Annotated in this window: 54 protein-coding genes and 1 tRNA gene (1 of these 55 running past the window's edge); 24 read left to right on the top strand and 31 right to left on the bottom strand. The window is 45.3% G+C overall.

The genetic code is table 11. The features are described 5' to 3' along the window. Both DVG78_RS11825 and DVG78_RS11820 read right to left on the bottom strand, forming a co-directional pair. A protein-coding gene (locus tag DVG78_RS11825) for a GH3 auxin-responsive promoter family protein (RefSeq protein WP_199563238.1) crosses the window boundary here: on the bottom strand, window positions 1–637 show its start. 893 nt of this gene lie to the left of the window's left edge; 637 of the gene's 1,530 nt are visible here — the first part of the coding sequence; the start codon lies at window positions 635–637; its stop codon lies off the left edge, out of view. 89 nt (window positions 638–726) lie between these two features. Beyond that, complete coding sequence (locus DVG78_RS11820) at window positions 727–1,572, bottom strand: glycerophosphodiester phosphodiesterase family protein (protein WP_114461417.1); 846 nt, start codon at window positions 1,570–1,572, stop codon at window positions 727–729. Window positions 1,573–1,985: 413 nt separating this feature from the next. On the opposite strand from DVG78_RS11820, the gene DVG78_RS11815 reads away from it, so the two are divergent. Next, window positions 1,986–3,140 carry a 2-isopropylmalate synthase gene (locus DVG78_RS11815; protein WP_114461286.1) on the top strand — a complete coding sequence of 385 codons (1,155 nt, stop codon included), beginning with the start codon at window positions 1,986–1,988 and terminating at the stop codon, window positions 3,138–3,140. A gap of 115 nt (window positions 3,141–3,255) precedes the next feature. On the opposite strand, the gene DVG78_RS11810 is transcribed toward DVG78_RS11815, so the two are convergent. The 7 genes from DVG78_RS11810 to DVG78_RS11780 all read right to left on the bottom strand — a co-directional run bounded on the left by DVG78_RS11810 (window position 3,256) and on the right by DVG78_RS11780 (window position 9,108). After that, window positions 3,256–4,899 (bottom strand): GMC family oxidoreductase, encoded by a 1,644-nt coding sequence (locus DVG78_RS11810; RefSeq protein WP_114461285.1) that lies wholly within the window; start codon window positions 4,897–4,899, stop codon window positions 3,256–3,258. A 129-nt stretch (window positions 4,900–5,028) separates the two neighbouring features. Further along, on the bottom strand, window positions 5,029–5,700 hold the full coding sequence (locus DVG78_RS11805; RefSeq protein WP_114461284.1) for a hypothetical protein: 672 nt from the start codon (window positions 5,698–5,700) through the stop codon (window positions 5,029–5,031). A 28-nt stretch (window positions 5,701–5,728) separates the two neighbouring features. After that, window positions 5,729–6,385, bottom strand: coding sequence for a hypothetical protein (locus DVG78_RS11800; protein ID WP_114461283.1), 657 nt, complete (start codon window positions 6,383–6,385; stop codon window positions 5,729–5,731). 17 nt (window positions 6,386–6,402) lie between these two features. Next, window positions 6,403–6,765, bottom strand: coding sequence for a GntR family transcriptional regulator (locus DVG78_RS11795; RefSeq protein ID WP_114461282.1), 363 nt, complete (start codon window positions 6,763–6,765; stop codon window positions 6,403–6,405). 5 nt (window positions 6,766–6,770) lie between these two features. Further along, window positions 6,771–7,580, bottom strand: coding sequence for a hypothetical protein (locus tag DVG78_RS11790; RefSeq protein ID WP_114461281.1), 810 nt, complete (start codon window positions 7,578–7,580; stop codon window positions 6,771–6,773). 5 nt (window positions 7,581–7,585) lie between these two features. Next, complete coding sequence (locus tag DVG78_RS11785; protein WP_147277060.1) at window positions 7,586–8,323, bottom strand: hypothetical protein; 738 nt, start codon at window positions 8,321–8,323, stop codon at window positions 7,586–7,588. Window positions 8,324–8,406: 83 nt separating this feature from the next. After that, complete coding sequence (locus DVG78_RS11780) at window positions 8,407–9,108, bottom strand: ABC transporter ATP-binding protein (RefSeq protein ID WP_114461279.1); 702 nt, start codon at window positions 9,106–9,108, stop codon at window positions 8,407–8,409. Window positions 9,109–9,423: 315 nt separating this feature from the next. Here DVG78_RS11780 and DVG78_RS11770 point away from each other — a divergent pair, with 315 nt between their 5' ends. Next, window positions 9,424–10,239 carry a 3'-5' exonuclease gene (locus DVG78_RS11770; protein WP_114461278.1) on the top strand — a complete coding sequence of 272 codons (816 nt, stop codon included), beginning with the start codon at window positions 9,424–9,426 and terminating at the stop codon, window positions 10,237–10,239. Window positions 10,240–10,350: 111 nt separating this feature from the next. Here the strand turns inward: DVG78_RS11770 and DVG78_RS11765 are convergent, their stop codons facing one another. Then, window positions 10,351–11,613: an asparagine synthetase B gene (locus DVG78_RS11765; protein ID WP_114461277.1), complete on the bottom strand. Its 1,263-nt coding sequence runs from the start codon at window positions 11,611–11,613 to the stop codon at window positions 10,351–10,353. Between the two features lie 160 nt (window positions 11,614–11,773). Here DVG78_RS11765 and DVG78_RS11760 point away from each other — a divergent pair, with 160 nt between their 5' ends. The 4 genes from DVG78_RS11760 (at window position 11,774) to DVG78_RS11745 (ending at window position 14,662) form a co-directional block, all read left to right on the top strand. After that, window positions 11,774–13,018 (top strand): ABC transporter permease, encoded by a 1,245-nt coding sequence (locus DVG78_RS11760; protein ID WP_114461276.1) that lies wholly within the window; start codon window positions 11,774–11,776, stop codon window positions 13,016–13,018. A gap of 84 nt (window positions 13,019–13,102) precedes the next feature. After that, a tRNA-Leu gene (locus DVG78_RS11755) sits at window positions 13,103–13,186 on the top strand. A 149-nt stretch (window positions 13,187–13,335) separates the two neighbouring features. Beyond that, window positions 13,336–13,698, top strand: coding sequence for an ISAon1 family transposase N-terminal region protein (locus DVG78_RS11750; protein ID WP_114461275.1), 363 nt, complete (start codon window positions 13,336–13,338; stop codon window positions 13,696–13,698). Beyond that, window positions 13,679–14,662 (top strand): ISAon1 family transposase, encoded by a 984-nt coding sequence (locus tag DVG78_RS11745; RefSeq protein ID WP_114461274.1) that lies wholly within the window; start codon window positions 13,679–13,681, stop codon window positions 14,660–14,662. The genes DVG78_RS11750 and DVG78_RS11745 overlap by 20 nt, the downstream gene beginning before the upstream one ends. 493 nt (window positions 14,663–15,155) lie before the next feature. Here DVG78_RS11745 and DVG78_RS11740 read toward each other — a convergent pair whose 3' ends face one another. The 16 genes from DVG78_RS11740 to DVG78_RS11665 all read right to left on the bottom strand — a co-directional run bounded on the left by DVG78_RS11740 (window position 15,156) and on the right by DVG78_RS11665 (window position 33,798). Then, window positions 15,156–16,316 (bottom strand): Gfo/Idh/MocA family protein, encoded by a 1,161-nt coding sequence (locus DVG78_RS11740; protein ID WP_114461273.1) that lies wholly within the window; start codon window positions 16,314–16,316, stop codon window positions 15,156–15,158. A 94-nt stretch (window positions 16,317–16,410) separates the two neighbouring features. Beyond that, complete coding sequence (locus DVG78_RS11735; RefSeq protein WP_114461272.1) at window positions 16,411–17,445, bottom strand: sugar phosphate isomerase/epimerase family protein; 1,035 nt, start codon at window positions 17,443–17,445, stop codon at window positions 16,411–16,413. A gap of 101 nt (window positions 17,446–17,546) precedes the next feature. After that, complete coding sequence (locus DVG78_RS11730) at window positions 17,547–18,761, bottom strand: cupin domain-containing protein (protein ID WP_114461271.1); 1,215 nt, start codon at window positions 18,759–18,761, stop codon at window positions 17,547–17,549. 73 nt (window positions 18,762–18,834) lie between these two features. Then, a complete protein-coding gene (locus tag DVG78_RS11725; protein ID WP_114461270.1) occupies window positions 18,835–19,875 on the bottom strand; it encodes an aldose 1-epimerase family protein in 1,041 nt (346 codons plus the stop codon). Window positions 19,876–19,979: 104 nt separating this feature from the next. Beyond that, window positions 19,980–20,789, bottom strand: a complete 810-nt coding sequence (locus DVG78_RS11720) for an alpha/beta fold hydrolase (protein ID WP_114461269.1) — start codon at window positions 20,787–20,789, stop codon at window positions 19,980–19,982. Window positions 20,790–20,799: 10 nt separating this feature from the next. Next, a complete protein-coding gene (locus tag DVG78_RS11715; protein WP_114461268.1) occupies window positions 20,800–21,627 on the bottom strand; it encodes a sugar phosphate isomerase/epimerase family protein in 828 nt (275 codons plus the stop codon). Between the two features lie 38 nt (window positions 21,628–21,665). Beyond that, window positions 21,666–22,730 carry a ThuA domain-containing protein gene (locus tag DVG78_RS11710; protein ID WP_114461267.1) on the bottom strand — a complete coding sequence of 355 codons (1,065 nt, stop codon included), beginning with the start codon at window positions 22,728–22,730 and terminating at the stop codon, window positions 21,666–21,668. Between the two features lie 36 nt (window positions 22,731–22,766). Continuing rightward, window positions 22,767–23,618, bottom strand: a complete 852-nt coding sequence (locus DVG78_RS11705) for a sugar phosphate isomerase/epimerase family protein (protein WP_114461266.1) — start codon at window positions 23,616–23,618, stop codon at window positions 22,767–22,769. A gap of 6 nt (window positions 23,619–23,624) precedes the next feature. Next, window positions 23,625–24,419, bottom strand: a complete 795-nt coding sequence (locus DVG78_RS11700) for a 3-keto-disaccharide hydrolase (RefSeq protein ID WP_114461265.1) — start codon at window positions 24,417–24,419, stop codon at window positions 23,625–23,627. Between the two features lie 258 nt (window positions 24,420–24,677). Then, complete coding sequence (locus DVG78_RS11695) at window positions 24,678–26,213, bottom strand: response regulator (protein ID WP_114461264.1); 1,536 nt, start codon at window positions 26,211–26,213, stop codon at window positions 24,678–24,680. Then, window positions 26,210–27,349, bottom strand: a complete 1,140-nt coding sequence (locus DVG78_RS11690) for an FIST signal transduction protein (RefSeq protein WP_114461263.1) — start codon at window positions 27,347–27,349, stop codon at window positions 26,210–26,212. The genes DVG78_RS11695 and DVG78_RS11690 overlap by 4 nt, the downstream gene beginning before the upstream one ends. A 279-nt stretch (window positions 27,350–27,628) precedes the next feature. Beyond that, window positions 27,629–28,420, bottom strand: coding sequence for a PhzF family protein (locus DVG78_RS11685; RefSeq protein WP_114461416.1), 792 nt, complete (start codon window positions 28,418–28,420; stop codon window positions 27,629–27,631). A 140-nt stretch (window positions 28,421–28,560) separates the two neighbouring features. Continuing rightward, on the bottom strand, window positions 28,561–29,085 hold the full coding sequence (locus DVG78_RS11680; RefSeq protein WP_114461262.1) for a thioredoxin family protein: 525 nt from the start codon (window positions 29,083–29,085) through the stop codon (window positions 28,561–28,563). A gap of 117 nt (window positions 29,086–29,202) precedes the next feature. After that, complete coding sequence (locus DVG78_RS11675; protein WP_114461261.1) at window positions 29,203–30,669, bottom strand: gluconokinase; 1,467 nt, start codon at window positions 30,667–30,669, stop codon at window positions 29,203–29,205. Window positions 30,670–30,699: 30 nt separating this feature from the next. Beyond that, window positions 30,700–31,161 (bottom strand): Lrp/AsnC family transcriptional regulator, encoded by a 462-nt coding sequence (locus DVG78_RS11670; RefSeq protein ID WP_114069031.1) that lies wholly within the window; start codon window positions 31,159–31,161, stop codon window positions 30,700–30,702. A 63-nt stretch (window positions 31,162–31,224) separates the two neighbouring features. Further along, window positions 31,225–33,798, bottom strand: coding sequence for a zinc-dependent metalloprotease (locus tag DVG78_RS11665; protein ID WP_114461415.1), 2,574 nt, complete (start codon window positions 33,796–33,798; stop codon window positions 31,225–31,227). A 225-nt stretch (window positions 33,799–34,023) separates the two neighbouring features. On the opposite strand from DVG78_RS11665, the gene rocD reads away from it, so the two are divergent. Beyond that, window positions 34,024–35,259, top strand: a complete 1,236-nt coding sequence (gene rocD, locus DVG78_RS11660; RefSeq protein ID WP_114461260.1) for an ornithine--oxo-acid transaminase — start codon at window positions 34,024–34,026, stop codon at window positions 35,257–35,259. A gap of 61 nt (window positions 35,260–35,320) precedes the next feature. On the opposite strand, the gene DVG78_RS11655 is transcribed toward rocD, so the two are convergent. Then, window positions 35,321–36,760: a DASH family cryptochrome gene (locus DVG78_RS11655; protein WP_114461259.1), complete on the bottom strand. Its 1,440-nt coding sequence runs from the start codon at window positions 36,758–36,760 to the stop codon at window positions 35,321–35,323. A 182-nt stretch (window positions 36,761–36,942) separates the two neighbouring features. Here DVG78_RS11655 and DVG78_RS11650 point away from each other — a divergent pair, with 182 nt between their 5' ends. The 5 genes from DVG78_RS11650 to DVG78_RS11630 all read left to right on the top strand — a co-directional run bounded on the left by DVG78_RS11650 (window position 36,943) and on the right by DVG78_RS11630 (window position 40,823). Continuing rightward, window positions 36,943–37,218 carry a hypothetical protein gene (locus DVG78_RS11650; RefSeq protein ID WP_114461258.1) on the top strand — a complete coding sequence of 92 codons (276 nt, stop codon included), beginning with the start codon at window positions 36,943–36,945 and terminating at the stop codon, window positions 37,216–37,218. A 159-nt stretch (window positions 37,219–37,377) separates the two neighbouring features. Further along, entirely contained in the window at window positions 37,378–37,767 is a 390-nt protein-coding gene (gene gloA2 / locus DVG78_RS11645) for an SMU1112c/YaeR family gloxylase I-like metalloprotein (protein ID WP_114461257.1), read from the top strand. Between the two features lie 34 nt (window positions 37,768–37,801). Beyond that, complete coding sequence (yihA, locus tag DVG78_RS11640) at window positions 37,802–38,401, top strand: ribosome biogenesis GTP-binding protein YihA/YsxC (protein ID WP_114461256.1); 600 nt, start codon at window positions 37,802–37,804, stop codon at window positions 38,399–38,401. After that, window positions 38,398–39,327 carry a 1-phosphofructokinase family hexose kinase gene (locus DVG78_RS11635; RefSeq protein ID WP_114461414.1) on the top strand — a complete coding sequence of 310 codons (930 nt, stop codon included), beginning with the start codon at window positions 38,398–38,400 and terminating at the stop codon, window positions 39,325–39,327. The genes yihA and DVG78_RS11635 overlap by 4 nt, the downstream gene beginning before the upstream one ends. A 56-nt stretch (window positions 39,328–39,383) precedes the next feature. Next, the gene (locus DVG78_RS11630; RefSeq protein WP_229598204.1) at window positions 39,384–40,823 is read left to right on the top strand and encodes a 4Fe-4S binding protein; all 1,440 of its coding nucleotides are present in this window, start codon (window positions 39,384–39,386) and stop codon (window positions 40,821–40,823) included. Between the two features lies 1 nt (window position 40,824). Here DVG78_RS11630 and DVG78_RS11625 read toward each other — a convergent pair whose 3' ends face one another. Both DVG78_RS11625 and DVG78_RS11620 read right to left on the bottom strand, forming a co-directional pair. Then, complete coding sequence (locus tag DVG78_RS11625) at window positions 40,825–41,400, bottom strand: hypothetical protein (protein ID WP_114461255.1); 576 nt, start codon at window positions 41,398–41,400, stop codon at window positions 40,825–40,827. Between the two features lie 94 nt (window positions 41,401–41,494). Further along, entirely contained in the window at window positions 41,495–42,037 is a 543-nt protein-coding gene (locus tag DVG78_RS11620) for an RNA methyltransferase (RefSeq protein ID WP_114461254.1), read from the bottom strand. Window positions 42,038–42,152: 115 nt separating this feature from the next. Here DVG78_RS11620 and DVG78_RS11615 point away from each other — a divergent pair, with 115 nt between their 5' ends. From DVG78_RS11615 to DVG78_RS30330, 8 genes are all read left to right on the top strand, one after another. Then, window positions 42,153–43,391: a M16 family metallopeptidase gene (locus DVG78_RS11615; RefSeq protein ID WP_114461253.1), complete on the top strand. Its 1,239-nt coding sequence runs from the start codon at window positions 42,153–42,155 to the stop codon at window positions 43,389–43,391. A 133-nt stretch (window positions 43,392–43,524) separates the two neighbouring features. Continuing rightward, window positions 43,525–44,166, top strand: coding sequence for an O-methyltransferase (locus DVG78_RS11610; protein WP_114461252.1), 642 nt, complete (start codon window positions 43,525–43,527; stop codon window positions 44,164–44,166). Between the two features lie 20 nt (window positions 44,167–44,186). Continuing rightward, a complete protein-coding gene (locus DVG78_RS11605) occupies window positions 44,187–46,385 on the top strand; it encodes a LysM peptidoglycan-binding domain-containing protein (protein WP_114461251.1) in 2,199 nt (732 codons plus the stop codon). Next, window positions 46,382–46,945: a DUF3109 family protein gene (locus DVG78_RS11600; protein ID WP_114461250.1), complete on the top strand. Its 564-nt coding sequence runs from the start codon at window positions 46,382–46,384 to the stop codon at window positions 46,943–46,945. Before DVG78_RS11605 ends, DVG78_RS11600 begins: the two co-directional genes overlap by 4 nt. A gap of 32 nt (window positions 46,946–46,977) precedes the next feature. Then, complete coding sequence (locus tag DVG78_RS11595; protein ID WP_114461249.1) at window positions 46,978–47,307, top strand: MGMT family protein; 330 nt, start codon at window positions 46,978–46,980, stop codon at window positions 47,305–47,307. 111 nt (window positions 47,308–47,418) lie between these two features. After that, window positions 47,419–49,428: an OmpA family protein gene (locus DVG78_RS11590; protein WP_114461248.1), complete on the top strand. Its 2,010-nt coding sequence runs from the start codon at window positions 47,419–47,421 to the stop codon at window positions 49,426–49,428. Window positions 49,429–49,595: 167 nt separating this feature from the next. Beyond that, on the top strand, window positions 49,596–50,405 hold the full coding sequence (locus tag DVG78_RS11585; RefSeq protein ID WP_114461247.1) for a hypothetical protein: 810 nt from the start codon (window positions 49,596–49,598) through the stop codon (window positions 50,403–50,405). A 187-nt stretch (window positions 50,406–50,592) separates the two neighbouring features. Continuing rightward, window positions 50,593–51,021 carry a hypothetical protein gene (locus DVG78_RS30330; RefSeq protein WP_229598203.1) on the top strand — a complete coding sequence of 143 codons (429 nt, stop codon included), beginning with the start codon at window positions 50,593–50,595 and terminating at the stop codon, window positions 51,019–51,021. A gap of 100 nt (window positions 51,022–51,121) precedes the next feature. Here DVG78_RS30330 and DVG78_RS11575 read toward each other — a convergent pair whose 3' ends face one another. Next, window positions 51,122–51,511: an HIT family protein gene (locus DVG78_RS11575; RefSeq protein WP_114461246.1), complete on the bottom strand. Its 390-nt coding sequence runs from the start codon at window positions 51,509–51,511 to the stop codon at window positions 51,122–51,124. An 83-nt stretch (window positions 51,512–51,594) separates the two neighbouring features. Further along, window positions 51,595–52,359, bottom strand: a complete 765-nt coding sequence (locus tag DVG78_RS11570) for a DUF6089 family protein (protein WP_114461245.1) — start codon at window positions 52,357–52,359, stop codon at window positions 51,595–51,597. Window positions 52,360–52,779: 420 nt separating this feature from the next. Between DVG78_RS11570 and DVG78_RS11565 the strand changes: the two genes are divergently transcribed. The 4 genes from DVG78_RS11565 to DVG78_RS11550 all read left to right on the top strand — a co-directional run bounded on the left by DVG78_RS11565 (window position 52,780) and on the right by DVG78_RS11550 (window position 57,085). Continuing rightward, window positions 52,780–53,253 (top strand): nuclear transport factor 2 family protein, encoded by a 474-nt coding sequence (locus DVG78_RS11565; protein WP_199563237.1) that lies wholly within the window; start codon window positions 52,780–52,782, stop codon window positions 53,251–53,253. 393 nt (window positions 53,254–53,646) lie between these two features. Then, window positions 53,647–55,755, top strand: a complete 2,109-nt coding sequence (fusA, locus tag DVG78_RS11560; protein WP_114461244.1) for an elongation factor G — start codon at window positions 53,647–53,649, stop codon at window positions 55,753–55,755. A 143-nt stretch (window positions 55,756–55,898) separates the two neighbouring features. Next, window positions 55,899–56,204 carry a 30S ribosomal protein S10 gene (rpsJ, locus tag DVG78_RS11555; RefSeq protein ID WP_028522456.1) on the top strand — a complete coding sequence of 102 codons (306 nt, stop codon included), beginning with the start codon at window positions 55,899–55,901 and terminating at the stop codon, window positions 56,202–56,204. 350 nt (window positions 56,205–56,554) lie between these two features. Further along, window positions 56,555–57,085 carry a hypothetical protein gene (locus tag DVG78_RS11550; protein WP_114461243.1) on the top strand — a complete coding sequence of 177 codons (531 nt, stop codon included), beginning with the start codon at window positions 56,555–56,557 and terminating at the stop codon, window positions 57,083–57,085. Window positions 57,086–57,671 lie beyond the last annotated feature (586 nt).

Raw genomic sequence — 57,671 nt, 5'->3', positions numbered from 1 at the left:
TTACGTTTTCTTGCGCACAGAGGTCGGCCATTTTTACCAGTTTTTCCTCCCATTTATCCATCAATGCCACTTCAATAGGCGGTGTGCGCAGGTACTCGGCCCAAGTGGGCAAATTGCGCATAATCACTGCCGACACATCTCCCACCATACCGCCATCTTCGTGGAACGGATTTGCGTGTAAGCTCCCCCCAATAGAAAGCCCTTTTCCTTCAAATACGAGGGAATTAGGGCGATTTTGGGCATACAATGTCATCACATCTTTGCCTCCTCGGTAGTGGCAGTCTTCCAGCGATTCTGGCGTAATTGGCAGATATTTACTCCGTGAATTGGTCGTGCCCGATGATTTGGAAAACCACTCTACATCCGACGGCCAAAGCACGTTCTGTTCGCCGCGCAACACCCGCTCGATGGACGGATAAAAATCCTCATACGTCGAAATCGGGACCCGTTCTTGGTACTGTTTGATATTTTGAATACTATCATAACGGTATTTAATCCCCCAGTCTGTATAACGCGCGGCTTCAATGAGTTCATGAAAAACCTGATGTTGGACTTCAATAGGATGTGCTTTGAAATGCTCGATGCGTTCGGCACGGCGTTTCATAAAAAAAAGGAGTATATCGTTCAGAAGTGGCACGTAACAATCTGATTTGTTGTGTCAAACATAAAGAAAAGAACTGAATGAATCACTTTTTCAGCAACTCATCCCAAAATATATCCCGTTTGTCAGTGTGGAATCCGGTCAGGATAATCCGTAATAATTCCATCCACGCCCATGGCTTTTATCCGCTTCATTTCTTCGGTTGTATTCACGGTCCAGGGAATTACTTTCATACCAAGCGCATGAAGTTGCTGTACTTTTTCCTTGCTTAATAATTGAAAATAAGGACTGTATACATCGGGCGTAAAGCCCAGATCCTCCAAATTCTTTTCAATTCCCCTCAAATTGCTCACCAAAGCGGCCAATGTTACTTTTTGATAAACTCCGGCATCAATTTGTTTCTTCCAATGCTTCAATACATTGAAATCAAAACTTTGCAAAATCACTCGGTCAGCGGGCAACAATTTAATAATTTCGTGGTACACTAAATCCGAAAAAACGGCTGGTTGAGGCTGCGATTTATCGTATTCTTTTTCTTCACTTTTGATTTCAATATTATACCAAAACAGCGGCAGGTTATTTTTGATTCGGTAGGTTTCAACGGCCTCGATCATCTCGCGTAGGAGTGGCTTGTACACTTTCAGCTTCGTTTGTTGCGGAAAATTCGGGTTACCGTTGCTTCCCACATCGTACCGCTTTATTTCATCATAGCTCAACTCGTACAGATTTATTTTCTCCCCTTTCGGGACGGGCTTTCCGTAGGGATCAATAGAAAAATCGGGGTGAAAGTACGGGTCATGCGAGACCACTACTTGGCGGTCTTTGGAAACAACAACATCTAACTCAAGCGTATTCACCTTTAAATCAAGGGCTTTCAAAAACGCAGGGATGGTATTTTCGGGCATCAGCCCCCGACTACCACGGTGGCCTTGCCAATTAAAATCAGCTGTTTGGGCAAAAGAAGTTTGCATACATAACACAAAATAAAGGATTCCCAAAAAATGACTTTTCATCTGATTTTTTTCATGTGCTCTGCAAAGCTAATTATTTATCATAAATCTATCGAAAAGTAAAACAGCACTTTTGGGTATTTTTTTCCATAAATCAAGTGGAGATTTTTTCAAAAACTTTTTGGATGAAAAAATTATTCCGCTACTTTTGTAGAAGAAATACGCGTTCAGCGAAAATTCGCAACACAAAATGATCATAAAATATACTATTTCACTCAACCGACTTCCACTCACCAAAACGGTGTGAGAAGGGGGTATTTTGTGAAATACAAACCCTTTCTCGGAGGAGAAAGGGTTTTTTATGAAATTACATTAATTTTGGCGAAGTTTAACCCAAAAAGTACAACTCAATAATCAATCCCTCTTTACTAACAATGAGCCAGAGAGTTCAAATTTTCGACACTACATTGCGCGACGGCGAGCAAGTGCCGGGCTGCCAATTGACCACCGATGAAAAGATTGTTGTCGCCAAGGAACTCGAAAAGCTGGGTGTTGACGTAATCGAAGCGGGTTTTCCGATTTCGAGCCCCGGTGATTTTCGCTCAGTCGTAGAAATTTCAAAGGCCGTTCGCGGACCCGTTATTTGTGCCCTATCCCGCGCCGTAAAAGGTGATATTGATGCCGCTGGGGAAGCGCTCGCCTACGCAAAGTACAAACGTATCCACACCGGACTCGGCTCGTCGGATATTCACATTCAACATAAATTTAACAGTACCCGCGAAAAAATCGTAGAGCAGGCAATTGCCGCCGTAAAGCACGCCAAGAGCTACGTAGAAGACGTAGAATTCTACTGCGAAGATGCAGGCCGCGCCGATTTGGCGTTTTTGGCTCATCTGGTAGAATCGGTCATCAAAGCAGGTGCTACGGTAGTCAATATTCCTGATACAACGGGGTATTGTTTGCCTCACCAGTACGGTGAGCGCATCAAATATATTTTTGAGCACGCGTCCAACGCCCATCAGGCAACCATCTCTATTCACTGCCACAATGACCTTGGTCTAGCCACCGCCAACACCCTCGCAGGTGTGATGAACGGGGCCCGTCAGGTGGAAGTAACCATGAACGGTATCGGGGAACGCGCCGGCAACACTTCACTCGAAGAAGTAGTTATGGCGCTTAAAGTGCACAAGGAATTGGGCTACGAAACGGGCATCAACACCCAATTGCTGTACCCTACCAGCCAAATGGTATCCAAAATGATGCGGATGCCCGTGCAGGCAAACAAAGCGATTGTAGGACGTAATGCGTTTGCGCACTCGTCGGGTATTCACCAAGATGGTTTTCTGAAACATACGCTCAACTACGAAATCATGAGTCCCACCGACGTCGGTGTCGACAAATCAATGATTGTGTTGACCGCTCGCAGCGGCCGTCATGCCCTCAAGCACCGTTTGGAATTGTTGGGCTTTGTCTTTGAAAAACCCGTATTGGACGAGCTGTACAAGCGTTTCCTTGACGTGGCAGACATCAAAAAAGAAGTAAACGATAAAGATTTGGTTGAATTGGCCCGCGAAGCAGTCGTCGCATAGCCTTCATTCTCAACCGAAAGCTATAAAATATCAAACAGAAAAACCGCAAAAGAACTTTGCGGTTTTTCTGTTTTTAGGAGTATTGCAAACAACGAGTTGGCGAAAGTCTCAATCATTAATCCCTCAATTCACCAATAATTGTTCGTCCTTTTACCGCATTTGTTCCCAAAATCATATCGGCGGCTTTTTCCCCAATCATGATGCAAGTCGCGTTGGTATTTCCCGCAATGATGCGTGGCATAATAGACGCATCAGCCACGCGAAGCCCTTCAATTCCTTTGACCCGCAACTGAGGGTCTACCACAGCCATTTCGTCCGACCCCATTTTGCAAGTTCCTACGGGATGGTATACTGTTTCCAAAACGGTTTTGATGTGTAATATCAATTCATCATCTGAACTACGATAAAGCGGCAGAATGATTTCTTTCCGACACCCCGCAAAGGCCGTGGCTTCCATAATTTCCAACGCTTTTTTGGTTCCTTTTAACAGCGTATGCAAGTCTTCTTCAGCGGTCAAAAACCGTGGATCAATGAGCGGTGCATCAAGGGGATTGGCCGAACGAAGCCCTACGTATCCTATACTTTTGGGTTTTAGGAGTGTTGGCAACACCGTATAGCCGCTTACGTGCGGAAAAGTATCAGGGTTGTAAAAATCAGCTTTTCCGTCGTTTCCAAAGTGGACGGGGGCAAAATGAAGTTGTAAGTCGACAGGGTCCGTGCCATCATTGATTTTCATAAATGCAGCCGCTTCAAGTGGACTGATGGTCAACGGCCCTTTTTTAAACAACAAATAGTTGATTAAACCTTTGATTTGGTTTAGGGGCTTGAGGGCATCGTTGGCAGTCGGCACGGTCGAAAGCGCACTCACGCCCGTAAACAAATGATCCTGAAGGTTTTTGCCCACGCCTGGCAGGTTCTTTTTCACTTCAATCCCGTGGCGCATCAAGGCTTCGCTTTCGCCTATCCCAGAAAGCATCAACAGTTGCGGCGATTGAAAAGCCCCCGCCGAGAGAATAACCTCTTTATCGGCATAGGCTTTTTCGGTCGTGTTTTTGGCAGTCAAAAATTCAACCCCTACTGCGCGGTCGTTTTCAATCAAAATCCGCAGGGTATGCGCTTGCGTAATGATTTTGAGGTTAGGGCGGTGCAAAATGGGCCGCAGAAACGCCACTGCCGTACTACATCGTTTTTGCTCTTTGATGGTAAACTGAAGCAACCCCGCCCCTGTTTGTTCGGCCCCGTTGCAATCATGATTTTCGGGAATACCTTTTTCAACACAAGCTTTCACAAACGCATCGGCTACGGGCGTACGAAACACCTGCGCGTAGGTCACATTGAGTGGGCCACCTTTGCCATGATATTGATTATCAATTTGGTCGTTATGTTCTGATTTTTTAAAATAAGGCAACACCGAGTCATAGTCCCACCCTTGATTCCCTAAGGCAGCCCATTCGTCATAATCAGCGCGGTTGCCGCGCACGTAGGCCATGGCATTGGTAGAACTGCTTCCTCCCAGCGTTTTGCCCCTTGGAAGGTACATCTTACGGTTCAACACCTGCGGCTGGGGTTCCGTCTCAAAGCCCCAATCCACGTTCGTACGGTTCAGCTTAGAGTAAGCGGCTGGAATATGGATTTCCATTTTTTTGTCGGGCCCGCCCGCTTCCAGCAACAATACGTGATTGTCGGGGTCTTCGGAAAGGCGATTGGCCAGCACGCATCCCGCCGAGCCCGCACCGATGATGATGTAATCGAAGGTCATTTCCGTCAAAGGGTTTAGTTTGAAGGAAATGTACTAATTTTTCAGCAAATTATATAGTAATCACGCAAAGGCGCTAAGGGGAAAAGGCCGTACAGGTTAGTTCTTTGCGCCCCTGCGCCTTTGCGTAAATCAAAAGGCGTTGGACGGCAGAGAATGCAAGGCTCTTAGCACTTTTCCAGAAAGAGACAAGGATGCTTTATCGGAAATGTAGATTGGGACAATCTTGGTTATTTTGGCATTATTGTCCCGTAAAACAGCGCTGTCGTTCAGTTTCATTTCAAGTAAATCTACCGTAGCATCAGCGTTGAAAATCAGCGTAGATTTATCCTTTACTTCGGCATTGATTTTTCTAAAACTGCTTTGTTCTATCAAAAGTTGACTGTTTTTTTCAATGCGCGTGTTTAACTCTTCCTCAGTATTGGCAATAATATTTGCGTTGGCATTCAAAAGAATAAGGTTTGGTATATCGTGAAAGTAGGTTTCAAAATAGTTTCGCTCATGGTATTTCCCGTCTTTTGAAGAAATAAAAAGTGTATCCCCTTGGGCCTTAAAAGTAACCCCTTCAGGCCGAACATCCTGTTTGAACCCTTGCTGATTTTTAGCGAGATACAACGTAAAACGAACCCCTTTAGCAATGACAACTTTGATGTTTTCAAGAGGAAAATCGTTGATGGGAAACACCTGATTTTTGACAAATAAAAGGTGTTCTTCGTAGCCTTTTTTGAATCCTAAGTTGACCAGTACCTGCACAGCCAATGTGCCAGAGCAGAAAATTGCAAACAGAATATTAGATAATTTCATTATAAAATAGGTGAAGTAAAATCAATTTTTATTTCCGCAATTTATAGGGTCTTGCGTTAAAGCTGACATGCGTTTTATCGCCAATTTCGCCGTAGTTGACATTGCTAATCTGGGATTCTTCTTCAAAAAGTTTTGCTTCATCTTTCAACGTTAGGTCCAGATTCTTGATTGTTGATCTAGCTTTAATCATAATGCTAGATTTATTTCGTGCTTCTGCTTTAAGCTGCTGTATGTTGCATCCTTCCATAAAAAGAAAGCTTAGCGATCGAATCATTATATCTAACGTATCAGCAGTAACAGACTTCATTACTACAGAACTGTTTCGGCAAATAATATTGGGAGTTTTTACAAAATACAAGTCAAACGACACATTCATCGTCCGTTTCAGATTGGTAATATAGAGTGTGTCATTCTGCGCTCTGAATTCAATAAGCTTCATATCATCCTCGTCGCTGTACCGTACTTTGTATCCCTGCTGCGTTGGGTGGTTTTGGAGCGTAAATTCAACTCTGTCTGTCACAATTGTTGTAAAAAAATTGTTGGCAAAATTACCTCCAAAGGGCTGAATACGAGATTGATTCAGCAATTCAAGTTTATACGCTTCACCATACCCAAAGACAAGCAATACCTGTAAAAGAATCGTAACGACGAGGGCAGTGATGAGAATTCCGTTGGAAAGTTTCATGTTTTCAGCGTTTTAGATTACTGTGCCAAAAGAGCTTCGTATCTTTTTTCGAGTTCGTCAAAATCCATTCTGAGCAAGCGCATCTGCTTGAAAAAAATCGGCAATTCGTTTTGAATAAAAGTCTCTCGTCGCCAATCCAAATAGTTCTGTTCGGCGGCTGGCGTGACGAAGTAACCAAGTCCACGCTTCGTATAAATCACTTCACGGGTTTGTAGAAAATCATAGGTACGCTGAACAGTATTGGGGTTTACCTCCAACTGCACCGCCAACTCCCTGATTGAAGGCACTTTATCATCAGGCTTCCAGTTTTGCACCAGTATTTGCTCACCTATGTACTCGGCGATTTGCAAATAGATGGCAGTTTGATTATGAAAATTCATGATACTTAAATTTCTTTTTCTTTGAGTTTCAAAAACGTAATTACCCACAAGACCATCGGCAAACAGTATACCCACCAAACAAAATACGGAAGTTGCATCGTAGACCGGGGCCAAAGATTTAACCCAGAAGCAGTCTCAATATTTAAAAATGTACCCCAATAAGGAGCCAGTGAAAAAAACATTTTCGTTGTATCGGGAATAAGTATCTGTAGTAAATTAAGTTTTATAAAATACAATACCACGCCTATTCCAAGTACGAAACTCAAGGTTTTAAGTAAACTAAATCGTCCGAAAACCACTGCCCCAAGCATAAAAGCTGCGGTATAAACAAAAATAAAAACCGAGCTATAAATACCTACGCCATAATATTTATTGTATTCCACAAATGCTTTTGGATATACCACTTTGATAATAGGAGTCGCTATTCCCCAACTGAAATGCCAAAATAAATACACCAACAATAAGCTGACAGGGACGGTAATAATCCATGCAAAGCAAAAACGCTCAAATGCGGAAACAGGCAAGGTAAGTGCAAACAAAGATTTCTGAGGAGTAGCAAGGTATCGAAAGCTAAAACTACCTACTAACCAAAGTGTTATACCAGCCGAAAGTAAGAGCGACGGATATGGACGCAACATATATCCTGTGAGTTGTTTATAGTAAGCATAATCACGTAAAGGCCCACATAACTGATAAATAGCCCCCAATTGTATAACTAAAATAATAAGCGGAAAAAGCGCATACGATTTCCAATTTTCACGGAATTCTACACGGGCATACCACCCAAAACGCCGAATGTCAAATGTGTTGTTCATGGCTGTTAAACTTCTTTTTCTTTGATTTTCAGGAAGGTGATAACGTAGAGCAATAAGGGCACACACAGTATCCACCAAAATTGATGTATAACCTCAAATGAAGAATGAATGTCGTTGGTAAAAATACCTTTCGTCGACTCTATCGTTAAGATAGGTCTCACCCAAGGAACTGGACCAGAGGTGCGAAACCCGTAAGCATTTGGAAAAATGGCTTTAAAAAACATGCCTTGCCCCCACTCAAATATCAAAAGGATGATACCAATTAACATGCCCAATGTTTTCAGGAAATTTAACCGCCCAAGGCTAACTGCACCCCACATAAAGGCAGCTGAACCACCTAAATAGAAAACTGAAAAGTAAGGATTTGTGACCAAAAACACAGAATCCTTTTCAAACGCCAAGCCTGGGGTATCCTTCAGAAAATAAGGCAATGCAATTGACCAGGCAATTTTCCAAAGAACATAACAGACACCTATCGAAAAGGGTACAGTCATTGTCCAAGCATATAATAGTTGCTCAAAGGAAGAAACGGGTAATGTCAAAGTCGCAAGCGCCCGATTTTGTTCAGAAAAGGCTTTTAACGTATAACTCCCGGCAACCCAAGTCATCAACCCAATCATGATTGCCAAAGAACGAAATATATTTACTTTATAATCGCCTTTGTCGAAAAAGGGGCTGTGCAAATACCCCCATTCCTGATAAATAAAATACCCAAGTACAGCCAACACTGCTACTAATCCCAACGCATACGCTTTCCAATTTTCACGGAATTCTTTGCGGGCATACCACCCAAAACGACGAATGTCAAATGTGTTGTTCATGGCTATTATTTTTGAATTATATCCTGAAACAATGCTTCTAAATCAGGCTGAGAAGTACTCTCTTCGGCGAGTACATTGAGGTCTTCTCGGTACTTAATTTTGCCATTGTGCAACACCAATACCGTATCAATCAAACTTTCTAAATCACGCACTTGATGAGTAGAAATAATAATACAGCGCTCATCGGAAGCCGCCCCAGCCACCAACTTCCGAAAGGTGCTTTTTGACGGGATGTCTAAGCCGTTGGTCGGCTCGTCCATCAACAGCAGCGGCACATTAGTGGCCAAGGCAAAGCTGATGAGGGCTTTTTTTCGTTGCCCAAAAGACACCTTTTCCAGTTTTTGGTCGGGATTCACCCCAAATTGTTGGAGATAATTAAAAAACTGTGCATCGTCAAATAAGGGATAGAATACCCCGTAGGTATCCGCCAACCGGCGGGCTGTAGTGTCGGGCACAAACGCATCTTCGGCCACAAAATACAACTGCTGCATCAGCGAAGGCTGCCGTTTGCGCGGCTCGTGGGCGAGCGTAATCACCGTCCCGCCTTTAGGAAAGACCAAACCAGCAATCATTTTTAAAAGCGTGGTTTTGCCAGCACCGTTCTCGCCCAAAAGCCCGTAAATATGCCCCGCTTCGAGGTTCAAAGAGAGCTCTGTAAACAACTTTTGAGACCCGTATCCAAAATGAACATGATTGAATTGTATCATGGCTATATTATTTTTATTAGTGTACTAGATAAATAGTACACTATAAATGTGAGTAAAAGAAAAATAAAAACCAAGTTTTGAGGCAGTTTTTTTTAACCACTGAGAAAGGGAGAGACACGGAGGCAATTTACTTACTCTGTACTCCTCCGTTTCTCGGTGGTTAATGGATAAAGAGTGATTGTAGTCAAGGTCATTTATGAACACAAAGACATCGAAATCTTTGACAGAATTACGTTCAATATTTCGTCTTACTCAGAAAAAGAGGGCATTCCAGTGGAATAAATGCTAATTTTGCGGTTCAATTCCAATTCTTGAATGGCACACAACCTCAAACTCAAAAAGCCTCTGGCGGTTTTCGACTTAGAAACCACTGGTATCAACATCCAAAAAGACCGCATTGTAGAAATCAGCGTGGTCAAAGCCTTGCTCAACGGTGAGATAGAAAGCAAGACCTTTCGCGTGAATCCGGGTATCCCGATTCCAATTGAATCGAGTCTGATTCATGGCATTTATGATGAAGATGTAAAGGATTGCCCTACGTTCAAGAACTTTGCCAAAACACTCGCACAATTTCTGACAGGCTGCGATTTGGCTGGGTTCAACTCCAACCGTTTTGATGTGCCGATGCTGGTGGAGGAATTTCTGCGGGCCGACGTAGACTTTGACATCAAGAACCGGAAACTCGTGGATGCCCAACGGATTTTCCACATGATGGAGCCACGCAATCTGGCGGCGGCCTACAAATTTTATTGTGACAAGGATTTGCAAAACGCCCACAGCGCTTATGCCGATACCATGGCCACATTTGAGGTACTATGCGCACAAATCGACCGCTACGAAGGCGTTAAGATTAAAAATGAAAATGGCGAATTATATGAGCCGATTCAGAACGATATGGAAGCCCTCCACAATCTGACGGCGTCTAAAATCGTTGATTTTGCCAACCGCATGGCCTTTAATGCCAAAGGAGAAGAGATCATCAATTTCGGAAAACACAGCGGAAAACGCGTGGTGGACGTGCTCACGCAAGAACCCGCTTATTATGATTGGATGATGAAAAGCGATTTTCCGTTGGACACCAAGCGCAAACTCACAGAAATCAAAATGCGCATGGCTTTTGGTAGAAAGTAGGCAGTCCGCAGTTGGCAGTAAACAGTAAAAAAACGGTAGGCAACTTACAGCAAAATTTAATTTTGATAACGGTAAACTGCCTACTATAAACTGGTTACTGCAAACTGCCTACTAAGTTTTCAGTTTTTTCTTCTTGGCCGCTGGAAACAGAATATTATTCAGGATCAACCGGTAGCCCGCCGAGTTGGGATGAAGGTTCAAGTCAGTCGGCTCCTCATTAATTTCGTGACGATAATCTTCGGGGTCATGACCGCCATAAAAGGTGAAAAAACCTTTGCCAAATGTACTGTGAATGTATCTGGCCTCACTTGCCGCGCGATTTTCCGCCAAAATAATGACCTCTGGCTTGATAAATTGCTTTTTAAAGGCCGTTGTCTGCCCCATAAACCCTTTAATAATTTGCTGGTGGTTTTGGGTCAGCATGGTAGGTACGGGGTCCCACTTTGCCGAAAATTGAAACAACGTAAAATAATCATTGGCCTCGGTCAAGCCCCGGTCATTGGGTTGACTGTCGACGGTCGAAAATTCAATTTCGTACGGATTCGTCACCACTTGAAAGTTCTGGAAGGCAAATGTTTGCGTAAAATCCAGTTTTTTCTGCGCTCCAGGGTCAGTCCCATCTCCGTCGTAAAGCACATCGGCGATGTCCGTATTTTGGGCCGCTAAGGCCACATCGTATGTATCAGTGGCATTGCACATGGCAAACATATACCCTCCACCCGCCACGTACTCTTGCACTTTTTTGGCCACAGCCAATTTGAGTTTAGACACTTTTGAAAAGCCCCATTTGGCCGCAATATCTTCAGCTTCGCGTTTTTGGGCACGGTACCAAGGATAATCCCTGAAATGAAAAAACTTTCCGTATTGGCCCGTAAAATCTTCGTGGTGCAGGTGAAGCCAATCATATTCGGCTAGTTTACCCTGCATTACATCGTCATCGTACACAATTTCGTAGGGAATTTCGGCGTAGGTCATCACGAGCGTTACGGCATCGTCCCAAGGTTGTTTTGTTTTGGGGGAATAGACCGCCACTTTGGGTGCTTTATGGAGTTTTACGTTGTCCATATTTGCATCGGGCTGCGCCACTTCGTTTAAAATAGCCGCACTTTGTGCATCAGAGATAACATCGTAACTTATCCCCCTGATGACCAACTCATTGACTACGCGCTGATTCCAATCCAGCATAAAACTCCCGCCCCGGTAATTGAGCAGCCAATCGATTTCTGTATCGTACGAACGGAGTACCCAATAGGCCAATCCGTAAGCTTTCAAGTGATTTTTTTGGGCTTCATCCATCGGAATAAAGACTTTAGAAGCCCATGCTCCCTGAACTAAGCCAAAAAAAATGATAAGTGGTAGGATGCACCGTTTCATCGGTTTGTGGATTTACTTTTTGATGTTGACTTTTGTATAAACGAATATACTACAAAAAACGTGCAGAAAAGTGGAGAGCAGCCGTAATTCGGAAGCCTGCATGAAAATATTTTTTGCCGCTGGCTTTTTAGTGCTCGTTGCTACTTTTGACTTATAAAAAATGAACCTCCTCGAAAACATCCGCGAAGGCCTCCGTTCGATTCAATCCAACATGCTTCGAACCGTGCTGACTGCCCTTATCATCGCCATTGGAATCACCTCTTTGGTAGGCATTTTGACCGCTATTGATGGCATGCAAAGCTCCGTCAACAACAGTTTTGCAGATTTAGGGGCCAATACCTTCGACATCATGGGGCCTCGGCCTTTCCGCCGACGTTCAGCTGGCCGCAGTGAAAAAGACTTTCCACCTATCAATTACCGTCAGGCTCAGCAATATAAGCGTGAAATCAGAGACACCTATAACGCCACCGTTTCCATTTCTTCAAACGTTGGCGGAGCGGCACAGGTAAAGTTCCGCTCCCAAAAAACCAATCCTAACACGCGCATTATAGGCATTGATGAAAATTATTTGACCATCAAAGGCTATAAGTTAATCGGCGGGCGTAACCTCTCGCAAACCGACTTAGACAACGGTCTCAATGTAGTTATTCTCGGTTCAGAAATTGCGCAGAAACTATTTGAAGGTAAAATTGACCCTATCAATCAGGAGGTGGTTGTTCGGGGCAATCAATACCGCGTTGTGGGCGTTCTTGACAAAAAAGGTTCGCTCACCGGCGGCGGCGATGATCGCACACTGTTAATACCTCTGGAAAACGGAAGGGCACTGGCCGCCAATCAGCAGCTCACCTTCGACATCACCACCTCCGTTAACAGCGGCGAAGCACAAGAGCTCATCATTGAAGAAGCGCGGGGTATTATGCGCCGTATTCGAAAAGACCGTATTGGCAAAGCTGATTCGTTTGAAATAGAAAGCGCTGATGCCATGGCCAAGAATTTTGCCGATATTTCAGGCTATTTACGCATGGGAGGATTTGGTATCGGCATCATCACGTTATTGGGTGCCGCCATTGCTTTAATGAACATCATGCTGGTATCAGTAACAGAGCGTACACGCGAAATCGGGATTCGGAAATCGTTGGGAGCTACACCGCGCCTCATACGGATTCAATTTTTGATTGAAGCCATTGTGGTGTGTATTTTGGGCGGAATCGGCGGCTTAATCCTCGGAATCGGCATCGGAAACTTGATTGCTAAGCTAATCAGTGCAAATGCGAGTTTTATTGTTCCGTGGTTTTGGATGTTTATGGGCATATTGGTCTGCATCATTGTCGGAATTATTTCAGGAATTTATCCAGCCATAAAAGCCTCACGCTTAGACCCTATAGAAGCATTACGCTATGAGTGACGATATTTTTATCAAAAAAAATCACCCAAAAACTTGCATATTAATCTGTAGACGCTACTTTTGCAGTCCCGTTTCCAATCAGATGCCCAGGTGGCGGAATCGGTAGACGCGTTGGTCTCAAACACCAATGGGGTCACACCCGTGCCGGTTCGACTCCGGCCCTGGGTACTCTTAAAGGCTTGTAAGTTACTGTTTAACAGATACTTGCAAGCCTTTTTTGATTGTTCACTGAAACTATACTGAAACAGGATCAATTCCAAAATTTGTGGAGAGCGTTGGATTTTTTTAGGTTTGTGTTTTAATCAACCCTATCTGTTTTGGAAAGTTTTCTGCCTTTAGTAGAGTACCTCTTACCTGATTTTATCTTATCCTACTACGAATTACTCAAAGTTGCACCTGTATCGAATGTGCTTCATATTTATCTCCAAGAGAAGAATTATGAAGAATCAGAGCTATCCGGGAAGAACTTATTATCGAAAGGTTTTCTGCCTGAGATTACCATTCAAGACTTTCCCATTCGAGATAAACGCGTATTTCTTCATATAAAGCGCCGCCGTTGGCTGAATACTACTACAGGAAAAGTAGAACAACGGGACTGGACACAGGTAGGGAAAGGGACGCGAATGACTGGTGAGTTCGCGGCTTTTTTAAAACAGATTTATCGATACGACACCGAATGATACGCAAACCATTGGGCGTTTTTACGGAGTCAACGGTAAAAATTTATTGCGTCAGTACAGAGATTTTCAAAGTGGGTTTAAGCAATGGGATCAAAAGTTCCATGCCAAACAATGGCTTCTACACCCTCAAAATTTGGGTAGCCATTTATCCATTGATGAGACAAGCCTATCGCATGGAGAGCTTTATACGATTCTGACTAATAAGGCCGCTAAGGGTGGGAAAGGCAGTATAGTAGCTGCCGTGGCAGGAACCAAAGCGGAAACAGTTATTGAAATTCTTCGGAAAATCCCTGAAAGTCAGCGCAAAAAAGTAAAAGAGATAACGTTGGATATGGCGGGTAATATGGAACTGATTGCCAAACGGTGTTTTCCTAAAGCGGCCAGAGTCACAGACCGCTTTCATGTTCAAAAACTGGCGATGGATGCCCTGCAAGAACTTCGTATCCAACACCGATGGCAGGCAATAGAGGCTGAAAATGAGGCCTTAGAGCAAGCTAAAATCACACAAACAGACTATCAGCCAGAAGTACTGACCAATGGAGATACGATTAGACAACTGCTTGCTCGCAGTCGGTACGTACTTTATAAGAAGTCCAAGGATTGGACAGAAAATCAAAAACAAAGGGCCGAATTGCTTTTTGAGCGCTATCCTGACTTGAAAAAAGCCTATGAGTTAACGATGGCTTTGAGCCATATTTTCGAGAATACCAACGATAAACTGTATGGATTGGCCCGACTGGCCAAGTGGCATGAGAAAGTACGTCAGTCAGGATTTAAAGCCTTCAACACGGTGGCGAGGTCCATCCAAAATCATTATGAGACGATTCTTAATTACTTTGATAATAGAAGTACTAACGCTTCCGCCGAATCCTTCAACGCCAAAATCAAAGCCTTTCGGGCACAGGTTAGAGGAGTAAGAAACGTAGAATTCTTCCTGTATCGGCTAACCCAATTATATGCTTAATCCAAGTTGCTCCACAACTTTTGGTCTTGATCCTACATTCATTTTTTGAGTAAATACTGGGTAGGAAAGTTGCATGATTACACCCATCCAGCTGATAAGCCTTGGTTTAACGATTTACAGATAAGGGTTGATTAAGGCCAAGGTATAAATGGCTATGATTGGCTGAAAGTTAACATACCTGAAAAGAAGCCTGTAAAAGGTAAGTTGACTGAATGGAAGAAGGACGCTAATCGCAAAAAATCCTCGGAACGGATCTACGATGAACATGCTATTGAGGTTTCGGAACCCACAAAGTACTTTTGTATGAATCAGCGATTGGTATCTGTGCAGGTCTGTAGAACTTTTACCGTTCTAACGAGCTAATAATCACCATTACAACAAGTCTAATTTGTACATTTTTAATCATGCTCCCAAAAAACTTGTCAATTGCATAAATAAAGCAAAAAAGCGCGAGGCAATGCCCCGCGCTTCGTGTATAAAAAGGCAATGAAAATTATCCAATCGCTTCCGCACCGGTATCTTTCCAGCTTCGTGAATTGGCTGAATCAATAACGGCTTCACATACTTTTTGGGTTTGGAGCGCGTCTCTGAACGTGGGGCCGCAAGGCTCGCCGGTTTCGAGGCTTTTGAGGAAATCTGCCACCTGATGGATAAAGCTGTGCTCGTAGCCGATGCCGCAACCCGGAATCCACCAACGGTTCATGTACGGTTGGTCGCCGTCGGTTACATGGATGGAACGCCAGCCGCGTACGATGGATTCATCGCTATGGTCAAAATACTCGAGGCGGTTCAGGTCGTGCAAATCCCAGCGAATCGAAGCGTGCTCGCCGTTGATTTCAAAGGTATAAAGGGCTTTGTGGCCACGAGCATAGCGCGTAGACTCAAAAAGGCCCAGGGAACCGTTGGCAAAATGGCAATGGAAAAGGCAGGCATCGTCGATACCCACGGGCTGCACTTTACCCGTCAATTGGTGCATACGCTCTTTTACGAAGGTCTCGGTCATGGCCGATACGTCGGTGATGGCACCATTAAGCCACATGGCTGTATCAATACAGTGCGCCAATAAGTCGCCCGTTACACCCGAACCCGCCGAATCCACATCCATGCGCCACAGGCCCGTTCCGCCCTGCGGCAGGTCGGCGTTGATGGTCCAGTCTTGGAGGAAGTTGGCGCGGTAGTGAAATATCTTGCCCAGCTTACCCGAATCCACGATTTGCTTCGCCAACGTCACGGCGGGTATGCGACGGTAGTTGTACCAAACGGTGGTTTTCACGCCCGCTTTTTCGGCGGCTTCCACCATCGTTTCGCCTTCGGCCAGCGTGCGCGCCAGTGGTTTTTCGCACAGAATCATCTTACCCGCAGCGGCAGCGGCCAAGGCGATTTCGGCGTGGCTGTCGTTGGGCGTACAGATGTCGATGGCGTCAATATCATCACGGGCCACGAGTGCTTTCCAATCCGTTTCGTAAGATTCGAAGCCCCACTGCTCGGCAAATGCCTGTACTTTTTCGGCATTGCGTGAGCAAACGGCCTTCAATACAGGATGATATTCTAATTCAGGGAAAAAATTGCCAATGCGGTTATATCCGTTGGAGTGAGTACGGCCCATCAAACCCGTTCCTACCAATCCAATGCGTATTTGTTTTTTTTGTGCCATTTTTCTTTAAATTGTTAAGGGTTAACAAATTACAAAGCTACGTTTCGAAAGAAGACTTGGAAAGTTTCAAAAACTTTCCAAGTCTGTAAATCTTTTATGCTTCGTACCAGCCGTGTGCCTTACGCACATTGATCATCGTAGCCAGAATGTCATTCCAAGTTTGTTGCTTGGTCATCACCTCGTTGGCAAACATACAGCCATCCCAGCAAATGTGCTTGAAGGCCTTGGTGAGTTCACCGCTTTCGTCGCGCAGCCAAAGTCCTGCGTCATGCACTACGTCCAGCTTTCCGTTGGGGTCAGTGGCCAAGCAGTGGCGACCCGTTTTATCGTGTGAGCCTGTTCCGTGAACGGTTCCGTCGTTTTGAGCAACGTGGAAATCAATCGTCCAAGGACGAAGCGCTGCGGTCAATTTCTTCAATCCGTCTAAGAACGTTTCGCGGTCGCCCCACTGAAAATCTTCGGGAAGGATGCGGTGTTCGGGGGCATTGTAGCCCAACAGATACAACGTAGTGTGCGACATATCTGCTTGGAAGCCCATATTCGGGCGGTCTACGGCTTCGAGGGTTTCGAGCATGTATTTCCAGCTGTGCATTCCGCCCCAGCAGATTTCACCTTCAGCCGCGAGTCTTTCGCCGTATTCTGCGGCTACATCACAGGCTTCCTGAAAGGTTTCGACGATTAATTTGGAGTTGCCAACGGGGTCAGCTGCCCACGCGTGTGTACCGCTTGCCGAGTCAATCCGCACAATACCGTTGGGACGAATGCCCATTTCGCGCAGTTTTTGGCCGATATGACAGCTTTTACGCACCATTTCTACAAATTCGGCACGTTGTTCTTTGCTCCCCATGGCGGGGCCACCCCAAATAGGAGCCACCAAACTACCGATTTCGAGGCCGTGTCCAGCTACTTTATCGGCCAACCGTTTGATGCCATCGTCCGAAATATCAAGGTCGTAATGAGGATCAAAAAGTCCAAGGTCAACTCCGTCAAATTTAACGCCGCCCACTTCCGCCGCAGCGGTCATTTCCAGCATGGTATCAAGTGCAATCGGCGGTTCTGAATCGGGGCCTTTTCCGACAATACCCGGCCAAGTGGCATTGTGGAGTTTAGGATAATTATTTTCGGGCATGTTGATAAAAGTATTAAAGGTTAATAGTTAAGTGTTATCTGAATATCTGTCAACCTCGGCAAGGTTTGGAGGCTCAAAACCTTGCTGAGGTTAGGTTTGTATTAAAGTACCAAATCAGGATTGTTGGGACCGAAGTGTTTCAGAATCACGATTGGGTCGGTAGCCGATGGATTGCTGATAACAACCCCTTCTTTGGCCGCCGCTTCGCTCACAAAGAACTCATCGTTGGTCAATTGTCCGTACCGAATCAACGCCGGAGTTTCGATGTCCCACACGCCAAATTTACCGTGGCCTTGCATCACAATGATGCCATACGCGGCCGCGTCTTTGATGGTCACGGTGGCGCCGGGCATGACGGTGAGTTCTTTGGCACTGTATGCGGTGGATTTATAACAAATCCAGTTTTCTACGTATCCTTGGGCTTGCATATCTTCCAACGGCCGTACGGGCTTAGGCATCATAAAGTGGTTGGCGGCAAAATTGGGATCAACATTGGCTTCCCAGTCAATCACCGAAACCAACTCGTCATAATCACCTATCTTGTCTTGTGGCGTGCCATTCCAAAGTAATTCTTCTGGCACAATTGCCTCATTGACAAGGCTTTGATACATTGCAAAAATATCGGATGCTTTTTGTGGCTCGTAGGTGCACAAGCTACCTGGAGCGTGCAAAATACCTGGGGGCACGTCCCAGCCTGTGCCTGGTTCTAATTTATAAGCTGACGAAAAATTGGTAATTTTGTTGTCACCTTTGTTGAAGTCCATCAAGCATTGCTTGATTTGTTCTTTGGTTGTACCCGGAGTAATTCCGAAGAAGGTATAGGGGAAATCACCACCGTGGTTGTTGAGTTGGGGAGGGAAATAATAGGCTTCGGGTTTTCCATTTTGCCCTACCAAAGCCGCCTTTTCGTCGTTATGGTGAATGTGGTGAGGCAGGGGCCCCATGTTATCAAAAAATTTAGAATACATCGGCCAGCTTTTGTACTCATCCCACAGGCGGTCACCGATGATTTCGCCTTTCAGCTCGTCGATAACATCTTTTAGTAATAGTTGTTCGGTTGTATCTCCATCCTGAAAAACCACTTTGCTCAAGCCTTCGTGCTCGCCCGTCAACGGACCGTTTTTAGCCGGCGTGGTTGACGACAGCCAACGCTCGTCGATACCGCCGCGCACGCCACCCAACACGTAATAATCGTCAGGGTGTAATTTGATTCTTCGTCCGGGTACGCAAAATGAGCGTGGTACCCATGTAGGGGCTAAGCGTAAAACCCCTTTTCCTTGTTCTAAGGCTTTTGCTGCTAAACTTACATTTGCCATTTTCTGTATAAAGTGCTCGTGCACAATTTAATAGTTGATTGTTGTTCGTTATTATTTTATTTGCAGGGACAGGTTATAATCTCAAAACCTCTATTTCCAAATCATACGTGCGGCGTTCGCCGGGAGCCAACTGAATGAGCGTATTTTGTGCTCTGGCCGTTGCCTGTCCGATGGGCGGGTTGGTGCCCGGCTCGATACCCGTCACGTATTCGCCTTTGCCCCAATGTTGCCAATTGGTCATCCAAGGCAGTTGATTTTTCTGAAAACGTATCCCTAATTCAATGCCTAGGGCAGCGTTACGTATTCCACAATGGCACCTACCCTCAGCATCGGCGTCAATGTCAATAAAGGCGGCTTCTTCTCCGCCTCCATTGTGCGTTTCCAGTGGGGCAGGGCAGGTTTTGAAATCATTTCCTTCTCTGAAAATCGGATTATTGGGGTTACCATCGCGAGATTGCCATGCGCCTTCCCATACAATTTCGGCACCTTCGTCTACCAGTGGCCAGCCCAAATTACAATGGTACAGCATCATGTGCGGGGTGGTGGTATTGGCTCGGTTTATCACTTCATCATGGATGCGAATTTTCGCTTCGCCGAGGGTTCCCGAAATGGTTCTCCGTAGTTCCAAAATAGGCCCAAAGACCTGCGTTTGCTTGATAATTCCCGTAATACTCATCTCCATTTTGCCCGCCACTGGGTCGGGCTGGATGATGGACTCTATTTCGGCGGGAATGTTGCTCACCAAGCCGTGTAATCCTCGTTCACCGTATTCATCCGACTCAGGCCCACCCACGTGCGACAGCCCACAGGTTGTTATCAATCCACCGCCAAAGGTTCGAATCCAGTCAATTCCCTTGCCTGAAAAGGGTTGCGGTGGCATGACCCCTGCATGACTCAACCACGCCAAACTATGCTGATTATAGAATGCATCAGCGATGTCCATGGCGCGGTCAATAACGACTTTGTAGCGCAGTCCCGTACCCGTATTTATCCACGCAATGCGCGTTCCTCTACCCAGACCATTGTCGATGATGGACGTCTCAATCCCTCCCAATTGTGCCGCATTCGATAGTTTATTCGTCCAGGGCTGAGTTGTTATTTCTTTACCGTCCATAAAAATCAATTGTCAGTCACATCGTCGGTCAAAAAAGGCAAAAGCCCCTTAAAACCTATTTTTAATGTATTTTTTGCTTAAAAATTATGCTTTTATTTATCCCATCAGTGGGCCAACAACCAATTTTTGACCCTTGGATTAAAGTCTTCCAATTGCTCAAAATGAAAAATATGGCCTGCCTTTTCGTACAGAAATAAATCGGAGTTCGGGATGGCACCCGCCACTTCGTTGGCCATCCATACGGGCGTAAAAATATCTTCCTTGCCCCCAATGATGAGCGCTGGCTGGGTTAGGCTGGGGAGCTCCGCCAAGGCGTTGTGCGCGATACACGCCGCCGCCTGTCCTTCCAATCCGTGAAGGGGCTGAGGAAACGGGTCGATTGCGGCTTGATTGCGGCCTGCTTCCAAGTCAGCCGCTGTTTGCTCGTTGTCCCAAGAGGCTTTGGAATAAATCAATTGTTGAATGTACAAGCTGAATTCTTCGGGCCTAAATCGTGCTTTACAGTGCGTCATGTGCTGAAAAATCGCTTTGGCGGCATTGTCGCAACGCGCCCAAGGACACATCAACACCAACGAGCGCACTTTTTTAGGGTGGCGAATTGCCAACTGCTGCGCAATGGTGCTCCCCATGGAGCAACCCACAACGCGAACATTTTCCAGTTGAAGGGCATCCAACAGCCCCGCATAATCATCGGCCATCTGCTCCGTAGAATACGGTCCCGCCGGTTTATCCGACTGGCCCACACCTCGATTATCACCAATAATGCACCGAAAATCATTTTGCCAATACGACGCATGGGGCTCCCACACACCACCCGGGGCTGTGATTCCCATGATGAGCAGAAGCGGCTCGGCCGAACTTGGGCCGCGTTCTGCGTAGTAAAAATTGATTCCGTTGGTCTGAACAAAAGGCATAACAAATTGGCTATTTTAAACCCGGAATTAATTCATTCTGAATCCAACGTCCATCGTGTAAAGTCACAAAGTCGGGATCTTCCAGCGCCTCAACGCCCTCGTCTTCACAGATAATCCAACCGCCGTAATTGGTATCTTTCAACCATTGGGTAATGGATAACAAATCCACTTTTCCTTTGCCCATCAACGCAAATTCAGGATTGCCATCCCAGTCTTTGTAATGCACGTGATTGATTAAGGATGCATACTCTTTCATCTTTTCGAGCGGGTCCATACCGCCGTTGATGATGTGGCCCACGTCGGGCGTCCAGCCCGTCACGGTCGTATCCAACGACTCCAGTACCACTTTATAATCTTCTTCGGTGCGAATAATAGAGGTATGCGGAGAATTTGGGTGAAAACTACAAGGCACACCTTTCTCTCTGGCTCGGGCCGAAACCGTATTTACGATATTGACCAAACTGCGACGACGCGCCTCCAAATCATGCCGCCCCGTAGGGATTTGGACAGTGTTGAGCATTGCTCCCGGAAAACGCTCCAACAAACTGATGGCATTGTTGGCAATCAGACGTTCGTTGTGGGTTTCTTCAGTTCCGTTCCATTCCAGCGCCAAGGCTACGGCAGCCAATTCGATACCCTGTTCTTTCAATTTAGCTTCCAAGCGGTCGGGGTCAACTAGCTCGCCCATCCACGTAAAAATGGGCTGAATCCCCGTGAAGCCCGCCTGAGCAATGATTTCAATCATGTGGCCCAAGCGCCCCTGGTGCGTAGTGCCATTGCCGCTCATAAACCAGGTATACACCTCTGAACCAAAGCGAAAAGGAAGTTTTTCTGACATATTCGTTGTAATACTTTTAGTAACTAAATGATGTGATTTTATTTCTTCTTTACGACTTCGCCGGGCATAATCAACGACTCCCAGCCCGCCAAATCGGCAGGCTTGACGTTGGCTTTATACCCATTGAAATTGAACGTGGTTGGCTTGTACGGCCCCACAAAATCAATATTATTGTTGGCTTTGATTTGTTTTTCCATGCCCAGCGACCAAAAAGCAGCATTTAGGGCCATACGCCGAAAACCTTCGCTCAATAAATCTTCCGAAGCACCGTGGGTAGTGGCAAAAACCCGCCCCGACGGCCCTGAGTCGATGGAATAAGTACGTACCCACGCCACAGGTAGCAGCTCTTTGGTTTTGTCTGGCTCCGCATCGGCCGTCATGCCGTTCAGGACTTGTCCGCGTGCAATCACCGTGGCGTTTTTCGGATAAGCCGTATAGCCGCCCGATTGCGCCAGCATGTCTTTCACGCCCCGCAAAATTGGGTGTTCTTTTTGCGCTTCTTCAAGAATCAGTTTCGAGGCCTGTTTGTGGTTGGTGCCATAGTGCGAAACCCAAGTTTCACCCAATACTAACTCACCAAAACCATCTTTCCACTCACTTTTTTCGCCTTTATAATCCCACGAATAATGCCCCCATTTGGCATTTCCTTTATTACTAAAAGCGTGCGTGGCGGTACGAAAAGCAACAATAGGACCGCCGCGCCGGATGTATTTATCGAAATGTTGCATTTCTTCGTCCCCGAAGTTGGAGAAGCGGGTAAAGAGCACCATCAAATCCGCTTTATCCAATACATCCAGTCCTTTTAGATTGGAACTGCCTGGCAGAATAAAGCCGTTATCGTCGAGGCCAAAAACCACCGTGCATGTAAATCCGTAGCGCTTGGCCAAAATTCGGGCCAGTGCTGGCAAAGATTCTTCGCTCCGGTACTCGTGGTCAGACGTAATAAAAACGATGTTTTTTCCGCGTCCGGGGCCTTTTTCGCCTTTGTAAACAATGCGATATTTGTTTACCTCATCCTGAAATGCTGTTTTTTGAGCGCGAGTAAAGCCGACAGCAAAAAAAACAATACTGAACAACAGTATTAAATGCTTTCTGTTTTTCATAAAAGTGTAGAAATAAGGGTCAGAGGCTCATCAAAATCACAGATTGTGTTTGATACACATTTGTTGAATAAACTTCAGACCATGCTCGGCGATGTGCCAAGGATCGTTGTATTCTCTCCACACGTTGATGGCATTGGCAAAACCAGGGTCATTGCGAGAAAACGCCTCAATCGTAAGCCAACCTTTGTAATTAATCGCCGCCAATCCCGCAAAGGCATCGTCCCAAGGGATGTGTCCGTCGCCGGGCGTACCTCGGTCGTTTTCGCTGATGTGGACATGGCTCAACACGGGCGAAATGGTTTGGAGCGCCTGACCATATTTCTTTTCTTCTACATTGGCGTGGTGCGTGTCAAACATGGCCCGTACGTGTGAATGATCGGCCAACGCAACCAACTTACCTAACTGCGACATGGTGTTGCACAAATAGCACTCAAAACGGTTGAGGGCTTCCAGCGCCAGCACCACATCGGCTTGTGCGGCGTGTTCGCCTGCTGCGTGCAGCACTTCGGCCGCCCAGCCATATTCTTGCTCATACGGCTCATGCGCCGCAAAATGGGCGTGAGCTGAGTGAAAAGGCCCGCACAAAACGCGTGAATTCAAATCATGCGAACGGTCAATCGCCCATTTGAGGCGGTCAAGTCCCTTGGCACGCACCGTGGCCGAGTCGCTTATGGGATTCATGTCAGGACTTACAACGGTAACGGTGGTTGTTTCCAAACCCAAGCCACGGGTAAAATCACCTACCTGCTTATACGCACTTTCTTCGGGAGAGCCTACAAAAAACTCCACCCCGTCGTAACCAACTTTTTTTAATCGCTCAATAATGGGGAATAATTCTTCTGACATTCCAGCCGACCAAGCCAGCACATTAAATCCAATTTTATTCATGGGATACTAGAGTTGCTTTAAACGAAGATTGCGATACTGTACTTTCATGGGAGGACCCACGTGTACTTGTACCCCTAGAAGTCCCTTTGACTTACCATTTACTGCATCATTGTCCACGACCTCGCTCATTAAAACGCCATTTATATAATGTTGTAGACGGTTTCCTTTGACAATCAGGTGGAACTCATTCCAGTCTTCACTTTTAATCAACGTTTTCAACGAATCTGTACTTCCAAGCGAACCCGTCACGCTCAAATCGGTCCATGCGTTGCTTTTTACTTTAGCGCGTACGGCTTCGGGAGTGAAAGTACCCGTTTGTGAATTAATAGACGTTTTTTGTCCGCGATAGGCAAGCGTTGTTCTTTTACGCTCTTCATAATTTTGGCCAGTATAGCGGTTATTACCGTCGATGTCAGCCTGATACCCGCGCAAGGCAAAAGGGATATCCGTTAGGCGGTCGCTGCGGTAGTTGATGCCTGAATTACCCGTTTTGGTGATGTTAAATTCACCCTTCAATTCAAAATCGGCAGGCTCACCACCTTTCCAGATGATGAAAGAATTGGTTTTAAGCAAAGTTGTCGGGGTGATTTCTCCCACTAAATTTCCGTTTTCAACGCGCCAATAGGTAGGGTCACCTTCCCAACCGTTCAACGTTTTTCCGTCAAATATCTGAACAAACCCGTCAGCGCGACCTTCCGCTTTCTTTCCTTGACCTGTGGTCGATACTTTACAACTTGACCAAACCAATACGGAAAGGATTAATCCTAGGTGTAAATAATTGAAACTGTGTTTTTTTATCATTTGAATTGGTGGTTGAAAGGTTTATTTATTTCGTATTTGTGGGTTGTTATAGGCGCTGAAAGCAATTGACTTACTTCTCAATAAGAGCCAAAACTATATTCAAATATTTCTAAAAAGTGTCTTAAATACTATCCTATACATACCTGCTTACGCAAAATCATTGAATAAGTACTACCCATGCAGGCGCCCTTAAACCATGAAAAGCGCACCGAAATTCGATGCGCTTTTCATGGATGGTTTTATAATCAGTAAGTTATGTTAGATTCGGCAACTATACTTCGCTATTTTCTGAAATAACTCTTTGGGATTGAAAGGTTTTGTGACGTAGTCGTTCATTCCTACCAAAAATGCCCGGTCTTGATTGCTCAACGTGGCCGAGGCCGTTAGGGCTATGATGGGAATATCCATGTCCATTTCTCTGATTTTCTGCGTGGCAGTATACCCGTCCATTTGTGGCATTTGAATATCCATCAAAATCACGTCGTACTTGCCAGCAGCGTATTTATCAACGGCTATTTGGCCGTTTTCGGCTACATCCAATACAATCTGCCACCTTTCCAGAAATTTAGTGGCCACTTTTACATTCATGGGATAATCTTCCACCAACAGAATTTTTACGCCTTTCAGGGTACTTTCGTTCAGAAGTTCATTGTTTGCTTCAACGGCTTTATTCTTGAGCGCAGTTCCGATTTCTAGCTCTATCGTAAAGAAAAACTTCGAGCCTTTTCCTAATTGGCTCTCAATCTGAATATCGCTGTTATGAAGATATAGCAGCTTTTTGGTAATGACCAGCCCCAGCCCAGTGCCCCCGAATTGGCGGGTTGTTTCGGAATTTGCTTGGGTAAATTTCTCAAAAATGGACGCCTGCTTATTTTCGGCAATGCCGATGCCCGTATCAATGACCGAAATGTCCATCACGGCCTTATTTCCAACTTTCTTTACAAAAGACAACTCTACAGTGATACTGCCGTTGGCCGTAAACTTGACGGCATTGGACACCAAGTTTGAAATAATCTGACCGAGCCGAAGCGAATCGCCGATAACCACATCGGGCACGTCATCGTCAATCATCAATTTGATTTTGTTACCTTTTTCTTCGGCCTTAACTTGGTTGGCTTTTTTAATATTGGAAATCAGCTGCTTAATATCAAACGGAACCTTCTCCAGTTCCACTTTGCCCGCCTCAATCTTGCTAAAATCCAGAATATCGTTGATGAGTACGTAAAGATTATCGGTCGAGAATTGAAGAATTTTGAGATTTTCGGCCATGACCGGCGACACATCTTCCTGTTGCATCAAATACGTAAGGCCCACGATGCTGTTCAAAGGGGTACGAATTTCGTGGCTCATCATCGAAAGAAACTCCGATTTGGCGTCGGTGGCACTCTCCGCCGCTTCTTTGGCCTGGCGCAGCTCTGCTTCAATCAGTTTACGGTTCTCAATTTGTACTTGAAGAAAATCAACCAATCCCAGCAGATTATTGGAATCAAAGGCCCTTGGTTGAATCCCTTCCTGAATTTCTAGCGAGTGAATCGCCTCAATCAGTTTTTCGACCGATATTTTACGTTGCGAAATCTCTTCTTTCAGCTTATGGTTTATTTCTGCGTACTCTTTGTCATTCAGCTGTGCCGAATGTTCGAGTAGTTCTTTATCACGATCAAAATTGAGGTAGGAATCATTAACCGCTTTGATAAAATGACCAAAGTGCTCGTGTTTCAAACAATCTTCGGTCAAAAACTTATTGATTTGCTTTTTCAGTAAGCGGTGGAATTTTGTGGTATCAATAGCGCTCATTTTTCGGAAAAAGTAGTGATCGTCATGGTTTGATTATGTAGTTCACAACGAGCATTGGGGTTTAGGGGCGAAATCTCCCCGTAGGAATAAAAACCCGTCATGACCGGTTGTTCTCCGAATATCTCCCTAGCGGCTTCCACTTCTTCTTCGGTGCGGGAGCCTAGCACTAATTTGCGCCCCACGCAACTCACCAAAATGGCCAGTTCAGGCGGGCTATCAAAAAGGCTCATTGAGTTTTGGGCAGCACTGGCAGAGGCATCAATCAAACGGTCAAAATTTGCTTTCATAAACCGCACCAAGGCGCCTTTGGGCAGCTCACCCGCAAAAGTCATGCTTCGGTTGGTCTCGTCAATGGAAAGAATGGTCCGAACGATGGGCTTCGCATCGGCGGTCGCTCTCATCGAAAGCGGGAACAACAAGGCCGCTCCGGGCAATTCATCGGCGTATTTACCCAAGTATTCTTTATAGAGGTCAAGGGCTTTTTTGTCGCCGATTTTATAGAGGACATTATACTCAGAATCAGTCACTTCTCTCTCTGGGCCGAATACATCCCATCCACCCATGGTTCCGTGGCCTACGGTCAATTGCGTTCCGTAAAAGCCAATTCCTACGATTTTCCCCTCTTTAGGGTTTTCGTTCAACCCTACGAGTGTTTTTTCAAAACGGGCTTCGTCGCCCGCCAAGCCACCCGAAATGAGGATTTTATCGCCGGTATGTTCGTTGAGCGCCGCAATCAACTCGCTGCCGTTGACCCGACCGCCGTCAGAAATGACAAATATCGCCGTCAGGTCATCGGCCAATAAATTTTGCGCTATTTTTTTTCCCGACTCAGCACTTTGAAAATGGTTTTCGATGTCAATTTTGGTCGTTTTGACAAGTGTTTTATCAAATTCAATCGCAGTGACAATGATGGTCCCTTCGTGTACCGAGTTTTGGTATATTTCTCCCGATGTAGAGTTAATGACGATTTCTGCGGCAGGAAATAGCCCCCTCAAATAGTCATAAGGTTGAAGGTCTTCTAAACACTTCCTCTCACCAAAAGCCAACACCAATTGGGCTTGCGAAGCAGCAAAAGCTGGGGTTTCAGATATAGGGTTCCAAGCACTATTCCGAAAAGCGAGTTGTTTTATCCTCATTTTGTTGTAGAAATGCGAATATAAGATATGTTTTAGTATTTTCTGTTGTTAAATCGGTATATTTTATTGAGAATATACCTACTGAGGAAGTATGTCTTAAAAGAGCTAATTCGACGCTTTCAAATAGCCCATTCATTCTGAAACAAACAAAAAGGATTTTGCTTATTCTAATCGTATATACCTATCTAGGTTACTAACAGGCATTATTTATGGTCAGCGAAATCGCTGGCTTCATTTGTCAGTACAAAATGTAGATTAGAAGAAGTAATAAGGCGGGACTTAGCCAATCACAATCGTGCCTTTCAAGTATAATCGTACCTGACCTGCTATCTCGACCCGCTCTCCAATCAGCTTTGTCTTCAGCACTCCTCCCCGCTTTGAAACCTGCAAGGCGCTGAACTCCGTTTTTCCGAGTTTTTCGGCCCAATAAGGTGTGAGAGTAGTATGGGCGGAGCCAGTTACGGGGTCTTCGGCGATGCCAGACTGCGGCGCAAAAAAGCGGGAGACAAAATCAACTTCTTGGCCTTTGGCGGTAATAATCACACCTCTGACGGGTAAAGTAGAGAGCACAATTACGTCAGGTTCGAGGTTTCGCACCTGCTCTTCATTCTCCAATACGGCCATAAAGTCGGTTTTTCCCCGGATTATTTCTATGGGGGTAATATCCCCCAAGGCTTCCAACAAAGCGGGAGGTGACACGAGTTGTTTATGAAGTGTATCAACTGGAAAATCCAGAATAAGCCAATCTTCTTCCTGTCGAACCGTCAGAACACCACTTCGAGAATCAAAGTGGATTTGCTCCTGGGCGTAATTCTCAATCGAAAACAAAACGTAAGCAGTAGCAAGGGTAGCGTGGCCGCACAGGTCTACTTCGACGGTAGGCGTAAACCAACGAATGTGAAATCCATGGTCAGTTGGAACATAAAAAGCGGTTTCGGCGAGGTTATTTTCAGCAGCAATAGCCTGCAATGTTTCATCAGGTAGCCAAGACGTAAGCGGTACAACGGCGGCGGGGTTGCCCCCAAAAACATGACTGGTAAATGCATCAAGCTGATATATAGGAAGTTCCATATTCATAGCGTTGGTAAAATCTCTAAACATTTGCAAAGGTGGACAGGTTCGTTTTTCTTCAAAAATCTTCTTTTAAAGAAAGAAACTCTCCACCCCATGCCAAGAAAAATACGACAGAAAACAGTGATACTCTACGATAATTACTGGGCTTTCGCCATGTATTTTCCAGGATACGTTTTTTCTTTAAATTGGTCGAAAGGCTCTTTTTCGTGGTTATTATCCCCAAAATACGCCAGCACCTGATGAAACATACGCGGCTCCAAGTAGCCCGAAACTGGCTGAATAAGCGCCATTTTTTCATTCATAAATACAGTCGTAGGATATCCCGTGACTTTGCCGTTGAGCATGTTTTTAAACGAAACTTTGCCCAACATCACATCAGCGTCTTTCTCGGGATTGAACTTTACAGCGTAGTATTTCTTGTTGACGAAGTCGATTACTTCGGTGTTTTTGAAGGTATTTTTATCCATTACCTTGCACCAGCCACACCAATCCGTGTAAAGATCAATAAACACTTTTCGGGGTTGTTTTTGGTTAAGTTTATAGGCTTCTTCTAAGGTTACCCATTTTATTTTGGCTTCTTCTGCGGGGGGAGTTGGGGGCTTTAGCGCCATCAGACTTACCAAAAGTGCCGCCGATAGGGTAACTAACACTGCTTTTTTCATGGTTTTGAGAAATGATTAAGTACTGATTAGTAACGGTTTTGAATTTCATTTGGTTCTCTCAAATACCGCGCCAATCGTATGACGAAAGTCTTATCCTGTCAATAAATTCCTAATTTTTCAAGCTTTTGTCTGGGCAATTAGCTTCCCGAAACTTTTGTTTACTTTCCGATAAATCAGTCGATTAGAGGGGTCAGGATGGTAAGTCTCGGCAAAATGAACACAGTTCTGAACGCCTTTTTCAAGGCTTTCTATTTTTTCTAATGCTTTCATTGCCAACATAATAGCCCCCAAACATCCGCTTTCGCCGCTTTGGTTTACTTTTACCGCTATCCCAAAAATATCGGCCAACAATTGCACCCAAAATTTGGATTGCGTAAAGCCCCCATTGGCGTGGAGTATCTGGGTTTTAGAAAGTTGATTGTCGATGATTTGGCGCGTTTGGTTCAAGTTCAGGACAATGCCTTCAATCGTGGCGCGCACCAAATGGGCTTGGGTATGTTGCCAACTTAAATTCCGATAGCTTCCCCGGGCGTGGGCATCCCAAACGGGCGCTCTTTCCCCCAAAAGGTAAGGCACAAAAAGTAAGTCTTCGGCTCCAGGAGGAGCATTTTCGGCCAAAGCAAGCAGCTCGCTCGGGTCTTTTAGCAAGAGGTGTTTTGAAAGCCACTCCAACACATTACCGCCGTTATTGGTCGGTCCGCCCGATACAAAATGGGTCTCGTCAAGCACGTACGTAAAAAGTCGTCTTTTCTCATCACGGGCTGGCGTGGCCGCCGTTTGACGGATGGCTCCGCTGGTACCGATGGTCAGAGTAGAAACGCCTTTGGCCAAAGCCCCCGAACCCAAATTGGCTAGGCATGCATCGCCTGCACCGATGACAAAGGGAGTTCCAGAGCGCAATCCAAGTTTACGGCAAAGCGAAGGATTCGTCAGTTTTTCGATATGATACGTGGGCACCGCCTCCGACAATTGTGTGGCCTTGATGCCCGTATAAGCCAGCGCCATTTCACTCCATTTCAAGCGGCGGTTGTTCAAAAGCGACGTACCCGAAGCCATCGAATAGTCAATTTGAAACTTCCCAAAAAGGTTAAACCAAATGTATTCCTTTTGGGATACAAACCGTTGAATACGCTTAAAAAGTTGGGGCTGGGTTTGGCGAAACCAAACCATCTTTGTTAAGGGGGCGTAGGGATGGGCTGGAATACCCGTATGCGAATATAATTTGGGAAAAATGTCGGCTTGTTTAAGGGCGTCGGCTTGGGCTTCACTACGATTGTCTGCCCAAAGCACCGACCGCGTAAGGCGATGATTGTGGGCATCCAGTGGAATGACGCTGTGCATGGCCGAGCACAAACTTACGGCTTCTACTGTGGCATTTTTGTGCCGCAATTGCTCCGTTACCTGCCGAAGTACGTGGACAAAAAGCCGGTATATCTCGTCAGGATTTTGCTCAACAAAACGATTTCGGGGATGGTACGTCACACAAGTTCCTGTGGCGTGGGCCACCACGCTCCCGTTTTCGTCAAAGGCCACGGCTTTGACATTGGTGGTGCCGATGTCTACTCCAATCCAAGTACTTTGCACAGAGGTAAGGTTTAGTAAATGGTAAAAAGCTCACTCCTCAATGGGGACATTTCGTTTGAAAGCGGCCCCGAAATCAATCAATGATTCGGTTTTCAGCACCCCCGGAATGTGGTCAATTTTCTCGTACAGTACGCGCCGCATGTGCTCATTGCTGCGCGCCACAATCCGGATGTACAACGTGTATTTACCCGTAATATAATAACACTCCGTCACTTCGGGGATTTGCTTGAGCGCTTCAATGATTTTTTCCGAATCGGAATCTTCTTTGAGCATAATACCCGTAAAAGCCCCCCATTCAAACCCCAATTTACGCTCGTCGAGTACCACGGTGGTGCTTTTCAGGATACCGATGCGTTTGAGCTTCCCCACCCGCTGGTGCACCATTGTGTTAGAAATACCCAAGTCGTCGGCAATGGCCGAATAGGCCTTACGCGCATCTCGTTCGAGTTGCTGTAAAATGAGTCGGTCGTATTCGTCTAAGGGCTCTTCCATGGGTTATAAAAAATCGTTGCTTTTTGGAAGAAAAAACCTTCCAAAAAGCAACGTTAACGACGATTATTTAGGGTCTAATGCCTTCGTGATGCGGAAAAGACAATCTTGAAGATGGTATTTGGTCATTTTATCGGTGGTGGCAGGAATGGCCGCCTGAATCTCGCTACGGAGCAGCGTCAAATGCGCCCGCACCATGGTCTGAATATCTCCTTTGCGTGGGTCGGCCGAAGGTGGCAAAACAGCCCCGAATACTTTTGCCGTACCTGTTCCACCAAAAGCCGGCACACTTGGCAAGTTGAGCGTTGAAACCATCCGCTCTACAAAAATTTTCTGGAGGTTTCGGCGATGGGTATCAGCGGCTTTACGCGTTTTGAGTTCCGTCCAAATGCCCGAACGAACGTCGGTAAACAATTCGTCTAACGTGTAAGCACCCGTCGTTTTTTCGGTAGCTTCGATGATGCGTTGTAGGCGGTCAGCCGCAAAGAGGCTTGTTAAAGTTGCTTCCTGAATTTTTGATACAAAATCTACGCCCATATCTGGACGAATACGGCGCATGATGTTGGCATCCAACAACCACGTTGGCGTGGCAAACAATTGCTGGTTCAGAAACGTGACCGCGTCTTTCTGAAGTTTTTTAGGCGTAACTTCATAAATTACCCCTTCTTGGTCCATGGTTTTTGGCGTTTCGTAGACTCCACCCACGTACTTGGTCACGTGGCCCAGATAACGACGGTATTGTGTCACCACTTCGTTGTAGCCTTCTTCAAGCATTTCGTAGTCTTCGGCTTCTTCGGAGGTCCATGTCACTAAGTTTGGCACAATGCGTTTCAGGTTTTTGATACCATAATCACTGGAAAGCATGGCGTTGTCGCCCACATCTTCGTTTTGGGCGCGCGGGTCATAGGGGTTGGTTTCGGTCAAAAACCACAAACGGCGATTCGATTGGGCTTTTTCTTTGTACCATTTGTTCAAAACAACCTTGTCTTCTTCGGGCGTTTTGGTATCATAAATAGGCTTGTAGGCCCATTCAATGGCCCAAATATCGTAATCACCAATGCGGGGGAAAAAATCCGTCACGCCGTCTTCGGGCTGGGCTACGTAGTTAAAACGGGCGTAGTCCATGATGGAAGAAGTGTGTCCGTTTTTACTCGTAAACTCTTTGTCACGCAGTTTTTCTACGGGCGTCGCGGTCGAAGCGCCGTAGTTGTGGCGCAGACCAAGCGTATGTCCTACTTCGTGCGACGACACAAACCGAATCAATTGGCCCATCAACTCATCATCAAATTTATTTTTGCGGGCGCGTGGGTCAGCGGCGGCGGCTTGGGTCATGTACCATTTTTTCAGGAGTTTCATGACGTTGTGGTACCAACCGATGTGGCTTTCCAAGATTTCGCCCGTACGCGGGTCATGAACGTTGGGCCCGTAGGCATTTTCTATATCGGAAGCAAAATAACGAATGGCCGAGTTGCGGGCATCTTCTAAGCTGATAGTCGTGTCTTTTTCGTTCAATATTACGCCCTGAATCGCGTTTTTCCAGCCTGCTTTTTCAAACGCTACGTTCCAGTCATCGACGCCCATTTTAAGGTATTTTCGCCATTTTTCGGGCGTGGCAGAGTCAATATAATAAATAATTGGCTTTTTAGGCTCAATCAATTCTCCTCGACGCTGACGCGCTTCGTCTTCTTTGTTTTTGGGTTCCAAACGCCACCGCACCACAAACGTTTTGTCTTCGGTACGCTGCGAATTTTCACCGTATACGCGGTAGCCGTTGGCAAAATAACCGACCCGAATGTCAAACAAACGCTGCTTCATCGGCACGGCAGGAAGCGCAATAAACGACGTATTCAACTCCATCGTGACGGCTCCCGCAATGGAAGAAGCGGGCAAATTGACCGAAGGAATCGGGCTTGGCACGGGCGAAGGAGGGGTAGGCATGGCAGGAATAGCGCCGTAGGTTTTCACCACTTTTATCTCTGTATTGAGCGGAAACGACTTGATGCTCTGAATGTAGGTACGGTCGGTCTGAATGGTGGTTAGTTTGTACGCCTGCTTCACCACGGGCGACATAGAAATTACGGCATTTTCACCTTTGAAAAAATCCGTTACTTCAATCACCACTGAGGTATCTTTGCGAACAGCCTTGATGTCAAACGCCATCGCAATCGGGTCAACGTTGGAGTTGCGTACTGCCTTGTAAATGGGCGAGTTAGCATCTTCACTTACGTTAATATACGCCACAGCACGCATGAAGAGTTTGTTTTCAGGCCCCTTCTCAAACCGCACTACTTGGCGGTTAAGAAGCTCACCTCCGTAGGCTGGCAAGCCCACCGAACCAGGCGTAGTACTCGACTGCGACAAGCGCGTTACGGCCATCATTTCTTTGCCCAACAGGGAATCAGGCAATTCAAAAAAGTATTTTTCGTCAATTTTATGGACAACAAATAGCCCCTTCGTGGTTTTGCTTTTGTCCGTGATTACTTCTTTATAGGCTTTAGGACCGGGCTTGGCGGGTGCGGGAGCCGCAGCGGGAGGCGGAGAAGCAGGAGAAGTCGGGGTTGTGGGTGTGGTAGGTCTTCGGTCTTGCGCAATGGCCGTCAACGCCATAAAAGAAGACAGAAATGTCAGGTATTTGAGCATGGTTGTAGATTTGTTGATTGACGTTTTACTCGTCAGGTTTTTGGTAAGTGGTTTTTTGAAAATATTCAAGTGTCAAAACAAGAAAAAAAGCCGCAATGTTTTATAAAAATTGCTTTTAATTTTTACTGTTTTAAATAAATATGACCTATTTCTGATTGAAAATAAGTTATATTTTACTTTTGACAAATTTGAAAATTGTCAAAAATACAAAATCAATCCAATCCCATGACGGCAGAAATCACTCAATCAGACTATTTAATTGGCCTCGAAAAGCGCTACGGGGCGCACAATTATAAACCTGTTCCAGTTGTGATTGAGCGCGGAGAAGGTATTTTTGTGTGGGACATCGACGGCAAGCGGTATTTCGATTTTTTGTCGGCCTACAGCGCTGTCAATCAGGGGCACTGCCATCCGCGTATTGTGGAAGCCCTCGTGACGCAAGCCCAAAAACTCACGCTCACCTCGCGGGCGTTTTACAACTCTGTGCTGGGCGAATGTGAAAAATTTCTTTGCGATTATTTTGGTTACGATAAGGTCCTGATGATGAATTCGGGCGCAGAAGGTGGAGAAACTGCCCTCAAACTCACCCGTAAATGGGGTTATCTGGTCAAAGGCATTCCTCAAAATGAAGCCAAAACCGTGTATGCCGCGGGCAACTTTTGGGGCCGTACCATGGCCGCGATTTCATCCTCTACCGACTCCGACAGTACTGACGATTATGGTCCTTTTTTGCCGGGCTACATTATCATCCCGTACAATGATTTGGCGGCGTTGGAACAAACCTTTCAAGCTGACTCCAACATTGCGGGTTTTATGGTGGAGCCGATTCAGGGCGAAGCGGGCGTGGTGGTGCCCGACGAAGGCTATTTGCGTGGTGTGCGTGAACTTTGTACAAAATACAATATACTTTTTATTGCCGATGAGGTGCAAACGGGACTTGGCCGCACGGGGAAACGCCTCGCCTGCGACCACGAAGACGTAAAACCCGACATCTTAATTTTGGGAAAAGCGCTTTCGGGCGGTTTGTACCCGGTTTCCTGCGTACTGGCAAGCGATGAAATCATGTTGACCATCAAACCTGGTCAGCACGGCTCGACCTACGGCGGTAATCCACTCGCAGCAGCGGTGACAGTAGCGGCCCTCTCGGTACTTAAAGACGAACATTTAGCCGAAAATGCCGAGCTATTAGGCGAAGTTTTCCGCGAAAGGATGCGGGAGTTACAACATAAAACAGACTTGATTCAGGAAGTTCGCGGCAAAGGTCTTCTAAACGCGGTGGTGATCAATACCGACGAAGAAAGCCCGCTGGCGTGGCAAATCTGCCTTCAATTAAAAGAAAAAGGCCTGCTGTGCAAGCAGACCCACGGCAATAAAATTCGTTTTGCGCCTCCCCTCGTCATCACCGAAGCCCAAATCCACGAGGCGTGTGACTTGATTGAAGAGGTAATTTTGAGTGTGTAGAGAATCTACAACGTCGGCGAGGTTTGGAACCAACAGTGGAACTGCTCGCCGACGTTTTTTTTTATTTCCGCAACCACTTATCAGTCTCCACAATCGGTAGCGGATATTTTTCTCCCAGTTTGACATTGTACTGGCTCTGCGCTTCGGGCGTCAAAGTCCACACTTTATGAACTGATTCGGTGGGCACAGCGGCCAATTCGGGCAACCAAGTTTTTACGTACTCCCCTTTGACGTCGTATTTAGAAGCCTGCGTCAGGATATTAAAATAACGATTTTCGCGCGGGTCATTGCCCACCCCCGCCACATAATTCCAGTTCCCCCAATTACTACACACATCATAGTCAATCAGTTGACTTTCAAAATAAGCCGCTCCCCACGTCCAATCGACCATTAAATCTTTGGCCAAAAAACTCGCCACATTTTGCCGTCCACGATTTGACATGAATCCCGTTCGTTGCAGTTCACGCATGTTGGCGTCGATAAACGGAACACCCGTTTGACCGTTAACCCATTTATCAAACAGCTCACGACGATGATTCCACTGTAATTCGAGATTGTATTGAATTCCTGAAGTTTTAAAAAGTCGAGTGCCGTACCTTAACGCCACAAATCGGAAATAATCTCGCCAAATTAACTCAAAAATGAGCCAATAGGTCGAGTCATTCGCCCCATTTTTGGCTTCATACTTCTTTATTTCCTCATAAATCTGGCGGGGCGACAAACACCCCAAGGCCAGCCAAGGTGAAAATTTTGATGAGTAATCTGCCCCCAAAAGGCCATTTCGGGTTTCTTTATAGGATTTTATCAGGCCAGTTTCCCACAGGTAATGATGAAGACGATGAAGAGCTTCCGTTTCTCCTCCTTTAAACGCCAACGCCGCCCGTTGATTGACTTCGGGGAGCTGCGAAAACAAAATCAACTCGTAGATTTCGGGCATCTTACCAAACTCCAATCCTTCGGGGATACGCAGCGCCACGGGTTCATGAAAAATCGAACGAATCACGGATTGTCCTTCCACTGCTTTTCTAAATTCAGTAAACACCGTGGGCAAACGAGATACCCAAAAAGGCAAATCACGTGGGTGATAGAGCGTAGCTCCCCAAAAAACCTCAAAATCAATATTATCCACCTTGAGTTTTTTTGAGAGGGAGGTTTCCACATCGGTTTCTTCCTGCGTTGCTTCTTTTGCGGTATAGATGGCCGTCACGTCCATATCGCGCGCGAATTCGCTGATGACTACTTCGGGCTTACCCAGCTTGATGACCAGATTCGCACCTTTTTTGCGAAGATTATCGCGCAGATTTTGGACCGATTCAAGCAAAAATTTCGCCCGAAAAGTACCTGTTTTAGGAATACCGAGCGGGTCTATCTGTTCAAACTGACGCGTATCAAAAACGTACATCGGAATCACTTCGTCGGCGTCCTGAATAGCTTTTAAAAAGCCTTCGTTATCGTGCAGGCGCAAATCGTTTCGAAACCAATAAATAATGCGTTTGGGCATGGAGGTAAATGATATGTTATTTTTATTACGTCAAAACTACGCCTTTCTCCGAAAAGTTTAAGTCTTTTTCCGGAAACCAACCAAAACCGCCCCCCTTGTTTTTGCAGTCGACCGGGCTGTTTTCCAACCATTTTTTATTTCTATGCGTCTTTAAGGCACAACTGTCATTCATTTTAAAGACAATGCGCTCACTCATTTTCTTATTCTTTCTTTTTATGGCCGCTTGCCAACCGATAGCCCCTGAACAGGCCGCTGTGATTACAGGCCGTGACTTCACGTTTTGCGGTGCCTGCGGCGGATGGTTCGTACTGGTAGATACGCTCACTTTTCGAGCAGAAGTTCCGGCTGAATTTGCCAAACCTACCACTCCCGTCTGGATCCGCTATGAAAAAGACGAAAGCGACGGCCTGAAAAAAGCGGGTCATTGGATACACATCAAGTCTATACGAAGTCGCTGAATCAGCTGTCTACTTCGTTTATCAACACCAAATGCACTGCCATTACTGCATATTGTTTTCCGTTTTCCCCTCTTCCTTTCTGCATTTTCCACTCCAATTTTTGAGCGTTAACCAAAAGTGGTTTACTTTACACGCTCACCCGATTATCTGTATTACACTATGCTATCCCTTCAGGCCATCCATCACGTCGCCATTATTTGTCGTGATTATACGCGTTCAAAACATTTTTATACCCAAATCCTCGGCCTCACGGTCGTGGCCGAAACCTATCGCGAAGCGCGCGATTCGTACAAACTGGATTTGGCAGTCAATGGCTTGTATCAGATTGAGCTGTTTTCGTTTCCAAATCCACCCGCTCGTCCATCACGGCCCGAAGCGACGGGGTTGCGGCATTTGGCGTTTAGTGTCTTGGATATTGACCAAACTCACGCCTATTTAGAACAAAAAAACGTGGCTTGTGAAGCCATTCGGGTGGATGAGCTGACCCAAAAGAAATTCTTTTTTATTGCCGACCCCGATGATTTACCGATTGAGTTTTACGAAATTTGAGCAATACCGCCCAGTTTCTTCGTAATTTTGTAGCATGAAAATCAAAACGTCCGTTTTCGTCAAAAGCTCGGCCAACAACGAGCAATGTCCCAAACCAGACCGTCCGGAGTATGCGTTCATTGGACGTTCTAACGTGGGCAAATCATCGTTAATCAACGCCCTCACCGAACGACGCGACCTTGCTAAAACCTCCTCCAAGCCTGGCAAAACCCAAGTAATCAACCACTTTCTAATCAACGACTCGTGGTATTTGGTTGATTTGCCCGGGTATGGCTACGCCAAGGTTTCCCAAACTGACCGCAAAGCATGGGGCGAAATGATTAATAATTATTTGTTCCAACGCGAAAATCTGATTTGTACCTTTGTGCTCATCGACAGCCGCATTGAACCCCAAAAAGTGGACTTGGAGTTCATGGAAAAACTCGGTAGCAATGGCGTACCTTTTGCCCTTATTTTTACCAAAACAGATAAACTAACAGCCACTCAACTGCAAAATCACCTGTCTGATTATAAAAAGAAGTTACTAGAAACGTGGGACGAACTACCGCTACTTTTTATAACCTCATCGGTGTCGAAGCAGGGACGCTTGGATGTTTTGAAACAAATTGATGAATGGAATCAGCTAAAAAAATGAACATAACTACCCTCACCGTCAACCCTGCCATCGACAAAAGTACGGTCATTGACCGGCTGATACCCGAACAAAAACTTCGATGTGATCCACCTCGTTTTGATGCGGGCGGCGGCGGCATCAATGTGTCTAAAGCCATACGACGGCTGGGCGGTAAATCGTTAGCCATCTTTACGGCGGGCGGTGCGTCGGGGCAATTGTTGGCGGATTTGGTAAAACAAGAGCAAATTGACGCCCAAATCATCGAAACCAACGAATGGACTCGGGAAAATTTCGTTGTTGCCGAAACATCTACCAACGCCCAATACCGCTTTGGAATGCCGGGAGCCGCACTCACGGAAGCCGAAACACAGGCGATTTTGGATGCTTTAGAACATTCTGGGGCCAATTATGTAGTAGCCAGCGGCAGTTTGCCGCCCAAAATGGACGTCAATTTTTATGAAAAAGTAGCGGCTATTTCCAAAAAAATCGGTGCTCGGCTCGTCCTCGACACTTCGGGTGAGCCGCTCCGTGCCGCGTGCGACGAAGGCGTGTTTTTATTAAAACCCAACATCGGCGAACTGGAAGCATTGGTCGGAACCACCAACCTCCAAATGGACGACGTGGATGATGCCGCCCGCAGTCTCATCGGCGACGGCAAATGCGAAGTGGTCATTGTCTCAATGGGGCCCAAAGGGGCGATTTTAGTGACCAAAGACCTCTGCGAACACATCCCCGCCCCACCCGTGCAGAAACGCAGTACCGTCGGTGCAGGCGACAGCATGGTGGCGGGCATGACATGGGCACTCACGCAGGGCCTGTCGTATCCCGAAATGCTACGCTGGGGCGTGGCGTGCGGCTCAGCGGCAACCATGAACGAGGGCACCCAGCTTTTTTTGCGCGCCGACGTAGAGCGGCTGTTGGAGTGGTTTAAGCGATTTGGAAAATAAACCACCCCGACTGACATTAGAAATCTGACTATTATTTGAAGGCTAACAAAATAAAAGTGAACGCCTACTTCCAACATATCAACGAAGGCATCCGCACCACCCTTGCGGGGATGAAGCTCACGCTCAAACACTTATGGGATGCACGCAAGCGACGCGGAAATCACAGCATCCGCGAAAATGACTATTTTCAGGAACAAACTGGAATGGTGACGCTTCAATATCCCTTTGAAACCATGCCCATCCCCGACAATGGCCGGTACCGTCTCCACAACGAGATGGATGACTGCATCGTTTGTGATAAATGCGCCAAAGTCTGCCCAGTAGATTGCATTGATATTGAGCCGATTAAGGCCACTGAGGAAGTAGGAAAAGCCTCTGACGGCTCCCCCATTCGTCTTTATGCAGCGGTATTTGACATCGACATGGCCAAGTGCTGTTACTGCGGACTTTGCACCACGGTTTGCCCTACGGAGTGCCTGACCATGACCAAAACGTTTGATTACAGCGAATTTGACGTGCGGGACATGAACTATCACTATTCAAACCTTACTCCCGAACTGGCGGCCGAGAAAAAATCGCTTTATGAACAATTCTTGCTGGAAAAAGAAGAGTTAAAAAAACAAAAAGCCTCTCCCCTGCCCACTGAAGCAATCGCTACCCCAACGGCAAAACCTAAACCTGCTTTCGCGCCCAAAAAGCCCGTTATTGGAAGTCCACAGGTAGAGGTGGAAAGTACGGCAAACAGTGAAGTAACGCCGAAACCAAAACCCGTTTTTGCGCCCAAAAAACCAGTTTCTGAAAGTCCACAAGTAGACGTTGAAAGTACGGAAAACAGCGAAGTAACGCCGAAACCAAAACCCGTTTTTGCACCCAAAAAGCCCGTTATCGAAAGCTCATCGTCTGCCGAAAACAGTGAAGTAACGCCGAAGCCAAAACCTGTTTTTGCACCTAAAAAGCCAGTTATCGAAAGCTCATCTTCTACTGAAAACAACGAAGTAGCGCCCAAACCAAAGCCCGTTTTTAAACCCAAAAAACCTGTTGTTGACGATTCCGCAGCTATTGCTGAAAATGCGCCATCCATCGAAAACGGTGAGCCTATTGCCAGACCTAAACCTGTTTTTACGCCCAAAAAACCAGTTACTACTACCGTAGAAAATCAGGAGTCGGCTATTGAAAAAGCTGCGAATAATGAACCAAAAGAAGAGGTCAGCGGTACGCCCGAGGCAAGGCCAAAACCTGTTTTTAAGCCCAAAAAACCAGTAGTCGAGGGTTCACAAGCGCAGGCAATAGTAGACATTACACCAGCAAACGACGTTGCTCCACCCAAACCTAAGCCCGTGTTTGTTAAACCTACGGTTCCATCCGTGGAGGAGAGCGTAGCGCCCGAAATTTCAGAATCAGAAACCACTGAAACTAAAAATATCGATTTAGACGGGGTAAAACCCAAGCCTAAACCGATATTTAAGCCTACGATGAGGCCAAAAAAGGAGGAATAAATTAAGCGCCAGTGGTATCAGGAGGAGTTGCTGTGTCTGTCGGCTCAGGTTTTGGCTTGCGAACGTATGCTCGCTTGACTGGAATTGCTGGGGCTTTTTTAACGGGTGCTTTTGGCATAGGCGCTGGTTTCACTTCAACAGGAGTTTCAACCGCTTCGGGTACCGCCACCTCTTTTACTTCATGATGCGTTTTTTTTGATGAATTATCTTTTTTGTCACCTTCATCCTTTTTTTTATCTTTTTTATCCTTATCAGCCTTCTTGTCCTTATCAGACTTCTTATCTTTATCGGCTTTTTTATCTTTATCTGATTTCTTGCCTTTATCTGCTTTTTTAGCAGCTTTTTCAGCTTCTTTTGCTAGTTTTTCGGCGGCTTTTTTTGTTTTTTTTGCTGCATCTTTTGCCTCTTCTTCTTTTGCTTTCGCCTCCTTTTTCTTAATTTTATCTAATTTCTTAGCCAGTTTTTCAGCTGCTTTTTTGACCGCTTTAGCTATTTTTTTAGAAACAGTTTCCCCCACAACGACGGCAGCAATTTTTTGGGCAATTTCGCTTGAGGCTTTTTTCTTTTCTGATTTCATGGGGATTTCGAGATTGTGTTTTATTGTAAAGTAAAAAATCTACAAATACATAACTAAATTTCCGTTAAAACAAAAATTTCAGGTTATTTTTATGTTAAGATTTTAGCATTTTTGAGACATAATCCCACGCCACGATTCCCGCACTCACCGATACGTTGAGGGAGTGTTTAGTGCCGAATTGGGGAATTTCCAAACAAATATCGGCTTGGCTTACCACTTCTTCATTTACCCCAAAAACCTCATTGCCGAGCACAAATGCATATTTTTGCTTCAATTCGGGCGTAAAATCCTGCAATTTTGTACTTCCTTCCGCTTGTTCTAGCGCCACCACCTTATAGCCTTCTGCCTTCAATCGTGCCACTAAGTCCAACACATCTAGCACATGTTCCCACACCACCGTTGTATCTGCCCCCAAGGCCGTTTTGGTAATATCGCGGTGAGGAGGCGTACCCGTCAATCCACAAAGGTAGATTTTCTCCGCCCGGAAGGCATCAGAGGTTCGAAACACCGAACCGACATTGTTTAAACTGCGAATATCATCCAGCACAAAGACAAAGGAATGTTTTGGAGCAAGCAGGTATTCATCGGCAGAAAGGCGATTAAGCTCTTCCATTGATACTTTACGCGGAGAAATCATTACAAATTGACAGATTAAAATAGACCTTTATGAACGCAAAAATAGTGGGAATATAGACGTCTGAAACCTCTATCCACCAAAAACTGTTATCTTTGTATAGTGACAAAACTTACGAATGGAAGAATATAACTTACACACGCTGCCCAATGGCATCCGTGTCGTACACAAACAAGTACCTCATACTCAGATTGCCCACTGGGGCATCATGCTCGACATCGGTAGCCGCGATGAGCTGCCGTATCAGCAAGGTTTAGCGCATTTTTGGGAACACATGGCCTTCAAAGGCACCCAAAAACGTAAATCATACCACATCATTAATCGTCTCGAAACCGTTGGCGGGGAGCTGAATGCCTACACGACCAAGGAAAAAATCTGCTTTCACGCCTCGCTGCTCGCATCGCACAGCGACAAAGCGATTGAGTTGCTTTCTGATATTTCGTTTCATTCTATTTTTCCCGAAAAACAAATCGAGAAAGAGCGGGGAGTGATATTGGAAGAAATGGCGATGTATCACGATTCGCCCGAAGATGCCATTCAGGATGAATTTGATGAAGTAGTTTTTCAAAATCACCAACTGGGTAAAAATATCCTTGGAACGTCGGAAACGGTACGCTCTTTTGGGCGCAATGATTTGCAATCTTTTATCGCAGCCAACCTTGATACTGAGCGCATTGTGGTTTCGTTGGTGAGCAATTTACCCTTTAAGAAAGCCGTAAAACAGGCCGAGAAATACCTCTACGACTTGCCTCATTGCACCACGCAGCGAGTACGTACGTCGCCCGAAATTTATGTACCTCAAATCATCCAAACGCCCCGTGGCATGACGCAGGCGCAGGTGGCCATGGGTCGCCCAGCCTACGCGCTGATGGATGAGAAGCGCTTGCCGTTTTTTATGCTTGTCAACTTGCTTGGTGGGCCAGGCATGAACTCCCGCTTCAACATGACTTTGCGCGAGAAATACGGGTTGGTTTATTCCATTGAGGCCAATTATGCGCCATTTTTGGATACGGGTTTTCTGGGTGTTTTCTTTGGTACGGAGCCTACCAACCTGGAGCGTGCCATGCAACTCGTAAATCGGGAACTTCGCCTGCTACGCGAAAAACCGCTTTCAACAATTCAGTTGCGCAATTTGAAAGAGCAGTTGATGGGCCAACTCGCCATGTCGGAAGAAGGTAATCAGAGCTTCATGCTGATGATGGCCAAGAGCATTCTGGATACGGGCAAGGTAGATTCATTACAGGAAATATTTGCCGAGATTGATGCGGTAACGGCTCCGCAATTGCAAGATATTGCCCAAGAAATGTTTGACGAAAGTCAGTGGAGCACCCTGACCTTTGTTCCAGAAAGTGAGTAACGAACGAGAGAATCAACGATAAAATATATTCCAAATAAGTAACTGTAAAGAAGCATTTTAAGCGATAAAAACGGCCCAAGTATATCTTTTTAGCCGTTTTTTCGTTTATATTTGTTGAAATAACACTCACTGAATGGATTTTATTCCTGCAGCCATAGAAGCATACGCGCTGGCCCATACGTCAGCCGAAAGCCCCTTACTGGCGCAACTCAACCGGGAAACCCACGCGAAAGTACTTCAATCTCGAATGCTTTCGGGACATTTGCAGGGCCGTCTTTTGTCGTTGTTTTCGACCATGCTTCGACCGCGTCGAATCTTGGAAATCGGCACCTATACGGGGTATTCAGCCTTATGTTTGGCCGAGGGATTGACCGAAGATGGCATTTTGACGACCATTGACGTCAACGAAGAACTAGAATCGTTTGTACGGTCTTTTTTTGACCAATCTCCCCTCGGACACAAAATTGATTTCCGCATTGCCAATGCCGCTACGCTTATACCCACCTTGAACGAGACCTTTGACCTCGTCTTTATCGATGCGGATAAACTCAATTACGGTTTGTACTACGATTTGGTGTTTGACAAAGTCCGTCCGGGCGGAGTCATCATCGCCGACAATGTCCTTTGGAGCGGAAAAATTGTTCAGTCGGACAAGCGAATAGATAAGGATACTCAGGCCCTTTTAGACTTTAATCAGAAACTCCACAATGACCCGCGGGTGAGCAATGTGCTGCTGCCAGTTCGAGACGGACTATTAATCGTGTGGAAACATTAACTTTTAGCGATTCCAAAGCAATGAAACGTACCTTAACCCTCATCACCTTCATTTCTTTCTTTGCCATCTCCGCCATCTTGGCGCAGGCACCTGCCGTTCCTACGGTTCCATCCAGCGTAGGCTTTGCTGGAATGAACGTTAAGATTGACGATGATGCCCGAGCCATCATCCAATCAGACGTGAAAGCGCTCCTCGGCAACCGCAAGTATTGGGAGTCCAAGCTCGACCGTTGCGTGATGTATTTTCCCCTCATTGAAGGGATTTTGATTGACGAAAATATTCCCACCGATTTTAAATTTTTGGCCTTGCAGGAAAGTGGCCTTCAACCCGATGCCGTTTCCGCCTCCAATGCCGTTGGATTTTGGCAATTCAAAAAAGAAACCGCCGTTGATTACGGTCTACGCGTTGACGACATGATTGATGAGCGCAAAAACATTACCGCTTCTACCCGGGCAGCGGCGCGCTACCTCAAAAAAAGCAATACACAGTTCAACAACTGGGTTGCTTCATTGTACTCTTATTATTTGGGCGCAGGAGGAATCAGCAAAAACATTCCCAGCGAATGGTCGTATGCCAAGGAAGTTACATTAGACGGTAAATCAGACCGTTATATTTTGCGTTTTTTTGCGCATAAAATCGCGGTTGAATCCGCCATTGACCGTTATCAATCTCCTATTCAAACGGTATTGCTCGAATATACGCAGGCCAAAGGCCGAACCTTACGGGATATTGCCTCGGAGCTAAGCATCGACGAAGCCACTTTGCGCAACGAAAACCGCTGGCTCAATGCCAACGAAATTCCGACTGACCGAGATTATACACTGATTGTTCCTGCAAACAGCGAGCAGCTTTCTGCCACCCGTACTCGCCTCTCGGCGGTTCAAAAGCCTAACCAGCGCGATAATTTCGCCCAAAAAGACATTGGTTTCCCAGTCTTAGTCCGCGCCGAAGGCTACAGCAATGACTTATTGTTGTATGAAATAAATGGCTTGCCGGGCATTATGGCGGGAGGCAATGACAATGTGGAATCGTTGGCCAGAAAGGCAAAAATTAGTTTCAGCAGTTTTTTACGGTACAACGAAATGTCGGAGCGTGACCCCATTGTTCCAGGAGACGTTTATTACTTAGCCAAAAAAGGCAAACGTGCCGTTGTTCCTTTCCACACCGTTCGGGAAGGCGAGTCGCTTTGGAAAGTTTCGCAAGTGTACGGAATTCGATTAAAATACATTGTCAAAAACAACCGCATCGACAATCGTAATCAACGCCCACAAACAGGCCGAGTGCTTTGGCTAACAAAAAAACGGCCCCGCAACACCCCAGTTGAAGTCGTAGATATGCCGCAGGATGAGTGGGTTCCGGGCAGTGGAAAATCACAGCCTCGTCCTGCCGCGCAGGAGAATACCCGAGAAAGTGCAACTCCGACTGCTTCCAACAAAATACCGCAAAATCCATCTGAGCGTAAAGTTTACACGCCCAAGATGGCCGATACCCCACCCCCTACCAAGTCTACGGCCAACGAATCAACATTGGGTGGGGTCGAAGTAACGGATGCCGCCAGTCTGCCTAAGCAAGGCACCTCAACAACGGCACAACCCACCAAGCCCAATAAAAGAGCACCTTCTTTTAACCCAAATGATGACGACAGGGTGGTGATTATCAACGACGATGAACCGGTGAGACAAACTTCGACCAACAAACCAGCCAACAAAACCGCCGCTACCCAACCCGCACCGCAGACAACCGCAAAACAGCAACCAGTAGTTAAGAATACAACTCCTCCTACTACACCTAAAGAAACGGTGAAAGAAGCGCCTATTGTAACGACCAAAACCGAAACGCCTAAACCAAAAACGTCGACGCCACCTTCAGCACCAGCAGCAAGCGGAAAAGTCATTAAACACGTAGTAGAACCGGGCCAAACTTTTTACAGTATCTCAAAGATGTATGACGTGACCGTCAACGATATTTTATACTGGAATAATCTCCCGCAGGATGCAAAGCTGCTGCGCGGCCAAAAACTAACCATTCGCCCCGTAGGCGACACGCTCACTCAACAACCTAAAGCTGAAGAGTTTACGAATCATACCGTAGCCCAAGGCGAAACAATGTTTAGCATTTCTCAAAAATACGGAGTCAAAGTAGATCAAATCAAAGAATGGAACGGGTTGCCAGATACAGGAGTGAAACTCGGGCAACAACTCAAGATTAAAAAACAATGATAGTAATTGATAATACCGTTATCAGCGACGATATAGCTGACCATTTTTTCGTTTGTGAATTGTCCAAATGCAAAGGTGCTTGCTGTGTGGAAGGTGACTTGGGCGCTCCCCTTGAGCAGGATGAATTGGCGCTACTTGAAGAAGTTTATCCTCACGTAAAGCCCTATTTAAACAAAAAAGGCATTGAAGCCATTGAAAAAAACGGTCTTTACGAACAAGATTTAGATGGCGACTATGTTACGACCACGGTCAATGGCAAAGAATGCGCCTACGCGATATACGACAAAAAAGGAATTCTAAAATGCGGTATTGAACAGGCTTTTCTGGACGGAAAAATTAACTTTCGGAAACCCATTTCCTGTTATCTTTATCCCATTCGGGTTACTAAATATGACCATTTTGACGCGCTCAACTACGACCGCTGGCATATTTGCAACCCCGCCTGCCACAACGGACGCGAGTTAGGCGTGCCGATTTATAAGTTTCTGAAAGACCCACTCATCACCAAGTACGGCAGTGCATGGTACGAAGAATTGGTCAATAAAATTGAGAACCAGTAACCTTACATCTTCAAAATCGGATAATTAAACCGTTGGAATCTAAAAACTTCTTTGATGATGTCTACGACGTAGTTCGACAGATACCCGTGGGACGCGTGACGTCGTATGGCAGTATTGCAAAGTTTTTGGGTTCTAAATTGAGTGCTCGAATGGTAGGCTGGGCCATGAACGCCTGCCACGGAATGCCCGACGTCCCCGCACACCGAGTCGTAAATCGAAATGGCATTCTCTCGGGGAAGCATTTTTTTGGGTCACCAACGGCCATGCAGGAGCTTTTGGAACGAGAAGGAATCGGGGTAGAAAATGACAAAATCAAGAATTTCAAAAACGTCTACTGGGATCCTTCTGCTGAACTTTTATAATCCTAAAAAACCTACCAATCAGCCTTTTTACCCTTATTCGCTTTGTGAAAATTAAACTGAATAAGGGGGCGATTGGCACGAATAATGCAAGACTGAAAAAAAAGTGTTGCTATGCGTATTCTGATTCAGTGTTTTCTCTTAATAATTACGGCCTTTTGGGCATCTGCCCAAAACGAACAATGGGCCTCGAAAATAGTCGGCGTTTCCTCTGAATATACGGCTGGCAACGGCCAACAATACCGCGCCGTTCAGGTGTTGGGAAAACCCAATAAACTGCCCCAAGGCGAAACGGGTGCTACTGCCTGGCGGCCCGAACAACCCGACAATGGCATGGAATGGATAAAAGTAGGTTTTGAAACACCGCTTTCCATTCGGCAAATTGCCATTGCAGAGAATTTCGGAGCAGGATGCATCACCACTATTTTTGCCTACGATTCCCAAAACAAAGAATACAATATCTACACCAGCAAACCTGAAACTACCCAACGCAACGCGGGGATGTTGCGGGTTTGGCTCCCCAAACTCACCGAATACAAGGTGGCTTCGCTGAAAATAGTGCTCGATACGAAGCGCGTTAAAGATTGGAATGAAATTGATGCCGTTGCCATTTCAGCCTCTGAAACCCCCATTGAAGCATCCATTAATTTGGCAAAAAATGTTCCAAAAGAACTGAAAAAAGAAAACCTCGGAGCCAATGTCAACTCTAAAGCAAACGAGGTTGCTCCCGTTATTTCTCCTGACGGCAAAACCATTTATTTTACCCGCTTTGACCATCCCGAAAATCTAAAAAACAGCGAAGATTATGATGTATGGTTTGCGGAAGAAAAAGACGGTGTATGGCAAAAGGCCCGTAACATGGGCACTCCCGTCAACAACATTCGGGAAAATTCCATTTGTTATATTTCTCCCGACGACCGCACAGCTTTACTGATGAATATTTACCGCCCCGACGGTACGCTGTCCAAGGGGGTATCAGTCAGCCGTAAAAATCGAAACGGCTGGACTTTCCCGCAGGAAGTGCGCCTTCAAAGCTATGTAAATGAACATCCCTTTTCGGGTTTTTATATCAGTCCCAACGGAAAAGTGATGGTCTTGTCTTTGCAAGATGCCAATACCAAAGGCGGTGCCGACCTCTATGTTTCTTTTCTGCAAACCAACGGGACGTGGTCAGCCCCTACCAATATGGGTGCCAGTATTAATACCGCCGATGACGAATTTACGCCCTTTTTGGCTACCGATAATAAGAGTTTATACTTTACCTCCAACGGCCGCAGTGGTTACGGAGAGATGGATATTTACGTAAGCCGTCGGCTAGACGATAGTTGGACCCAATGGTCGGAGCCTGAAAATTTGGGGCCTGCTTTCAACACTTCTGATTACGAAGCTCATTTTACCATTCCTGCCTCGGGAGCGTATGCATATTTCTGTTCTTCCGAAAACTCGCTGGGTGAATTTGACATTTTTCGGATAAAACTACCCGAATCTGTGCGGCCTATCCCCACGGTTATGCTTCAGGGCAGCGTGATTGACCAAAAGACCAAACAGACCGTGGCCGCCGAAGTGATTGTGGAAGATTTGGACCAAAAACAACCGCCCCAGCGCATTGACTATGACCCCGCCGTGGGTGATTTTAAAATTGTGTTGGATACCCAAAAACAGTACGGTCTCACGGCGCAGCGGAAAGGCTACCAAGCAGCAGGTACAATAGTGGATTTGACGAAAGAAAAACAATACCGCGAAATCCGTCGCGAAATCGTTTTGACCCCCATCGAAATTGGCCAAAAAATAACCCTCAACACCATACGTTTTGCCCAAAGTAAGTTTGACCTTCTACCCTCATCTTTGCCCGAACTAGACCGCATTGCGCAAATGATGACCGAAAACAGCAGCATGGAAATTCTGCTCGAAGGCCATACCGACAACGTGGGTAATTTTGAAGCCAACGTCCAATTGTCTAAAGACCGGGTGGAAGAGGTAAAACGGTACTTGACCACTAAAAATATCAACGCAACACGCATCCAAACCAAAGGCTACGGCCCCACCCGCCCCGTAGCCCCGAATACCAGCGAAGAAAGTCGCAAACAAAACCGACGCGTAGAGTTTTCCATTATAAAAATATAACTGTTTCTAAATAGTTTAGCCTTCGCTTTTACGTTTTACATCAATATACACCGACTGAACGTTGGTGTATATTTTTTTTCCTGAAAACGAAAACCCGCCTCGGCAGCGTTGTTACTTATGTTATTCATCCAATGCACTACCTAGCAGCATCGCCAATTATCCGCTCAATGAAGAGACTTACCCTATTATCGCTATTTACTGTTTTCGCCTGCGGCAAGAATCAAGCGCCTGCTCCCATCCCCGTACCGACCCCAGTTTGCAATATCAGTAGTGAAACTGGCGTCAACAATACCTATAAACTGGAATACCTATACGGCGCCTCGGGGTCGCCGGAGGGGGTGAATGTATCTATCAAAAACAACGCCGACGGGCAGTTGAAGCCCGTAAGTACGGCTCGATATACCTACGAAAACAATCGTTTGGTGAAAGTAATCGACGGAGCGGTCGAAGAAACCTTGGCATACGCTCCCAACGGGGCATTAACCCGCCTCACGGTAGACAAGACCATTGAACCTGCTTATGTTAATTATACCCTTTCCTTTGAAACAGACGCCAACCAACGAATCACCAAGGTGACGGATACGATGGGAAAACAAACGATGATTAAAAGAGATTCCAAGGGAAATATTACGGAAACAATCACAACAGATACTCAAACTGGCCAAGAAATATATCGTATTGAATTGAGCAACTACGATAACCGAAAATCCGTTTACGATTCTTTTAAAGGCTGGTCATTCAGCGTACTGAACTACTATGCCGACTACATCAAATTCCCGCTTTTTACAACAGGCGCAAGCGGCAATGCGGGCAAACGCATTGACTATGTGGCAGGGAAAGCCTTCAGTGAGACTACGTATACGTACACCTACAATGAAAACGGCTTCCCGTTGACGGAACAATCATTTACCCGATTTTCAGATGGTTCGGGAGTAGCGACCAACAGCCGAACTTTTGTGTACGCAGATTGTAAATAAGAGGACTTAAAACGTAATTTTTTCTACGACATCAGAATCTTGCCTGTGCTGTCGGTTACTTATAACCGACAGGTGAGGTTTCTCAAAACCTCGTATTGTTCGGTTTTGAGAAACCTCACCTGTCAGATTTGAGAATCTGACAGCACTCTCAGAAAATAGAGTACTTTGTAAAATAACCTGATTTTTCTTGCAGAAAACGCAAGATTTAAGGATACTTGTAAACTTAAATCTGAATCATTCTGTTGCGATGCTGCCATATGGCAACCAGATGATTATCAATCCAAAACAACATAGTAATATTGCGTCTAATGACAAGTTGGAACGTAGAAACATTGACATTAACAACAAAATGGGAAAATTGCTCAGCAATAAAGACTACTCTAAAATGACACTTGAAGAATTAGGGTCAGAAGAAAAAAAAATAAAATCGCAAAAAATCCCAACTGCTTTGTTCATCGGTTTTTTGGTTGGTATCGCTATTTGGTCGGCTACGCACAAAGGAGGTTTTTTCCTGACTGTTGGGTTGCTAATTTTTGCTTTGATCATTGGTTCCAGGTATTCAAAAAACCTAAAGAGCATTCAAGCGGAAATAAGCCGCAGAGATACTGGTCGGTGAGACGGGGTGTAAGAGTGATCGGTATGTTCGTTCATACAAATAACCTGTCCAACCATCAAAACTCCTTGAGGTTTTGCAAAAAACTCCCAGTATCAATACCCTACAACTTCTCTCGTATTTTCGCAGCAATCTCCGCCAACTCATCCTGACTCATTTTGAGTTTATTATTGAAATTCATATCCGCCATGCTATTGAGCGGAATCAGGTGGACGTGGGCATGAGGTACTTCTAATCCTATAACGGCCACACCGATGCGCTTACAAGGCACGGCTTGCTCAACAGCGGCAGCGACTTGCTTCGAAAATTTCATTAAACCTTCATACAGTCTATCTTCCAAATCAAAAATGTAATCTATTTCTTGTTTTGGAATCACGAGTGTATGGCCCGGAGCGCAGGGAAAAACATCAAGAAATGCCAAAAAGTCTTCGGTTTCGGCAATTTTATGGCAGGGTATCTCACCATTAACAATACGCGTGAATAAAGAAGGCATAGTTTGTAGGTATAAAAATGGAAGTACACAAAAGGATAATTATCCAGCAAGTATAACAACAAAATAGCATAACTAAAGACCCATCAACGCCATTTTCGTCGTATGCTTTTCCGCTGAATTCCGAGCCGATACGTTCCTGTGATGGTAACCAATTGATAGCCATCATTTCTATTTGGATTTCCTGCCTTGCTTATCCCATCGACGTAGTCGCTCGTGGCAATTCTAAAAGAGGCTTCTATCCCCAAATTGACGCTCGGCGACAGGTCAAATTTCATCCCTCCTCCAAATGCAAATGCCAAATGCCAGTGTGCGTATCGGGCATTTTTATCGTGCTCAATTCCTTCCAAAATGGTCGCATAAGGCGAGTAGGTCTGTGTAAAATCGGGACGGGGATTGGTATAAACCACCGTCGGGCCAGCAAAAAAATAAGGCGTATAGACGGGTTGATAGCCATAATATTGGCGATAATAAATAGGATTAATGTCAAAGTAATCCCATTCTATCAAAAAAGCATTTTCAACAAATCGGGTGTCGATACTCAGATTTCGGGATGCACGATTAGGATAATTACTGTCTCGACCGCTGAATTTACCGACTTGAAAATTATAACGGAGGGCAAAATTACTTGTGTTTATGTATTTACGAATAAATCCATGGTAGCTGAGATTAAACTCTTTCGACACGAGATCTTGTTGATTTAAATCTCCTAAATACCCAACCGCTCCCAAGCCTCCTCCTACCTCCCAGCGATTTTCGGCCTGTCCGCAGGCAGTGTGTCTATTTAACAATAACAAAGCCAAAATCCATACAGCCCTTCCTAAACGGCCCAAAAAAGAATAGTCTTTCATTAATTCAATAAAATCATAGGGTAAACAATCATTCTTGTCGGGTATAGACGAACAAAAATAATACCAAACCTTCCCTAACTTGTTTGATTAAAACCTTCATTTTCTTTTCCAGTGCTAAGTCTATTCCTTGAGTTCTACGGGCCACAACTTCCAAATCCAAACCTCCAAAGAGGCTTCTTTTTTCTGACATCCTGCTGAAAATATCCCTAACGTATACTACTCACGACTGAAAGGTTTCAAATTTGATTTCATCAAACTAAATAAACAACAAAATTTACTTGATTATCAAATAGTTATCTTGGTTTCATATTTGGAAACCATCATTATTATTTTTAGTTTTGTATAGGTGCTCTTTTCAGGATATTTAGCCATGAATCAGTGGTGATTGTTAAGTTCTTTAACATTTTAACTATCCATAAAATGAATAAAATTTTGACACTTCTTATCTTGGCATCCTTCCTCTTTACTTCATGTAAAACCAGTTTTAGCAAAAAGGAAACACAAAAAGGGATGATAACTGAAACAGAAAATAGTACGACAAACCTCACACTTGCCGCAGTGGAAAGGTTCAATGCCGCGTTTAATCGTCATGATGTTGATGCGGTGATGAATGCGATGACAGAAGACTGTATTTTTGAGAATACAAATCCGCAACCAGATGGTACCCGTTTAGTAGGGGCTGAGGCTGTAAGGGCGTATTGGGGAAAGTTTTTTGCTAATAATCCAGATGCTTTTTTTGAAGCAGAGGAGACATTTGCCCACGGTGACCGTTGTGTGGTCAGATGGATCTACCGCAAAACGAAAGAAGGAAAGCCTTGGCATCTGAGAGGAGTGGATATCTTCAAAGTTCGAAATGGGAAGGTAGCAGAAAAACTAGCTTACGTAAAAGGGTGATGGTATATTTTTTAAGAACTCCACTTCCTGAAAGTTATACGCTTTCGAGAAAAGAAACCACGGCCCAACCAAGTGTTTGAGTATACATTATTAGGGTATTTGAAATAGACTATTGGACTACCTGCTATTGGGTTGTGAGCAACTAACCCCGCACCTTTTTGGCTAAAAATCCCAAACTTTTGCTTAGCTACCAAAAACTGTGCCTTCAATTTGCAAATTTGTATAAATCTAAGTTTGCTTTTCCGATGTAAAACTTCTAATTTTGCGCTCTGATTTTCAGAATGGTACCGTAATTTGTGCGTATATGCCTAATATTGAGGCCAAAAGCGTTCTGCATATCATCACAAATCAAGGAACTTAGACTTAACAGATTTAATAACAATCACAAAAACCATGGCACGTGATTTAAAATTCACAAGAAACATTGGGATTGCTGCTCACATTGATGCTGGGAAAACCACCACAACGGAGCGAATTCTATATTACGCAGGGGTAAGCCACAAAATCGGTGAGGTACACGACGGTGCTGCAACGATGGACTGGATGGCGCAAGAGCAAGAGCGCGGTATCACAATTACTTCAGCTGCTACCACAGTAGATTGGCAGTATAGAGATAACAAATACCACATCAACATTATTGACACGCCGGGCCACGTTGACTTTACAGTAGAAGTAAACCGCTCACTTCGCGTATTGGATGGTCTTGTATTTTTGTTCAGTGCCGTTGATGGTGTTGAACCTCAATCTGAAACCAACTGGCGTTTGGCCAACAACTACAACGTAGCACGTTTGGGCTTCGTTAATAAAATGGACCGTTCAGGAGCTGACTTTTTGAACGTCTGTAAGCAAGTAAAGGAAATGCTGGGTAGCTACGCAGTGCCTTTGCAATTGCCAATCGGTTCTGAAGATAACTTCAAAGGGGTAGTTGACTTGGTGAACTTCCGCGGAATGGTATGGAACGAGCACGATAAAGGAATGACCTTCCAAGAAGTGCCTATTCCAGACGACATGCTCGAAGAAGCAACCGAATGGCGGGAGAAATTGCTCGAAGCCGTGGCTGAATTTGATGATACCTTGATGGAAAAATACTTCGAGGATCCAACATCAATCACCGAAGACGAAATATTAGCCGCTTTGCGTGAAGCTGTCATTGCCATGAAAGTTGTCCCTATGCTTTGTGGTTCATCTTTCAAAAACAAAGGTGTTCAAACCATGCTAGACTACGTGATGGCGTTGTTGCCTTCACCGTTGGACAAAGAAAGCATCAAAGGAACAAACCCTGACACTGGCGCTGAAATCTCTCGTAAACCAAGTGTAACGGAGCCTTTCTCAGCTTTAGCGTTCAAAATCGCTACTGACCCTTACGTAGGTCGTTTGTGCTTTATTCGTGCTTATTCAGGTGTATTAGAAGCAGGTTCTTATGTATTGAACAACCGTTCAGAAAACAAAGAACGTATTTCTCGTATTTTCCAAATGCACGCTAATAAGCAAAACTCTATTGAACGTTTGGAAGCAGGTGACATTGGTGCAGTAGTAGGTTTTAAAGACATCAAAACGGGAGATACCCTTTCTGATGAAAAACATCCTATCATTCTGGAATCAATGGTTTTCCCTGAGCCAGTTATCGGGTATGCCATTGAGCCTAAGAAAACAGCAGATCAGGATAACTTCTCGAAAGCCATCGGTAAACTCATCGAAGAAGATCCAACCCTCCAGGTTGAATCAAACGAAGAGACTGGTCAGACCATCATCAAAGGAATGGGTGAGCTTCACTTAGAAATCATCATCGACCGTATGCGTCGTGAGTTCAAGGTGGAAGTAAACCAAGGTGCGCCGCAGGTAGCTTACAAAGAAGCCATCACGAAGAGTGTTGAACACCGTGAAGTTTATAAGAAACAAACGGGTGGTCGTGGTAAATTTGCCGATATCGTTTTCGAAATCGGGCCACGCGATGACCACGAAGAAGGTCAGGAAGTGAAGAAAGGTTTACAATTTGTAAACGAAGTCGTTGGGGGTGCTATTCCACGCGAATTTATCCAACCCGTTCAAAAAGGTTTTGAAGCAGCAATGGTAAACGGTCCTTTGGCCGGCTACCAGTTGGAGAGCATGAAAGTGCGTCTTTTCCACGGTTCTTACCACGATGTTGACTCCGATTCACTTTCGTTTGAATTGGCCGCGAAATTGGGCTTTAAAGAAGCCGCTCGTCTAGCCGGTCCAAAATTGTTGGAACCCATCATGGCGGTTGAAGTATTGACGCCTGAAGAATACACGGGTCCAATCACGGGTGACTTAAACCGTCGTCGCGGTATCATGAAAGGCATGGACTCACGCGCTGGTTCACAAGTAATCAAAGCTGATGTACCTTTGTCGGAGTTGTTTGGTTACGTAACCGACCTACGCACCATGTCGTCGGGTCGTGCTACTGCCAACTTGACCTTCTCCCACTACGAGTTCCTGCCAAACAACTTGGCCGAAGTCGTGATTGCAAAATCAAAAGGATAGTAAATCGGTTAGCAGTAAACAGTCTACAGTCAGCAGTTCTTAAGATTATATTCTGTTTACTGCCAACCTAAAAATATTTCCTGTCGGAGTTAATGGCTCTTTCGACGGGATGTTATCAAAACAATCAGAGCCACCTTATCACAATGAATCAAAAAATTCGTATCAAACTGAAGTCATTTGACCACAACTTGGTGGACAAATCGGCGGACCGCATTGTAAAGGCGGTGAAATCAACGGGTGCTGTGGTTAGCGGCCCGATTCCATTGCCTACAGAAAAGCAAATCTACACGGTACTTCGCTCACCCCACGTGAACAAAAAATCACGTGAGCAGTTCCAACTTTGCACCTACAAGCGCCTGATTGACATTCACTCTTCAAGCGCCAAAACCGTAGATGCTTTGATGAAACTCGAATTGCCAAGTGGCGTTGATGTTGAGATTAAAGTTTAATGATAAGGTTTCCAACCACCAAGCCGGCTTCGAAAGAAGTCGGCTTTTGTTGTTTTAGGGGTAAAATGAGCCTCTTCCCACCCCCAAAACCGTTTGATAAGTTTTCGTTGGTTTTGCCCTACTCCTTCTTTATCTTCGACACTCGTCGTATCATTGCGTAACTCTACGTCCTGACAAACTCCTTTAAGTACCGCTCAAGGTGGTTATTTATCCGTTTTATTCGCTCCTACAAAAGCTATTATAAACCTTGAATTCAAGAATAAATTGTAATTAAATTCTGGTTACAAGCTATTCAATCTAATAAAAAAAGAGCCAATTTAGCGTATCGAATCCCAAAAACTTAGTGAAACATGAATACCACTATAAAACTTTTGATAGCTATCTTACTACTACTGCTGGCAATAACGGTTGGACAAACACAAACAAAATCTGAATTGACTCAGGCAAAAAATAAGAAATTTTCACAAACGCAACGAGATTCAATAATAGTTGAATATGAAACTTTAATGAAGATTGCCCGAAAATACGGAGTAGAAAAAAACTTTTCTTGGGAGCCTAAAGATCCTAAGGCGAATCCCAAAAACTTTAAAAAACCTGATAAGGTGGTCTTAAGAATAAGTCTGGAACAATTTGAGGCTGGAATGAAACAACTTGCTTTTAATGAGAAAAGGTCTGAAATCTTAAACCAGTTCTATTTTAAAGACTATCCAAATCTCAGTACAGTGAAAGCGTATATCGCCTTGAAACGAGAATACATCAAGAAATACCCCGAATATCTCAAGGATGAAGCCGCTTTTCAAGAAGCTCGAATACAAGAAGAAGAAAAAAATGCGGATAAGATTATTCTGAATACTAAAAACTTTCAAAAAGTTAACCCCTGATTCATATAAAACTCGAATTGCCAAGTGGCGTTGATGTTGAGATTAAAGTTTAATGATAAGGTTTCCAACCACCAAGCCGACTTCGAAAGAGGTCGGCTTTTGTTGTTTTATTTATTTCCGTCCCGTAAACAAAAATCCCTCTTTTAGCTCCTTTTGGGCAATAAATTGCCACAAAATCCACAACTCACTTCTTTTATTGAAAAAATTATAGATTTAATTACCCTATTCCAGCATCTCTTCTCCTTTACTTCCTGCAATACCACCTGTAATTCCTTCTCTCGTTGGTCAAAGTCTTCTGAAGGGTGACTTCGACCTTTCTATAGAGAGAGTGTTCGTAAAACGGTGAGTGCCAAAAACCTATTCCATTTAGTAGTTATTGGGCTGTGCGAAACACCGTTCATTTATATATTTTAATCTACTATTCTCCAAATTAGCCCTAACTTGGAGAATAGAGTTGGCTGTCCTCATTCCCTAGGCCGCAGCCATTTTTAAATAGAGTTCCTCTTGGTTTAACCATATTTGCTGAGGTGTCTTGCCCTTGAGAGCTGAGTGGGGTCTCTCAAAATTGTAAATTCGCCACCACTCA

The organism is Runella aurantiaca, from assembly GCF_003339505.1.
Classification (GTDB): domain Bacteria; phylum Bacteroidota; class Bacteroidia; order Cytophagales; family Spirosomataceae; genus Runella; species Runella aurantiaca.
The sequence above is the reverse complement of the archived record's forward strand: the minus strand, read 5'-3'. Positions and strand labels throughout refer to the sequence as shown.

Coding starts and splice junctions, on each gene's coding strand:
- DVG78_RS11805 (WP_114461284.1), bottom strand. CDS start 5,700: ATGAAATTATCTAATATTCTGTTTGCAATTTTCTGCTCTGGCACATTG.
- DVG78_RS11670 (WP_114069031.1), bottom strand. CDS start 31,161: ATGGAAGAGCCCTTAGACGAATACGACCGACTCATTTTACAGCAACTC.
- DVG78_RS11600 (WP_114461250.1), top strand. CDS start 46,382: ATGATAGTAATTGATAATACCGTTATCAGCGACGATATAGCTGACCAT.
- DVG78_RS11680 (WP_114461262.1), bottom strand. CDS start 29,085: ATGAAAAAAGCAGTGTTAGTTACCCTATCGGCGGCACTTTTGGTAAGT.
- DVG78_RS11715 (WP_114461268.1), bottom strand. CDS start 21,627: ATGTCAGAAAAACTTCCTTTTCGCTTTGGTTCAGAGGTGTATACCTGG.
- DVG78_RS11760 (WP_114461276.1), top strand. CDS start 11,774: ATGAACCTCCTCGAAAACATCCGCGAAGGCCTCCGTTCGATTCAATCC.
- yihA (WP_114461256.1), top strand. CDS start 37,802: ATGAAAATCAAAACGTCCGTTTTCGTCAAAAGCTCGGCCAACAACGAG.
- DVG78_RS11710 (WP_114461267.1), bottom strand. CDS start 22,730: ATGAAAAACAGAAAGCATTTAATACTGTTGTTCAGTATTGTTTTTTTT.
- DVG78_RS11810 (WP_114461285.1), bottom strand. CDS start 4,899: ATGACCTTCGATTACATCATCATCGGTGCGGGCTCGGCGGGATGCGTG.
- DVG78_RS11575 (WP_114461246.1), bottom strand. CDS start 51,511: ATGCCTTCTTTATTCACGCGTATTGTTAATGGTGAGATACCCTGCCAT.
- DVG78_RS11820 (WP_114461417.1), bottom strand. CDS start 1,572: ATGCAAACTTCTTTTGCCCAAACAGCTGATTTTAATTGGCAAGGCCAC.
- DVG78_RS11650 (WP_114461258.1), top strand. CDS start 36,943: ATGCGCTCACTCATTTTCTTATTCTTTCTTTTTATGGCCGCTTGCCAA.
- DVG78_RS11765 (WP_114461277.1), bottom strand. CDS start 11,613: ATGAAACGGTGCATCCTACCACTTATCATTTTTTTTGGCTTAGTTCAG.
- DVG78_RS11610 (WP_114461252.1), top strand. CDS start 43,525: ATGGATTTTATTCCTGCAGCCATAGAAGCATACGCGCTGGCCCATACG.
- rpsJ (WP_028522456.1), top strand. CDS start 55,899: ATGAATCAAAAAATTCGTATCAAACTGAAGTCATTTGACCACAACTTG.
- DVG78_RS11605 (WP_114461251.1), top strand. CDS start 44,187: ATGAAACGTACCTTAACCCTCATCACCTTCATTTCTTTCTTTGCCATC.
- DVG78_RS11550 (WP_114461243.1), top strand. CDS start 56,555: ATGAATACCACTATAAAACTTTTGATAGCTATCTTACTACTACTGCTG.
- DVG78_RS11565 (WP_199563237.1), top strand. CDS start 52,780: ATGAATAAAATTTTGACACTTCTTATCTTGGCATCCTTCCTCTTTACT.
- DVG78_RS11735 (WP_114461272.1), bottom strand. CDS start 17,445: ATGCCCGAAAATAATTATCCTAAACTCCACAATGCCACTTGGCCGGGT.
- DVG78_RS11720 (WP_114461269.1), bottom strand. CDS start 20,789: ATGCCTTTTGTTCAGACCAACGGAATCAATTTTTACTACGCAGAACGC.
- DVG78_RS11790 (WP_114461281.1), bottom strand. CDS start 7,580: ATGAACAACACATTTGACATTCGGCGTTTTGGGTGGTATGCCCGTGTA.
- fusA (WP_114461244.1), top strand. CDS start 53,647: ATGGCACGTGATTTAAAATTCACAAGAAACATTGGGATTGCTGCTCAC.
- DVG78_RS11770 (WP_114461278.1), top strand. CDS start 9,424: ATGGCACACAACCTCAAACTCAAAAAGCCTCTGGCGGTTTTCGACTTA.
- DVG78_RS11690 (WP_114461263.1), bottom strand. CDS start 27,349: ATGAGGATAAAACAACTCGCTTTTCGGAATAGTGCTTGGAACCCTATA.
- DVG78_RS11685 (WP_114461416.1), bottom strand. CDS start 28,420: ATGGAACTTCCTATATATCAGCTTGATGCATTTACCAGTCATGTTTTT.
- DVG78_RS11695 (WP_114461264.1), bottom strand. CDS start 26,213: ATGAGCGCTATTGATACCACAAAATTCCACCGCTTACTGAAAAAGCAA.
- DVG78_RS11615 (WP_114461253.1), top strand. CDS start 42,153: ATGGAAGAATATAACTTACACACGCTGCCCAATGGCATCCGTGTCGTA.
- rocD (WP_114461260.1), top strand. CDS start 34,024: ATGACGGCAGAAATCACTCAATCAGACTATTTAATTGGCCTCGAAAAG.
- DVG78_RS11665 (WP_114461415.1), bottom strand. CDS start 33,798: ATGCTCAAATACCTGACATTTCTGTCTTCTTTTATGGCGTTGACGGCC.
- DVG78_RS11780 (WP_114461279.1), bottom strand. CDS start 9,108: ATGATACAATTCAATCATGTTCATTTTGGATACGGGTCTCAAAAGTTG.
- DVG78_RS11705 (WP_114461266.1), bottom strand. CDS start 23,618: ATGAATAAAATTGGATTTAATGTGCTGGCTTGGTCGGCTGGAATGTCA.
- DVG78_RS11570 (WP_114461245.1), bottom strand. CDS start 52,359: ATGAAAGACTATTCTTTTTTGGGCCGTTTAGGAAGGGCTGTATGGATT.
- DVG78_RS11620 (WP_114461254.1), bottom strand. CDS start 42,037: ATGATTTCTCCGCGTAAAGTATCAATGGAAGAGCTTAATCGCCTTTCT.
- DVG78_RS11740 (WP_114461273.1), bottom strand. CDS start 16,316: ATGGCACAAAAAAAACAAATACGCATTGGATTGGTAGGAACGGGTTTG.
- DVG78_RS11800 (WP_114461283.1), bottom strand. CDS start 6,385: ATGAAACTTTCCAACGGAATTCTCATCACTGCCCTCGTCGTTACGATT.
- gloA2 (WP_114461257.1), top strand. CDS start 37,378: ATGCTATCCCTTCAGGCCATCCATCACGTCGCCATTATTTGTCGTGAT.
- DVG78_RS11730 (WP_114461271.1), bottom strand. CDS start 18,761: ATGGCAAATGTAAGTTTAGCAGCAAAAGCCTTAGAACAAGGAAAAGGG.
- DVG78_RS11625 (WP_114461255.1), bottom strand. CDS start 41,400: ATGAAATCAGAAAAGAAAAAAGCCTCAAGCGAAATTGCCCAAAAAATT.
- DVG78_RS11725 (WP_114461270.1), bottom strand. CDS start 19,875: ATGGACGGTAAAGAAATAACAACTCAGCCCTGGACGAATAAACTATCG.
- DVG78_RS11655 (WP_114461259.1), bottom strand. CDS start 36,760: ATGCCCAAACGCATTATTTATTGGTTTCGAAACGATTTGCGCCTGCAC.
- DVG78_RS11635 (WP_114461414.1), top strand. CDS start 38,398: ATGAACATAACTACCCTCACCGTCAACCCTGCCATCGACAAAAGTACG.
- DVG78_RS11795 (WP_114461282.1), bottom strand. CDS start 6,765: ATGAATTTTCATAATCAAACTGCCATCTATTTGCAAATCGCCGAGTAC.
- DVG78_RS11700 (WP_114461265.1), bottom strand. CDS start 24,419: ATGATAAAAAAACACAGTTTCAATTATTTACACCTAGGATTAATCCTT.
- DVG78_RS11815 (WP_114461286.1), top strand. CDS start 1,986: ATGAGCCAGAGAGTTCAAATTTTCGACACTACATTGCGCGACGGCGAG.
- DVG78_RS11585 (WP_114461247.1), top strand. CDS start 49,596: ATGAAGAGACTTACCCTATTATCGCTATTTACTGTTTTCGCCTGCGGC.
- DVG78_RS11590 (WP_114461248.1), top strand. CDS start 47,419: ATGCGTATTCTGATTCAGTGTTTTCTCTTAATAATTACGGCCTTTTGG.